This window comes from Nesterenkonia alkaliphila (assembly GCF_009758175.1).
Taxonomy (GTDB): Bacteria; Actinomycetota; Actinomycetes; order Actinomycetales; family Micrococcaceae; genus Nesterenkonia; species Nesterenkonia alkaliphila.
Window position 1 is genome coordinate 1 of the sequence record NZ_WRPM01000077.1, and the last position, 46,871, is coordinate 46,871.

Here is a 46,871-nt window from a genome sequence, read left to right on the forward strand (position 1 = left end):
ATCCACAGGCCTATCACCAGAACCACCCTGAGCAGGGGCATTGGCAGGGCCAGCCGCCTGCCGGCACCCCGCAGGGCGGGACACGGCGGAGATCCCGACTGAAGCTGTGGATCGCTGCTGCGGTGGGCGTCGTCGTTCTGGGGGCCGCTGCTGCCCTGCTGCTGCCCCGCCTGCTGGAGGATTCCGCCGGGGCCCCGGAGAACGGCTATGCCATCGCTGACCTGCCTGAGCGCCCGGTGACCGGCTGGCGGATCAGCTACGACTTCGGGGCCACTGGTGCCGACTACTACTCGCAGATGACTTACCTCGGCGGCGGTGAGGCCCTGCTGTTCTCCTACGCCCCAGGCTCCGCCGAGGAGCCGGACTTCTACGTGGAGCAGCCCATGACCACCTCCCTGACCCGGATCGACCTGGCCACCGGGGACCAGCTGTGGCAGGTGGACCTCGTGGAAGCCGTCGGGTGGCTGGAGAGCGCCCAGGACAGCGTGGGGGTCTTCGCCGGTGAGGACTCCGAGGTCATCGGTGTGACCAGAACCGACTACGGCTGGGGCGAGGAGCGCAGTGCGACCTATATCGCCACCCTGAACCCCGGGACCGGTGAGGTCCTCTCCGAACGTGAATGGGACCGGGAGCAGGAGGGGGCGTATCTGCCTCTCTTCGACGGTGACTCGGTGCACCTGCTGCTGCAGACCTATGAGGACACCGGCTCCTATCCGCTGGCGGTCAGCCTGGATGCCCGCAGCCTCGAACATCAGAACTGGGCCTCCGAGGTCTCCGCAACCATGGGAAGCGACTATCCCCAGCTTCTGGAGCTGGGCCCCTACGGCACCGTGCTCCAGCACAGCGGGCAGGCCTCCGACTCCGGGCAGTACCAGACCTACTACCTGGACCCGGAGACGGGGGAGAGCATCGAGGCGCTGTCCGAGCAGGATTCGGTGTACTACTCAGCCGTGGGCTCCGTGGTCCTGGAGCAGCGCTACCGATCCAGTGGGGGAGCCACCGAGCTGCGCGCCTACGACGGCGAGCAGGAGTCCCAGTGGGACCGGCCGCGCAGCGCCGACCAGATCTGGACGCCCCAGGGCACGCTGCTGGTGGCCGATGTCTCGGAGCGCAGCATGAGCCTGATGCGGGTCGACCCGGCAGACGGGCAGGACATGTGGGACCAGCCGCTGCGCACCCCAGCGGCTGAGGTGGCCCCGGCCAGCGATGACCAGCACATCTACCTGATCGATGCCGACGGACGCTTCGCCGTGCACGACGCCGCCACCGGCGATGAGCTGCTCTACGGCCAGTTGGACCGGGACCAGCACTACCACTTCGAGCATGGCTCACCGGTGGGCTTCCACCCGGGAGAGGAGAACCTGTACATCCGCGGGATCGAGGAGGTGCTCGCCTTCGACTGGGAGGACGGCTCCGAGATCTGGCGCTGGAGCTACAGCAGCGACAGCGAGCATGTGTTCCGCATCGGCGAGAAGCTGCTGCTGGAGGACCGCCGTGCCCACACCTGGACCGCCTTAGAATGAGGGCAGTGACACGCACCAGGGGAATGCAGCACGGACCGGTCGCCGGCCTCGCCGTCACGGGGCTTCTGCTGGTGCCGGGGTGTGCACAGGATGAGCCGGTGCGGCCCGCACCGCCGCCGGAGAACCTCACACGATATCCGGACCATCAGCTCAGCGCCGGGGAGCTCTCCGCCCTCATCCCGGGGGAGAGCGACCTCTCGATGCCGTTGGTGGTCGAGGAGGAAGGGCGGCCGGAGAGCATCGAGCTGGAGTATGAGGATGTGGGGCTCGGCGATGCCAGCTTCGAGCACTTTGAGGAGGAGCTCGAACAGGCGCGGATTGCTGTGGGGACCGTGGAGGGTGCGCAGGAGTGCGCCGCGGCCTGGGAACAGTGGACCGAGGATCTCACCGCGATGGCGCAGGAGCGGGAATCGCTCTGGGAGGAGGGGATGCGCAGCAATGACGTCCTGGTCGCCTATTCGCTGCCCGGAGCTCAGGGCAACGACGTCATCATCGACTTCTGGGCAGAGTCTGGCGGCCCCTGGGCTGCCGGTTACCAGAGTGTGGACAACACGGAGGCCTGGAACTCCTGGGCGTTGGCCTGCTATCCGTTCCAAGCAGCACTGGAGGGCAACACCAGCACCATTGAGGTGACCCAGGACGGTCCGGTCTCAGGCCTGACTGAGGTTGTTGATGACGGAGCCGAGGGCACGGCGCTGGTGATGCTGTACATGCCCCTGCCCGGGGTTCCGACTCATGTGGAGATCTTCGCCACCTCGGACCACGCCGATGACCTGGACCTGCTGATGGAGGCGGCCACGGAGATGATCCAGCATGCCGAGGCCGCGCTGCGCGAGGCAGGCTGATCCCCAGCGCTGAGCAGCTCGTGCGCGGCGCCCCTAGCCGGCGGCCAGCTGCACGAAATGCTCATGCAGCCGGTGGTCGCCGGTGAGCTCGGGGTGGAAGCTGGCGGCCAATAGGCGGCCCTGACGGACCACCACCGGGTGGCCTGCCGCCTCGGCGAGCACCTCGACCTCGCTGCCGGTGATCTCCTCGATGATCGGGGCGCGGATGAACACCGCAGGCAGTCTGCGCTCAGACTCCGGAATGCTGCTGACCTCAAGCTCGGTCTCAAAAGAGGCCAGCTGATTGCCGTAGGCGTTGCGGCGTACCACCACGTCCAATCCGCCGATCCGCTCGAAGCCGGTCAGCGCCTCGGCATCGGCCACGGCATCGGCGGTGAGAATCAGTCCTGCGCAGGTGCCGAAGACGGCCATGCCTTCCTCGTGGCGCTGCCGGATGGCGGGCATCAGACGCACCGGGGCGGCGAGCCGGGCCATGGCTGTGGACTCTCCACCGGGGACCACCAGGCCGTCAAGACCCTCCAGCTCGGCCGGCCGGCGTACCTTGCGCACCTGTGCGCCGGCAGCGCTGAGGGCTTGCTCATGTTCAGCTACGGCACCCTGCAGGGCCAGGACACCGATCTGCGGGGTGCGGCTCACCAGCGCAGGCCCTACCAGCCCCGCTCGGCCAGGCGGTGCGGGGCAGCGATCTCGGAGACAGACTTGCCCACCATGGCCTCACCCAGACCGCGGGAGACCTCGGCGATCACGGCGGGATCGTCATAGTAGGTGGTGGCCTTGACGATGGCTTTGGCGCGGGCTTCAGGGTCACCGGACTTGAAGATGCCCGAGCCCACGAACACGCCCTCGGCGCCCATCTGCATCATCATCGCCGCATCGGCCGGGGTGGCGATTCCGCCGGCTACGAACAGCACCACCGGCAGCCGGCCCGCTGCCGCCACCTGCTTGACCAGTTCGTAGGGGGCGCGCAGTTCCTTGGCTGCGGCGTAGAGCTCCACCTCGTCGAGTGCGGCCAGCCGGGCGATCTCGCCTTTGATGGTCCGCAGGTGGCGCACGGCCTCGATCACATCACCGGTGCCGGCCTCGCCCTTGGAACGGATCATCGAGGCGCCCTCGGCGATTCGGCGCAGCGCCTCGCCCAGATTGGTGGCCCCACAGACGAAAGGCACCTTGAACTTGGTCTTATCGATGTGATGGGCCTCATCGGCAGGTGAGAGGACCTCGGACTCGTCGATGTAGTCCACCTTCAGGTGTTCCAGGACCTGAGCCTCCACAAAGTGGCCGATCCGGGCCTTGGCCATCACCGGAATGGACACAGCATCCACGATCGAGCTGATCAGATCCGGGTCGCTCATCCGGGCCAGGCCGCCCTGAGCGCGGATGTCGGCGGGCACCCGCTCCAGGGCCATGACGGCAACAGCTCCGGCCTCCTCGGCGATCCTGGCCTGCTCGGGGGTGACCACGTCCATGATCACTCCGCCCTTGAGCATCTGCGCCAGGCCAGTGTTCACAGTAGTGGCGCCGGTGCCGGGGGTTCCGTTGGACTGGGTGGTGGTGGTCATCGCGAGTCTCCTTGAGGCAGAGAAATGGGGAGCTGATTCTTCAGCTCCCCATTGTCTCAGATTAATGCGGGGTGAACAGCCGGGTTCACCCTCAGATGAGCGGAGTTCAGGCCCTGTCCTTCTCCGTCTCCAGTGCGGCAAAGTCAGCCTCTGTCACCCCGGTGCCGGACTGGCTGCCGGTGCCGATCTCGGCCGGCGTGGAGGAACCGGACTTCAGAGCTGCCAGGCGGGCCTCGATCTCAGCCTGCTCGCCGAGGTCCTCCAGGGACTCGAACTGGGCGTCCAGGCTGGAGGCGGCCAGTTCGTTCTGCCCGCGTACCCGGGCCTCCTCACGGCGGATCTTCTCCTCGAAGCGGCCCACCTCGGAGGTGGGGTCCATCACGTCGATGGCCTGCACTGCGTCATGGACCTGGGACTGGGCGTGGGCAGCCTTGGAACGGGCCACCAGCTCATCGCGCTTGGAGATCAGCTGCTGGCGCTTGGTCTTCATCTGCTCCAGACCGGTGCGCAGCCGCTCCACGATCTCCCGCTGGGACTGGATGGTCGGCTCCGCGCCCTTGGCCGAGCTCTCGGCGTCCAGCTGGCGCTGGATGGCCACCTTGGCCAGATTGTCGAACTTGGCAGCGTTGTCGTTATTGCCCTCGCTGCGGAACTCATCAGCTTTGCGGGAGGCGGCCAGTGCCTTCTGCCCCCACTCGCGGGCGGTGTCCAGGTCCTCCTTGTAGTCGTCCTCCATCATCCGCAGATTGCCGATGGTCTGGGCGACGGCCTCCTCGGCCTCGCGGATGTTATTGGTGAAGTCACGCACCATCTGATCCAGCATCTTCTCCGGATCCTCGGCGCGGTCCAGCATCGCGTTGACATTGGCGCGGATCAGCTGGGACATCCGGCCGAAAATGGACTGCTTAGTCACTGTGATCACCTTTCCTAGGGGGACATTCAAGCGTTGAGAACGATCACCTTCCCGATACTAACCCCTGTGCCGTGCCGGGCATCAGCCTCAGGGCGGATATTTCTTCAACGGGGAGTGAACGCTAGAAGAAACCACGACGACGCCGCCGGCCACCGTAGCCGAACCCGCCTCGGTAACCGAACCCACCGCCGTAGCCACGGCTATAACCACCGGTATAGCCGCCGCCGAATCCGCCGAATCCGCCGAATCCGCCACCGGTGCCGTAGCCAGTGCCGTAGCCGGTGCCCATCGTCTGCATCTGGGCGGTGGCGGCCTCACGTTCAGCGATCTGCGCGGCCTGAATGGCCAGTGTCTTGGCCTGCTGAGCCAGCTCCACCGCACGGGCGGGCTGGGAGTCTCCGATGGCCTGGGCCTCAGTGAGGCAGCGTTCGCTCTCGGCCATCCGGGTGCGGGCGGTTGAAGAGATGCCGTAGCGGCGCGAGCGCAGGAAGTCCAGGGAGGACTGCACCTGATTACGCGCTGTGAGCAGCTCATGCTGCAGCATTTCCCGGGCCCGCCGGTCCTTAGCCTGCCGGTCGCGCACGGAGTTCAGCGGAGCATCCAGCTCCCGGTGTGCCAGCTCAAGCTGCTGCAGCAGCTCCAGCGGATCGATCCGCTCGCCGGAGCTCAGCGACTGCTTGGCCCGGTTGACCGCGGTCTCAGCTGCCGCCACCGGGCCGGCAAGCTCCGGCGCCTGGCCAGCGTTCATAGTGGCTCGGGCCTGGGCTACATCCTGTTCGGTCTGGGCGATGCCCACATCCAGGTTCTTCCGGGCGCTCTTGAGCCGCTCCTCGGTCTCCTCCATCGACTCGATGAGCCGTTGGGCATCAGCAGCAGCCTGTTCCCCGGAGTGCAGGGCTACTACCGCCTGGGCGGTATCACCCGAGTGCACCGCCTGCTCCGCCTGGTTGCGGGAGGCCTCGGCGGCCTCCAGTGCTTGGGCAGACTGGGTGAGGTTGTCCCGGTACTGACGGAGGGCGTCGTCGTGGTATTTCTGCGACAGCTCCTGCACGGCGGACTCAGCCCGGGAGCGCCGGGCGGAAAGCGCGGAGAGCTGCTCGGCCAGTTTGTTCAGCGCCGGCCGGGGATCACGCTCCAGGCTGCGCAGCTCGGTGAACTGGTCCTGGTGGGACTGCAGGGTCTGATTCACCTGCTCGCAGCTGCGGATGATCCGTTTGTAGAGATCGCGGGCAGCACGTTCATCAGCGCCCTCGGAGGTGTCCACCTGCTGCTGCAGCCGAAATGACTCCCGGAGGTGCTCCTTGGCCTGCTCCAGGTCCTGCTGGAAGGGAGCCACTTTGGCATCCCCGTAGGAGGCGGAGGCGAAGAGCAGCTCCTGTTCGCTGGACTGCACGGCGTTATCCGCGGCCACCAGCAGCTCACCGGCCTGCAGCCGCAACTCCTCGCTGGACTTCTCATCCAGGGGATCACGCTGGCCCTGAGAGATCTGCTGCGGGCTGTGAACCCCTGCGATCCGGCGGCTCTGCTTCTTGCCGCCGGAGAGATAGACTGCTCCTACTCCGAGGAGCGCCAGGATCGCCGCCCCGATGATCAGCGGACCCACTAACACAGCGCCGGTTACCACGGGCAGGGCGAACAGATTCTCTGGCACCATGGTCTGGAGTCTATAAGAGATCAGGAGCATCACATATCGATGTCACAGCCCCCATACGGTGAGAGCCCCGCAGAGCAGCCGGAGGCACCGGAGCCTGCTCAGCCTTCTGCCCAGCGGCCTATCTCCCCAGGACCCACTGCTCATATCCCGGCGCCCGGCCAGCCGATCTCACATCGGCAGTCCGAAGCGGCCTCGACCGAACTGCCCTATGGGGTCTACAGCGGCGCGCCCGCCGGGGAGCTCTCCGGCCACCAGCCCCCGCTGCAGCCCGAACCCCGGCCGCAGAGGACCAAACGCGGTATTGGAGCCGGAGCCTTCATCGTCGCGGTGCTGCTTGCCGGGCTGCTCGGCGGCGGCGCGGCCCTGGGCGGTCAGTACCTCTGGAACCAGTGGCAGAGCGAGGACCAGCAGACCATCGGCGCAGATACCAGCGGCGGGATCCAGATCAACACCCCGGAGGACGCCACTGCAGTGGCCGCGGCCGCAGACCGGGCCGCACCATCGGTGGTCACCCTGGCAGTAGGTGGAGAGTCTGGAGCGGGCTCAGGCTCCGGGATCGTGTTGGACAACGAGGGCCATGTGCTCACCAATACCCATGTGGTCACCCTGGGCGGCGCGGAGCCGGACCCGGAGATTCACGTCCAGCTCAATGACGGCCGCTCCACCACGGCCGAACTGATCGGCACCGATCCGCTCAGCGACTTGGCGGTCATCCAGCTGGCGGACACCGAGAACTTGGTCCCCGCCGAACTGGGCAGCTCCTCCGGGCTCAATGTGGGGGACCAGACCATCGCCATCGGCTCGCCGCTGCAGCTGGACGGTACGGTGACCACCGGCATCGTCTCCACCCTGGACCGCACCATCTCTGTGGCAGCCTCCGGCGCCGAGGGTGACGGCCTGGGGATTCCCGAGGACGGCCGCTACCAGGAGTTCTTCGGCCAGACCGAGGAGCCGGAGGGTGAGGATGAGGAAGACGGCCCGGAGTTCCAGCTGCCTGGTCAGGAGGGGGGCGAGAGCATCTACCTCAACGTGATCCAGACCGACGCCGCCATCAACCAGGGCAACTCCGGCGGCGCCCTGGTGGACATCAACGGTGAGGTCATCGGCGTTAACGTGGCCATCGCCACCACCGGCGGCGGGCTCATGGGCTCCGAGGGAGCCGGCTCCATCGGTGTGGGCTTCGCGATCCCGATCGACTATGCCGCCCGGGTGGCCCAGGACATCATCGATCACGGTGAGGCCTCTCACGGGGTCCTCGGCGTACATGTCGCAGAGGCGGACGCCGACCCCGCAGTCAACGACTTCCGGGTGGAGATCTTCGGCCTTGAGGGTGAGGAGCTCGAGCAGCGTCTGGAAGGTCAGGACGTGCCCCAGCCCAGCAGCCCGTTCTCCCTGGGCGGGCTGGTGGTTCACGCCGTGCCGGGCTCCCCAGCCGAGCAGGGCGGGGTTCAGGAGGGCGACATCATCCAGGAGGTGGAAGGCCGCAGAATCGACGACAGCGTCAATCTCACCGCAATCGTGCGTGAGTACGCGGCCGGTGACACCATCACCCTGACCGTGCTGCGGGATGGGGAACAGCTGGAGATCGATGTCACTCTGGACCCGATGTGAGCCGTCTGCACACACCTGATGAGCTGGTCGAGGAGCTGGGACTGCACACTGTGCTGGCCGTGGCCGCCCACCCCGATGACATCGACTTCGGCGCCTCCGGCACCATCGCCGCCCTGACCAGCCGCGGGGTGCAGGTGCAGCTGTGCCTGCTCACCGCCGGGGACGCCGGGGGGTTTGATGCACAGCGGAGCCCTGAGGAGACCGCGCGTCTGCGGCGCACTGAGCAGGAGGCTGCCGCAGCAGTGGTCGGCATCTCCGAGGTCACCCTGCTCCAGGAGCGTGACGGGTTCGTGGCCCCCAGCTACGAGCTCATCGGCCACCTGGTGCGGCTGATGCGCCAGCTGCGGCCCGAGGCTGTGCTGAGCTTCCACCCGGAGCGCGCCTGGGACCGGCTGCAGAAGTCCCACCCGGACCACCTGGCCACCGGTGAGGCGGTGGTGCGTGCAGCCTACCCCTATGTCGAGAACCCCTTCGCCTATCCGGAGCTCGAGGCCGAGGGTCTGAAGGCGTTCAAGATCCAGCACCTGCTGCTGATGGGAGCCCCGCAGGAGCGGGTGAACCTACGGGTGGACATCACCGGGTTCCAGGACCGCAAGCTGACCGCCCTGGATCGGCACCTCAGCCAGCACCGGGATGCTCAGCGGATGCGCGAGTTCGTCATGGAGCAGCTGCGGGCAAGTCACGGCGCCGGCGGCTATGCCGAGGAGTTCCACCACGTGCTGGTCAACGACCCGCAGACAATCTCCGGTTTTTAGTCAAGGGGCAATTGGGCCACAGTCTCGCCCTGGGGGCGCTCCACACCGCGGACACTCTCCACTGTGACCAGCAGCGTCTGGTGGCTGGCCAGATTGCTGATGGTGACCACCTCGCCCTCCAGCTCTGCGGGGGTGAAGTTGCCCAGGGATGAAGGCTCTCCAGCGCCTGCGGGCAACAGCCACAGCTGGTAGGTCTGCTCACCCTCCAGGGCGGGCAGATCGCTGAACTGGGCGTAGCCGACGTCCTCATTGGGGGAGAGCACGGCATCCACTGTTCCGCCCTGCTCCATCTGGTAGCCCTCGACCTGCTCGGCCTCCGGATCGGCATCAGCCAAAGCCTGGATGTCCCGGGGGATGCTGACCTGCCAGATGATCACCGCACCGATGAGTACGATGAGCAGGAAGCCGGCCACAAACATCCACCTCTTAATCACCGGTGTGCGGCGATCAGCCTCACCGGTGTGGTTGGAGATGTTCTCCACCAGGCCCACTCCGACCTCCTGCCCGCCCAGGCCGGCCAGCAGCTCGTCGAGCAGGGTGGAGGGCGGTGCCACCGGATCGGCGGCGAAGATCTCTGCCAGGGTGCGCCGGGCGGCGAGGACCCGGGTCTCCCACTGCTGCACCTCAGGCTCTGAGGCGGTGAGCGCCTTCTCATCCAGCAGAGCGCGTTCGGCGTCATCCACTGCGTCCAGCGCATACAGCTCAGCGAGCTCCACCAGCAGGCCCTTATCCAGGTCGGCGGCGATCTGGTTGGAGAAGTTCCGGTTGACCCCGCCGGAGCGCTCCACATCCTTCTTGGTCACTGCTGCGCGCAGGATCGGGTCGGGGTCGGTGTCCCGGGCCTGACGCTGGGAGTGCAGGCGAGTCATCGCATCGCGCAGCCGCGATTTCACTGAGGGGACCGCTGCCTCCACCTTCTGCGCCACCTGCTGATGGGTGGCCCCGGCCAGGTAGGTCAGGGCCAACGCCTGTGCCTGGGAGTCGGAGAGCGCCAGCAGATCCTCCAGCACCTCCTCGGGCAGACCGGCCACGCCGCCGCCCTCACTCTGGGGCACTGGGGTCAGCGGGATCGGCGTGGTGATGCCCTCACGGAACCGTTCTACAAAGATCCGGTGGGCCAGCGGGATCAGCCATTCGAGCACCAGTTCGTACTCATTGGGCCGGTAGCTGCTGGTCCCGTCCTCCGGCTCACTGCCGGTGAACTCCTCGGTCAGCAACTGGGAGGCCTGGGTCTGCAGCCGCAGGTCCCGGGCGCGGGCATCTGCCTGGTCCCAGAGGTGGCGGTACACCGCAACAGTGGATGCGTGGGCGTCGTCGTACTCTGCGTGCATGATCAGCGAGAGCCCGTAGACAACATCCGAGGTGGCCTCGAAGAAGGCAGAGAAGGCCGCCTGGTCACCCTGGGCGGTCTGGGTGAGCAGGTCGGTGAGGGTGGGGGCGGTGCCGATCACCCTGACCTCACCGGTGGCCGGGTCCACAGCGGAGATCTCCCCGGTCTCCGGGTTGACCACCGCATCCTCCGGATACTCCTCGTAGGAGTCCTGATGCTCAGTCTCGGCATCCTCCCGGTAGTGGATCTCCTGGTACTCCTGCCCGGCTTCCGCTCCAGTGGCAGCCGCAGGAGCAGGCTCCTGCTCTGGGTTCTGCTCATCGCGGCGGGGAGTCTGGCTCATGCCCCCGAGTCTAGTCAGCTCAGTCCAGCCGGGCGGCGACCAACACCCTCATACCGCCCCGGAGAAGCCGCGCTGGCGCCAGGCCTCGTAGACCGCGATCGAGACAGAGTTGGCCAGGTTAAGGCTGCGCCGGCCGGGCAGCATCGGGATGCGAACCAGGGCGGTAATGCGCGGATCCTGCTTGACATGAGCATCCAGTCCGGTGGATTCACGGCCGAAGAGCAGGGTGTCCCCGGGCCGGTAGTCGATCTTGGTGTGGTGGGTGGTGCCCTCTCCGGTGAAGGCGAAGATCCGTTCCGGCTGCACTGCCGCATAGGCGGCCTGGAGGTTCTCATGCTGGGTCATCACGGCCAGATCGTGATAGTCCAGTCCGGCGCGCTTGAGCCGGGCGTCGGAGAAGTCAAAGCGGGTGGGCCCGGCGATATGCAGCTCGAATCCGGTCACGGCGGCCAGCCGGATGATATTGCCGGTGTTGCCCGGGATCTCGGGCTGGTCCAGCACGATGCGCAGCCCGGTGCCGCTCATGAATCCTCCGGAGCGGCCAGCCGGCTGCGCAGCGCTGCCATCAGGCGCCGCTCCACCAGATTGGCCCGCTCCGAGGCGGCCAGCACATTGACCAGATGCCCAATCGCCCGCCCAGCGGCCAGCGGCACCGGGCCGCTGCGGCCCGCCCCCTGGGGCTCCACTACCGGGTGGAAGAGATCACCATCGGCGGCCAGCAGCACATGCTGCCAGTCGGTCTCCACAGCCGGTGCTGCCCCGTGCTCCTGCTGCAGCTGTTGGGTCAGGCTGGTCCGCAGCTGCCGGGCGGAGGCTGCCAGATCCGGCAGCGGCAGGCTCTTTCCGGAAGTGCGCAGGGACGCCCCGTCCCAGGAGGCGGTGCCGCCGGGGACTTCTAGTGCGCTGACCAGCAGCAGGATGGGCCCGCAGACCAGCACATGGTCCACCGCTGCGGCTTTCCCGGAACGACGACGCCCCTTCCCCGGGTTGGCTGCCGGGGCCAGGGAGACACTGTTGAACAGCCTGGCAGCGGGCAGGGCAGAGAGCACGTGCTTCTCCAGCAGCTCTGCAGTGCGCTGCTGGCGGCGCTGGGAGCGGCCGCCGAACAGGCCCTTGGCGGGGAATCCGCCGTGGACCTTCTGGCTGGTCAGGGTCAGATTCAGCGGCTCAGGGCTGGACAGCGGCGGCTCGTAGGCCACCGGTTTATCCGCACTGGGACTGCGCCGGGCCTGCCTCTGGCTGGTCCGGGTCCGGGTGCCTCTGGGCTGAGCGGAACGGGAGTAGGTGAACCCGGCGCCCTCCCCGGCCGGCACAGGGGTCTCTGCTGAGGCAGCCGAGCCTGGGTGGCGGCGTCCTCGGTCATACTCGGCCCGGGACTCCGGGGAACCCAGCACCTCCCAGGCGGATTGGACCTGGTGGAACTTCTCCGCACTGCCCCCGCGGTCAGGGTGGTGCTGCCGGGCAGCGCGGCGGTAGGCGGCACGGATCGCCTGAGGCTCAGCATCGGGGCTGACCCCCAGCACGGCATAGAAATCCGGATCGCTCACCCGCTTAACTCTATCCGCAGCTGATGCCCGGCTGTGCGGACGTAGAATCGGCGGTGATGTCCCGATACTTCGACCATGCTGCCACCACTCCGGTCAAGCCGGCGGCAGTACGTGTGCTCACCGAGCTGCTGCCCGCCTTGGCCAATCCATCCTCCCTGCACGGCTCAGGCCGCCGGGCGCGGCTGGCAGTGGATTCCGCGCGCGCCCAGCTGGCTGCAGCAGTGGGCGCAGACCCCTCCGAGGTGATCTTCACCTCCGGCGGCACCGAGGCGGACAACCTGGGGCTCAAGGGCCTCTACTGGCAGCGGAGCGCTGAGGATGCGCGCCGCCGCCGGGTGCTGCTGCCCGGCATCGAACACCATGCTGTGCTGGAGACCGCCGAATGGTTGGAGTCCCATGAGCAGGCCGAGCTGGTGATGATCCCGGTGGATGGCGAGGGGGTGGTGGATCTTCCTAGCCTGAGCGCCCTGTTGGCTGATGAGCCCGAGACCATTGCCCTGGCCACGGTGATGTGGGCCAATAACGAGGTCGGTGCGGTGCAGCCGGTGGCTGAGATCGGCCGGCTCTGCGCGCAGGCCGGGGTCCCGCTGCACACAGATGCGGTGCAGGCCTTCGGCTCGGTGCCGGTCAGCTTCCGGGACTCGGGGGCCGCCACGATGGCGATCAGCGGGCATAAACTCGGAGCGCCCGTGGGGGTGGGCGCTCTGCTGGTGCGCCGGGAGGTGAAGCTGACCCCGGTGCTGCACGGTGGCGGCCAGGAGCGCGATATCCGGTCCGGCACCCTGGACGCCCCGGGGGTCTGCGCCTTCGCCGCGGTGGCGGAGGAAGTCGCTGCGGGGCGGCAGACGGAGGCGGTTCGGCTGGCTGGGCTGCGCGATCAGCTGCTGGAGGCGGTGACTGGCCTTGACGGCGTTACCCTGCGCGGTCCGGATCCCCGCGAGCACCCAGAGCTGCGGCTGCCGAACAACCTGCACATCACCGTGGAGGGCGCGGAGGGGGACTCGCTGCTGTTCATGCTGGATATGGCTGGGTTCGACACTGCTACCGGATCTGCCTGCACCGCCGGGGTGCCCCGGCCCTCCCATGTGCTGATGGCAATGGGACTGAGCGAGGCAGCGGCCCGGGGCGCCCAGCGCTTCACCCTGGGTTGGACCACTACGGAGGAGGATGTGGCTGCGCTGGCGGATGCCCTGCCGGGGATCATCGCTCAGTCGCGGCAGGCCGGTTTGGCCGCCCAGCGGCGGGCTGATGCGGGCTGAAGCTACCGGTCTGCCTCCACGACTGCCACATCCTCAGTGTCTGCGGTCTCCGACTCGGGGCGGGCGTCGTCGTGCTCTCCGCCATCTCCAGAGCACGCTGCCAGCGCCAGCACAGCCGCTGCGGCCCCCACGCTGCCGATTACCCGTTCCATAGGCCTATCGTAGGCGGTCCACAAACGCGCGCGGTGGAACACGAATAAGCTGGATGGATGGTCTTTCACCGCACCTCTGAGATCCGTGCTGTCCTGTTCGATTTCGACGGAGTGATCCGTCACTTTGACGCACAGTTCACTCCTGAGCTGGAGCGCCGCTACGGATTGGCAGAAGGCAGCATCCACACAGCGGCATTCGCCGAGCCGCTGATCACCCAGCTGACTACAGGAAAGATCCCGCGCCGGGAATGGGTACGCCGAATCGGTGAGCAGATAGGGTCAGCTGAGGCCGCTGCCGAATGGTCACAGCCGCCTGCCTACGCCGATCAGCAGCTCCTCACTCTGGTTGATGAGCTGCGGACTGAGGCCTTTGTGACGGCCGTGCTGACCAACGGGACCGATGAGGTACGCGCCGAGGCCGAGCAGCTGGGGGCGCTGCAGCACTTTGACGCCTTCTTCAATTCTGCAGAGATCGGCTGGATCAAACCAGACCCTCGGGTCTTTCACCATGTGATGAACGAGCTGGGACTCCGGGGACCTGAGATTTTCTTCACGGATGATTCGCCGAACAAGCTCATTGGGGCGCAGCAGGTGGGCATGCATACGCACCATTTCACTGCCGTGCGCGCACTGATCACTGCCCTTGAAACGGCTCTGTGACAGCTCAGGCCGCTCAGGCAGCTCTGATGAGGTCCCCGGTGGAGATGACTGTGGCGAACTCCCCGTGCAGGTTGGTGGCGGTGACCTGGGCCAGAGTCTCGGCGGATATGGATTCGCCCTCTGGGGACCTGCGGTCAAAGGTGTGGGTTGCGTCGATGGCGAAGTACACCTGGTAGCCGAGGTTGCCGCCGACCCGGGCCGTAGTCTCACAGCAGTGGTTCGTGGTGACCCCGCAGACCACCAGGCTCTGAATGTCATTGGTCTGCAGCCAGGCGTGCAGGTCCGGGGTTCCATGGAAGCTGGAGTTCACGCTCTTGACCACCAGCAGATCCGGAGCGCCGGTGAGGATGCCTTGGAGCGCGTTCCCTGGGTTGTCCGGGTGAAGCGGGGAGTCCTGGTCAGTGGAGTCGTGGCGGACAAAGACCACCGTGCGCCCAGTGGCGCGCCAGTGATCAAGCAGGGCTGCGATATTGGTTTCGCACTCCGGGTTGTTCCGCTCACCCCAGTACTCGGCGCGTTCAAAGCCCTGCTGTACATCCACCAGCAGCAGGGCGGTCCGGTCATCTAATCGGCTCATGGAACAAGAGTAAGTCCGGGGATGCAGTGCCGGTGCCGGCCCCGGGAGGACGTAGCTGCAGTGCGTCTTTTGGGAGCATGCTTGGTTTTTGCGGAATCGGCAAATCTGATTGCCGCCGCCAGGTAGAGCCCCCATCCTGAAGGTTGAGATCGCGATCGGTAGAAGGGCAGAGCATGCACCAGTTCGACAAGACCTACTGGGAGAACCACTGGGCACCTGCGGGGGAGCGGGAGGCGCTGCCGGTGAACCCCTACCTGCCGGCGGAGCTCACCCAGCTGCCGCCGGGCACTGCGCTTGATGCCGGATGCGGCACCGGCACTGAGGCCATCTGGCTGGCCGAGCAGGGCTGGCAGGTCACCGGGGCCGATATCTCAGCCACTGCCCTGGCAGCGGCCGCGGCCCGGGCGGCGGCTCCCGGAACGGCTGAGCAGCTCCAATGGGTCGAGACCGATCTCACCACCTGGGAGCCGGACCGCCGCTGGGATCTGGTGGTCACCAGCTACGCCCACCCGGAGACCGGACAGCTTGCCTTCTACCGGCGGATCAGCTCCTGGGTTGCCCCCGGAGGGACCCTGCTGATCGTGGGACACCTGCACCAGCCCGCCCACGGCCACCCCCGCAGCCATCCCCACCCGGAGACCGCGACTGCCACCCTAGAGGACATCACCGAGCTGTTCGCCGGGCCCGCATGGCATATTGAGGCCGGCTACGAGAACACCCGCACCGTCCAGGTTGCTGGACGATCAGTGCCGCTGCGCGATGCCATCCTCCGCGCCCGCAGGCTCAGGCCGCAGCCTGCTCCGTGAGTGCCTCGGCAGTATCGCGCAGTCGGCTGAGGGCGCGCATTGCCTCGGCCTCACCGAGTCCCGCCATCAGCTGCCGGTGCCGCACTCCATAGGGCGTAAGGACAAAGGCAGCCAACGACGACGCCGGCATCCCCAGTTCCTGCCAGGGTCCGGTAAGGCGGTCGGCCAGCTGGGAAACCTCCGGCAAGGAGCGCGCGCCCGGCTCATCAGGGCGCAGCAGAGAGGCCAGGACCTGGGCACCGGACTCGACCAACTCCGCGGTGCGTTCCCAGTCCGCAGCCTGTGCCCGGTGCACCGGCAGGGCGAAGCCGTTGACGGTATTCCCACTGCCGGCGTGGAAGTCCTCGATATGCTCCGGCTCTGCAGGCTGCCCCAGGTCCAGGATCACCGCATCGGCGCCGGAGGCTCGGAGAGCTGAGATGAGGGTGCCCAGCAGCTGCCAGGTCTCCTCCCGGGGCAGCGACCGGATGGTCTGGTATCCGCTGACCGTGGGCACGCTGCCGGTGCGCACCCGCTGGTACTGCGGCTCCAGGATCGTCACCGTTAGAGCCCGGGGCCGTACTGAGCGCAGCACATGCTGCAGATGACTGGTGGCCCCGAGCGCTAGTGACTCCGCCAGATCCCGGCGCGCCCCGTGGTCGATGAGGACCTTCTCCCCGCCGGGCAGGTGCAGCTGGGCCGCCAGGCTCACCGGGCCGAGCAGCTCCAGGCTCAGCGGACCGGCAGCGGCACCCTGCTCGGCCCGCTCCCCACGCACCTCGGCCAGGGTGTCCACATCGGAACCCAGCAGCGCAGATGACCGCTGATGGTCCGCCCCGGGCCGGGGGACCAACCGCCAGCCGTAGGAGGTCAGCTCCGCATACAGCTCACTCAGCTGCGCCACCGCGCGGCCCAACAGGGAGCCATGGTGTCCGCGGGCCGGAAGTTCGGGCAGGCAGCCCAGATGCGGCGTCGTAATTTCTGATTCCATCAGTGCGCTCGCATGCCGGAAATCGGCACCGGGCAGCACTGCCGGTGCAGCGGACCGGACCGTCACTTCGCTGAGGCCCAGTCAAAGGGCGCCTGGGCGTCAGGGGAGTCGCCGTCTGCATCACCGGAGAGCGCCTGATGGTGGCGGATGACCTCTTCGATGATGAAGTTCAGGAACTTCTCCGCGAACTCGGGGTCCAGATGGGCATCGGCGGCCAACCGCTTGAGCCGGGCGATCTGAGCCTTCTCCCGCCCCGGGTCTGCCGGGGGCAGCTTGTGCTTGGCCTTGAGCACGCCCACCCGCTGGGTGGCTTTGAACCGTTCGGCCAGCAGGTGCACCAGTGCGGCGTCGATATTGTCGATCGAGCCGCGCATGGACAGCAGCTCGTTCATGATCTCCGGATCGACGTACTTGGCGGCGTCCCCCGCCCGCGGGTCTGATGAAGCGTGCTCGGTGCTCATGGGCACTACTCTACGTACCTCCACACGTTCGGTGGGCACAGATGCCCACAGTTGACCCAGTTTCGCCCCGGATTTATGGGCATTGGTGCCCACCGCCGAGAGGAGCAGGTTCTTGAGGTGGGGTGGACGGCCCTATCATGCCGGCTGGTAGTGGCGGGACCTGGCGGTATCGATAGTGGCCTGGCCCAGCACTCGGGTGTCCTGGTACATCACCGCGGTCTGCCCCGGGGCCACTCCTTTGAGCGGCTGATGAAGCTCCACCAGCAGGGGGGTCTCTTGATCCTGCTGTACTTTGGCCCGGGCGGGAACCGGGTCGGCATGGGCGCGGATCTGCAGCTGAATCTCGAACCACTCGCCGGTAGCCGCCTCAGCCACCGGGGCCCCGGCCCAGGAGTGCCTGATCCCGGTGATGATATCGACCTCCAGCAGTTCGGCGGGCCCGGCCACCACGGTGTTCTCCTTGGGCCGGATCTCCAGCACGAACCGGGGCTTGCCGTCAGGGGCCGGGCGCCCCAGCTTCATCCCGCGGCGCTGTCCCACGGTGAAGGCCTGGGCGCCCTCATGCTCACCCAACTGTTCACCCTCGGGGTTCACGATGGGCCCGGGCTGCAGGTCTATCTGCTCCGCCAGCCAGCCGCGGGTGTCCCCATCGGGGATGAAGCAGATGTCATGGGAGTCCGGCTTGCTGGCCACCGAGAGACCGCGTTCGGCGGCCTCGGCGCGCACCAAGTCCTTGGAGGGCGTATCGCCCAGGGGGAAGTAGCAGTGCGCCAGCTGCTGCTCATTGAGCACCCCGAGCACATAGGACTGATCCTTGGTCCAGGTGGCCGCCCGGTGCAGTTCACGGCCCGCCGGGCCCTCCACAATCTTGGCGTAGTGACCGGTGGCCACAGCGTCGAAGCCCAGTGCCACCGCCTTGTCCAGCAGAGCCTCGAACTTGATCTTCTCATTGCAGCGCATGCACGGGTTGGGGGTGCGGCCGGCGGCGTACTCGGCGATGAAGTCATCCACCACATCGGCCTTGAACCGCTCGGAGAAGTCCCACACGTAGAAGGGGATGCCGAGCACCTCGCAGGCCCGCCAAGCGTCCGAGGAGTCCTCAATGGTGCAGCAGCCCCGGGAGCCGGTGCGCAGGGTGCCAGGCATGCGGCTCAGCGCCAGATGCACTCCCACCACCTCATGGCCGGCGTCTACTGCGCGGGCTGCGGCCACGGCGGAGTCCACCCCGCCGGACATTGCTGCAAGGACCTTCATACCTTCCACGGTAGCGGATACCGGCACTAGGTGCGGCAACGATGCGCGGGGACTAGAGCTTTCCCGTTGCTTTCAACCGAATGTAGGTATCGGCCAGGGCCGCAGGCAGTGCCTCGGGCGGGGCCTGGACCACCTCCACCCCCATAGCTCCCAGCTCAGCGGCCACCGCCTCAGCCTCAATCATGGCCCGTTCGGCAGCTGCGGCAGCATAGACATCGCTGACCGTCTCACGGGCTGCGGCCCGTTCCACCAGCTCCGGATTCTGCACTGAGGCCACCACCACACGGTGCTTCTTGGTCAGGGCCGGCAGCACCGGCAGCAGGCCCTCATGCAGAGCCGGGGAGTCCACCGCGGTGAGGATCACCACCAGTGATTTGTGCCGGCTGACCGCCGCAATCTCGCCCGGCAGCTGAGAGAAATCAGCCTCCACCAGCCCCGGCTGCACCTGGGAGGCCGCCGAGCTGAGCAGACTGAGAAAATCCCCCCGCTGTGAGGACGAGGCCGTGGCCAGCACCTCCCGGGCAAAGGCCAGGAAATCGACCCGGTCACCAGCACGGGCGGCCAGAGTGCCCACCAGCAGGGCGGCTTCCAGCCCGCCATCGAGCCGGGGCTCATCTTTGATCCGGGCCGCGGAGGTGCGTGAGGCGTCCAGGCAGAGGATCACCCGGCGGTCGCGCTCCGGCCGCCAGGTGCGCACCACCAGGTGCTGACCGGCCGCATCCTGACGGCGGGCTGTGGCCCGCCAGTCGATGGATCGCACATCGTCGCCGCGGACATAGTCGCGCAGCGAGTCGAACTCCGTGCCCGCCCCGCGGATCTGGACCGCTGTGGCCCCGTCCAGTTCACGCAGCCGGCGCAGTTTGGAGGGCAGATGTTTGCGGGAGGCGAACTCGGGCAGCACCTGCACCGTCTGCGGCACCCGGTGCACCACCTGCCGCCCGGCAAGCCCCAGCGGACCCAGCGAGCGGATGGTGAGATGCTGGCTGCTCAGCCTGCCGCGCCGGGCCGGAGTCAGCTGCACCTGCACCCGGGTGCTGCCCCCGGCGGCAACCCGGATCTTTTGCAGCGGGTTGGCTGCCCCCGCCGAGGGCTGCCAACCGTCCTTGGCCCAGCCGCGCAGGGATCGAGCCCCGTGATTCTCCAGCCGGGTGGTCACTGTGGTGTGCTCACCGGCGCGCACCGGCCGGGGCTCTTCCCGGACCACCCGGATCCTGCGCGGGGAGGCGCAGGTGAGCAGGTCTGCTGCGGCCAGTCCCAGCAGCAGCACCAGCCACAGCCAAATCCACTGGGGCATCAGCAGCACCAGAGCAGAGGCGCCCAGCGCTGCCCAGAGGAACCGGAAGGTGATCACAACAGGTACCGCTTCCGGCTACCGGGGGACTGCCGTGGTGGTGAGGATGCCCTGGAGCACATCGTCGGCCGCCGCTCCGTCCATGGCGGCCTCGGGGGTCAGTGCCACTCGGTGTCGCAGCGCAGGCAGCGCCAGGGCCTTGACATCGTCCGGGGTTACAAAATCACGGCCGGAGAGCCAGGCCCAGGCTTTGGCTGAGTTCATCAGCGCGGTGGCCCCACGCGGGGAGACCCCCAGCTGGAAGCTGGGCGCGGATCGGGTTGCCCGGGCCAGGTCCACGATATAGCCCACCACCTCCGGGGCGATCTGCACCTGCGCCACAGAACTGCGCGCGGCCAGCACATCGGCGGCTGAGGCTACCGGCCGGACTCCGGCCCCGGCGAGGTCAGAGGGGTCGAACCCTGCGGCATGCCGACGGATGACCTCCACCTCCTGTTCCCGCTCCGGCAGCGCCAGCTCCACTTTCAGCAGGAACCGGTCCAGCTGCGCCTCGGGCAGCGGATAGGTGCCCTCGTACTCCACGGGGTTCTGAGTGGCGGCCACCAGGAACGGATCCGGCAGGCCCCGGCCCACCCCGTCCACCGATACCTGCCGCTCCTCCATGGACTCCAGCAGTGAGGCCTGGGTCTTGGGCGGGGTGCGGTTGATCTCATCGGCCAGCAGCAGATTGGTGAACACCGGGCCCTCGCGGAAGCTGAAGTCCCCGGTCTTGGAGTCATAGACCAGTGAGCCGGTGACATCACCGGGCATCAGGTCCGGGGTGAACTGCACGCGGGTGCTGCGCAGGCCCAAGGAGGCAGACATGGACCGCACCAATAGGGTCTTGGCCACCCCGGGCACCCCCTCCAGCAGCACATGGCCGCGGACCAGCAGCGCAATGATCACACTGGTGACCGCGGCATCCTGACCCACCACGGCCTTGGCCACCTCCTCGCGCACCCGGCTCAGCCGGGAACGCAGCTCATCAGGGGAGTGGGGCTGCTCGGTCATTCGTGACTCCTTCTCATCCGTACTGCTGCGGTGACCTGTGCCTGAAGCCCGGTCAGGGCCTGAGCATAGGACACTAGGTCTTCATTGCTGCGCACTGCGGGCCGTTCCAACAGTGCGCCTACCTCACCGGCGTCACGGCCGGCCGCCCGGGCCGCCGCCTCGGCAATGGTCTGCGGCACGGCATGCCGGCCCAGCCGCAGCAGCCGGGCCAGCCGCAGCAGATGGGCGCTGCGCAGCACCTGCGCGGTCTCAGCCACAGCATTGGCCCGCTGGTACATCCGGCCGCGCCCCTCAGCGGACTCCCCGGCGGGCACGCTGACCGGCATCGGTTCGCTCACCACCGGCCCGTACCGGCGGCCGGCGGCGAACAGGGCGATCCCAGCGCAGAGCAGCAGCCACCAGACCAGCGGCCAGAACCAGCCGGGCAGATAGGTCAGCGGGGAGCCCCATTCATCGGCACCCACCGTATCGGCACCCGAGGGGGTGTACCAGATCAGGGTGGCGGGGGCGTCGTCCTGCCCGCCGAGGAGCCCCAGCGCCAGGGCGGCGTTGCCGGCATCTGTGATCCGCTGGTTGGTGAATGCCTCAGGCGCGGTGAACGCCAGTCCCGAGGGGGTCTCTGCCAGCAGGAACGACTCGCCGTTGCCCAGTGGGAAGCAGCCGGTCTGGGCAGTCAGGGAGCCACCCGGGGTCTGCACGGACTCCGCAGCACCGGCCGCCGGATGCGTGCACTGCCCGCCGGCGGCCAGCTCCTGCGGTGTTCCGGCCGCCCCGGTGGGTACCGCCGGACCGGGCTGGACCTCGGGGCCCAGCAGCTGGCTCAGCAGCACGGTGTCAGCACTGAGCCAGAGCACCTCCCGGCCGCTCTCCCACTCAGCCTGCAGTTCCTGGAGGAACTGCTGCTCCGGCTCGAAGCCCCGGACCAGTACGACGACGCCCGCATCTGGCTCCTCAGCCAGTGCCTCCCGGGTGATCTCGGCTGAGTAGGTCCGGCGGATCTCCACTCCGGCATGATCGGCCAGCACATTGGCCAGGGCCGCATAGCCGTCCAGATCAGTGTTCTCAGTGCCGTAGGTCTCAGTGTCGGAGGTCTCCAGCAGCTGGCTGAGCAGCCCTAGCAGCAGCACCCCCACCAGGAGAAATATCCAGAATTTCCAACGGGCGGCGGCTGAGCGGGCTGCGGAGCCGGCTGAGGCGGCGGTGGCGGTCACTGCGGAGCCACCAGCCTCGGCCCGGAGATGCTGGTCTGGGACTGGGGCTGCTCGCCCTGCAGCTGGATCTCCAACTCACGCAGGAAGCCGTAGTCCTGACTGCCCAGCCGAGCAGAGCTGTAGGCGGAGCGGTTGAAGAGTTCGGCGGCGCTCTGCACACCTGCCGAGTGGGCCGGATAGGAGGCTGCGATGCGCTGGGCGATCTCTGTGGCGGTGCGCCCCTTTTGTTCCGGCACTGCACCACGCTCCTCGGCGGCCCGGACCAGGGCGCGGAAGATCTCTTGGACCGCGGCACTGTAGTCCCCGCTGCGGGCATGGCCCTCAGCTCGGGCACGGAGCTCAGCGGCGGGGACGGCCGGATCGATCCGCAGCGCCTGTTCGGCAACACTGGAGCGCTGCAGGCGGGGCCGGACCAGCGCCAAGATCAGCACTGCCGCGGCGAGTACAGCAGCCAGCACCAGCAGCGGGCCGTAGGGAACGCTGACCCCGCCGAAGTTCACTGTGCTCTCGTTGAGCCAAGCGATGAAGTCATCCACCGCCTGGCGCAGCGGGCCGGTGAACTCGCGCTGATAGGAGCCCGAGGCCAGCTCCTCCTCAAGCAGCCGGCGGGCCTGATCCCGGTCGTGGAGTTCGGTGCTCACCGCCGGGCACCGCCCAGGGGTGCCATGTGGGCAGCGGTATGCTCCGGTGAGCCGGGCAGCTCGACCGCAGTGCTGGCGGCGTCGATGAGCAGCACATCCAGGGCTTCCCGGCGGAACCGGGAGTTCAGGTACATCAGGGCCAGAACTGTGCCCACCAGGGCTGCCAGCAGGGTGGTGAGCACCACGTCATAGGCGTGGCTCAGTCCCAGGATCAGCAGCACCAGCAGATCATCCTGCCCCTGGGCGGAGACCCAGGCCAGTTCTGCGCCTACGCCGGCCACCAGGCCCGCCGGCAGCGAGGTGATCACCAGCACCACACCCAGCATCAGGTAGAGCAGCGCCACTGTTCCGATATGCCGCCACCACAGCCCGCGGTTGAGCTGGAAGGAGCGGGTGATCGCGCTGAAGGCGTTGCGCCGTTCCACTACGATCGCCGCCGGGCCGAACATGAAGGCTGCGGTGAGCCAGCACAGCAGCAGGAAGAGCCCCGGCAGGACCAGCAGCAGACCCAGCCCGAATGTCACCAGGACCAGCAGGAACGACAGGACCACTATGATCGCCGCGGCGACCCCGAGCAGCACCATCAGCACCAGGATGTGCAGCACCAGCCAACCCAGCCGACCCGCCCGCAGGGTGAGGGTCTGACCCAGGGTGGTGGGCAGGCCATATGCCGCCCGCAGGGCCGGAATGGCCAGCAGCCCGATGGACAGGGCCAGGATGAGGTTGCCCACCAGGGTGATCACAGTGGTCAGCAGCACCAGCCCGCCCTCGCTCAATGCGGCCAGGGCGACCTCCTGGTTCTCGAAGGCCAGCGGGTCGGTGAGCCACCGGATATAGGCCTCGGATGGCATCAGCACCATCATCAGCACTGAGACCACAAAGTTCAGCAGTCCCGCCAGGAAGGGTAGGCCCAGAACAGCCCGGGGATTGCGGCGAATCACGGAGAAGGCGCCCAGGAAGACCTCGTCCTGGGCCAGTGGGCGCAGCGGATAGACCGCACCGGGGTGCGGCGCCGCTGGGTCAGCGGCGGCACCTGCCGGAGAGGGCGTCCTCGTGCTGCTCATTCCACCCCGTCCACGCTGAAGCAGTCTGCCAGTTCCGGGTTCAACTCTATCCCCTCATATATCCTGGGGTGTCAGCGGGTGCGCGTGCTGGGTCGGTGCACCGTAATGGGCAATATGTGAGGAAGGACAGCAGCCATGAAGGCCAAGATTCTGGTGGTCGATGACGACGAGGCGCTCTCCGAGATGATCGGGATCGTGCTGCGCAACGACGGCTTCGAACCCACCTTCTGCGCCACCGGGGACGGAGCACTGGAAGCCTTCCGTGCCGCAGATCCTGACCTGGTGCTGCTGGACCTGATGCTGCCCGGCAAGGACGGGATTGAGGTGTGCCGGGAGATTCGTGAGGAGGCCGATACTCCCGTGGTGATGCTCACCGCCAAATCCGATACTGCTGATGTGGTGCGCGGGCTGGAGGCCGGAGCCGATGACTATGTGCCCAAACCGTTCAAACCCGCTGAGCTGGTGGCTCGGGTGCGCGCACGGCTGCGCACCCCGGAACCGGCGGCCCGTCCGGACGGCGAGACGCTCACCATCGGCGACCTGACCATCGACGTGGCCGGCCATGAGGTCCGCCGCGGCGACACCAAGATCTCGCTGACCCCCCTGGAGTTCGACCTGCTGACCACCCTGGCGAAGAAGCCCTGGCAGGTGTGGAACCGGGAGATGCTCCTGGAGGAGGTCTGGGGCTACCGCCACCAGGCGGACACTCGTCTGGTCAACGTGCATGTCCAGCGGCTGCGCTCCAAGGTGGAGAAGGACCCGGAGAACCCAGAGATCGTCCAGACGGTGCGCGGCATCGGGTACAAGGCCGGCGGTGGCTGAGACACCTAAGGTTTCACTCGGCCGCAGAGTGGGGAGGGTCTCCAAGTTCTGGGCCCGCTCGCTCATGGTGCGGGCCGTCTTCTTCACTGGTGTGCTCACTCTGGTGGGTTCCGGGCTGATCGCCTACTTCCTGGTGGAGCAGGTCACCGGTGGTCTCTACCAGGAGCGGATGGATCAGGTCCAGGCCGAGGCGATGGCCGGGCTGGCCAATGAGCGCAGCTCCTATGACGCGATCCAAATCTCAGCTCCGGAGAGCGTCCAGGTCCAGGCCAATGACATCTTCGAAGCCCAGGGCGGCTCCTCGGCACTGCACCGGCACGCACTGCTGATGCCCCTGGAGGAGGCCGATGTGCTGCCGGTCCCGGTGCTGAGGACCTCTTCTGATATCGAGCCGGACATCACCAGCCAGGAGCTCAATGAGGCCATCCAGGTCAGTCAGGGCGACCAGGTGCACTGGCAGCCGCTGGCCATGGAGGACCAGGACGGCCAGACCGTGCCCGCAGTGGCTTTCGGCATCAATATCCAGTTCCCCACCGGCCCGCCCTACGGGCTGTTCTTCATCTATGACTTCTCCTCAGTCCAGGAGAACGTGAACTTCGTGTTCCAGGTCTTCCTCATCGCGGTGGCTGTGATCCTGGTGATGAACGTGCTGATCGCCGCCTGGGTGTCCCACTCGGTGGTCAAACCGGTCTCCCAGGCTGCCGAGGTCTCCGAACGGATCGCCGAGGGGCAGCTGGACCAGCGGCTGGCCGTGGTGGGCGAAGACGAGATCGCCCGGCTCGGGGTGTCCTTCAACCGCATGGCCTCCACCCTGCAGGAGCAGATCACCCAGCTGGCCAACCTCTCCCAGATGCAGCAGCGCTTCGTCTCCGATGTCTCCCATGAGTTGCGCACCCCGCTGACCACCGTCAGTATGGCCGCCAGTATGCTCTACGAGTCACGCGATGAGTTCGACCCGATCAGTCAGCGCTCCACGGAGCTGCTGCACCACCAGGTGGAGCGGTTCCAGGCCCTGCTTGCCGATCTGCTGGAGATGAGCCGGTTTGACGCTGGGGCCGCCGAGCTCGCCCTCTCCGAGGTGGACCTCTGGGCGCTCTCCGAGGATGTGCTCACCGCCGCCGCCCCGCTGGCCGAGCAGGCCGGCACCGATCTGCACATGGTGGTGCTGGAGGGCAGCGGCAGCTTCATCGCCGAGGTGGACAGGCGCCGGATCGACCGGATCCTGCGCAACCTGGTCAACAACGCCATCGAACACTCTGAGGGCCAGCCGGTTGACCTGGTGCTGCAGTCCAGTGACACCGCAGTGGCTGTGGCGGTGCGCGACTACGGGGTCGGTATGACCCCGGAGCAGGTAGCCCATGTCTTTGACCGGTTCTGGCGGGCTGACCCGGCCCGAGCACGCACCACCGGCGGTTCCGGGCTGGGACTGTCCATCGCCACGGAGGACACCCGGCTGCACCAGGGAAGCCTGGACGCCTGGGGACAGTCAGGCCAGGGCTCCTGCTTCCGTCTGGTGCTGCCACGGCGGCAGGACACACCCTACGGGGCCTCCCCGATGACGCTTCCGCCGAGCTACGCAGTTCACCAGCGCAACCGGATCAGCGCCGAGGCTGAGCTGATCACCGGTGAGGTGGCCTATGACCGGGTCAGCGAGCAGGCACTGTACAAGAAGGACGGTGCCTGATGGCGAACGGGCACAGCACCGGAGGACGTCTGGCTGCAGTTCTGGCGGCAGCTGCCTTGCTGCTCACCGGCTGCGCGCCCACCCTGCCCACCAGCGGTGAGGTGCGCTCAGCTCAGGTGCCGGTAGGTGAAGAGTACGACTATGGCCGGGTCGCACAGCCTCCGCAGCCCGGTGCCAGCCCGGAGGAGATCATCGAGGGTTTCCTGGATGCCGGGGCCAATGCCGAGAACGACCATGAGGTGGCCCGGGAGTATCTCACCCCGGACATGGCGGAGCGGTGGAACCCCTGGACCCAGACCTTGGTCTACTTTGAGGACAACATCAGCATCGACGCCGCAGATGAGGACGTCTACCGAGTGCAGCTGACGGTGGACTCGAGGGTGGACAGCACTGGAGCGCGCACCTATCCCGGGGACCCCAACCAGGAGACCTTCGAAGTTGAGCAGGTCGACGGCGAGTGGCGGATCAGTGAAGCACCGGACGGCAAGATCCTGGAGGACGGAGACTTCAACACCTCCTATGACGACTACACCCTGTATTTCTTTGACGTGCAGCAGCGCTACGCGGTTCCTGATGTCCGCTGGCTGATCCGTCAGCCGGGACAGGCCACTGAGCTGGCCAACCGGGTCTTGGAGGGTCCGGTGCCCTGGCTGGCCCCCGGGGTGGTCTCGGCCTTTGGGGAAGGGGACTCCATGGGGTCCCCCACAGTGCCGGTCAACAACGGTGTCGCTACTGTGGATCTGGACCCTTCGGTGATTGTCGGTGCCTCTGACCGGGACATCGCTCTGATGCACTACCAGCTTTCCATGACGCTGCATACTCTGCGGCCAGTGACCAGAGTGGAGCTGACCGTGGGCGGCAGTCCTTTGGAAGTGCCGGATCCTAACGAACTGCCGGAGGGCGAGCGGCTCAACATCGAGCGGAACCCCAGCGCCCTGGAGCGGCAGATCGGCGTCCAAGGCGACCAGCTCATCTGGCAGCTGGGGGAACAGACCTCGCCTGTGGCGAGTATGCCCGATCTCAGCGAGATCGAGCCCCGGTTCCCCGCCGTCTCCACAGTCGCAGAGGGGGACGTTGTCGCAGTGATGGACGGAGAGCTCAACGCGCTCTACCATGCCCGCGCAGATTCCCAGGAGCCGGAACTGCTGGTGGAGGCGGAGTCGCTCACCAGACCCTCCATGGACAACTACGGATGGACCTGGACAGCCACCACTGAGGACGGCGAATCCACTATTCGGGCCTTCAACTATGAAGACCCTGACGCATCCTCAGTAGCTGTGGCCGCTGACTTCATCGAGGGCAGGGAGGTCACCTCACTGCGGATATCCCAGGACGGGACCCGGGCCGCTCTGGTGGTCGACGACGCCGGGGTGCGCAGCCTCTACATCGCAGCAGTGGTGCGGGAGGCCGGCAGCGGAGCGCCGTGGAACCTGGGTCAGTCCAACCGTCTGCACCCCGAGGAGCACGTGGAGATCGAGGAGGTTCGCTGGTCGGGGAACGACGAGGTGGTGGTCTGGCAGCCCTATGACCCGACGGACCCAGAGGCGGATCCTGCGGATCTGACCTATGTCCAGAGCATCCAAATATCCGGGGATGCTGATGCGCCTTCCCCTGCCCTGGCGGCGGTGCTCAACGTCTCAGTGGGGGAGGGACGCGACACCGTGCTCTTCGAACAGCAGGGTGAAGGGGTGTATCAGATTGTGGGCAGTGATATACATCCGCAGGAGATCGACGAGGCCGTCAAAGACCTGAGCTTCAGCGGTTAGGGGAGTTTTCCACAGGCTGGGTCCCAGCCGCTGGCAGCAGTGTCGGTTCCTGGGCATTCTGGGGTTATGGCTCAGCACAGGCAACGGCTGCTCCAGGCCGCGGACCGGCTGTGGTTCTCTGCCTCCGGGACAGCACTGCGCGGGCTGGCCAGGCAGAGCGCGGACCTGCTGGCCCCGGTGTGGTGCCTAGGCTGCCGAGCCCCGGAGACCGGGCTGTGTCAGGAGTGCGCCGAGGATCTCCGGCTGCTCACCGCCGAGCCCTTCCGCGCGGAGGCCGCTGCGCAGGCGCTGCCGGTGGTGGAGGTCTCGGACCGGGGCCTCACCGTTCTGCCGGTGATCAGCGCCGGCCATTACCAGGGCCTGGCGGCCCAAGCCGTGGTTGCCTTCAAAGACCATGAGCGCACAGCCCTGGCCCAAGTGCTGGCTCCAGCCCTGGGCCGAGCCCTGCGCGCCGCCTCAGAAGCCTTGTTGGATGGCCGGACTGCGCTGCTGGTCTGGCCTCCGGCCTCACCGCGTTCTCACCTGAAGCGGGGCCGGGTGCCTCTGACGGAGCTCATCAATGCCGCCGTGCTGCCGGATTCTCTCCGCAGGGCCGGCGGGTTGGTCCAGCACACCGGCAGGGTATGGCGGAGTCTCGGCGGCAAAGGTCAGAAGGGGCGTTCTGGGCGGGACCGCAGGCAGGCCTCAGGGACCTTCCGACTGGCTCCGCAGGCCGCCGCCGGGATCCGTGGGGCAGACATTCTGCTGGTGGATGATGTGCTCACCACGGGGGCGACTCTCCAGGAGCTCTACCGGCTGCTCAGTAGCGCCGGAGCGCGGGTGCAGGGGGCAGCCGTGCTGGTGGCCACGCCCCGAGCCAGCAGGGCTGGTGAATAGCTCCAGCTCAGCAGTGAATTTTGTGTGAACACTTCTCAAATGGGCGGTCAGCGCCTACGGTGAAGTATGGGTGATTAACCGATAGAGACCCATCGCAGTGGCGGTGGGCTCGAGCAGAGTCCTCCCGCCGCTGCGCCACGCAGGACGAGCGCCAAGGAGGACCATCACAATGGCTCTGCAGACCACCTACACCGGCCGCAACATCACCATCCCAGCCGCGTTCAAGGAACACGTCGAGTCCAAGCTCGGCAAGGTTGACCAGCTCGCCGACAAGGGCCAACGCCTGGAGGTCAAAGTAGCCTCGGAGAACTCCCACCGCCGCGCTGACACCACGATCACCGTGGAGCTGACTGTTGTGGGACGCGGCAAGGTCATCCGCTCAGAAGCTCAGTCCGAGGAGAAGTTCGCAGCCTTCGAGATTGCCTGGGACAAGCTCTGTGAGCGGCTGCGCAGGGTCCGGGACAAGAAGAAGGCCAAGGCGCGCAGCAATGGCACTCTGGGTCACCCCGCCCAGTCAGTGGGCGAGGCTCTGGCCGGTCTGACCCCGGTGGATCCGGACCGCCCCCTCTACGAACAGGTGCTCGATGCCGAGCAGGCAGACGATCTGCCCCCGGAGCAGGACGACTGGGACGAGCCGATCCGAATCCGGCGCAAAGTCTTCGCCGCCGAGCCGATGAGCGTTGACGCCGCGGTGGACGCTATGGAACTGCTGGGCCACGACTTCTACCTGTACCTGGACGCTGAGACCGGCCAGCCCTCCGCGGTCTACCGGCGCCGCGGTTGGACCTACGGAGTCATCTCGCTGGACCAGAACAAGCGCGCTGATGAGCCTGAGACCGAGGAGCTGGCCTACCGCCCCGCCAACGGCACCACCCGTTCCCACGTCAAAGCAGCTTAGAAAGGGCCTTCCCGCTCAGCCGGTGGCGCGAGCCACCGGCTGGACGCGGGCAGTTAGCCGTGCGGCGTCGTCGGGCATACACTGACTTGTTGACGCTGATTAACCTCTGACGGAGACGTACGCCCCTATGCCCACTCTGCTCGAAAAAGTCCTCAAGACCGGGGATAAGAAGATCCTCAAGCGGTTGCGCGGCTATGCCGATGCAGTGAACCTGCTGGAGGATGAGTTCAAGGAGCTCTCTGACGCTGAGCTGCGCGCTGAGACCGACCGCTTCAAGGAGCGGCTGGCCGAGGGCGAGTCTCTGGACTCGCTGCTGCCGGAGACCTTCGCGGCAGTGCGAGAGGCGGCTGACCGGACCCTCGGGCAGCGGCACTATGACGTGCAGATCATGGGCGGGGCCGCCCTGCACCTGGGCAACATCGCGGAGATGGGCACCGGTGAGGGCAAGACCCTGGTGGCCACCGCCCCGGCCTACCTCAATGCGCTCACCGGCGAAGGCGTGCATGTGGTGACCGTCAACGACTATCTGGCCAAGTACCAGGCAGAGCTGATGGGCCGCGTCTACCGGTTCCTGGGCCTGACCACCGGGGTGATCGTCAACAACCTGAAGGCGGCTCAGCGCCGGGAGGCCTATGCCGCAGACATCACCTACGGCACCAACAACGAGTTCGGCTTCGACTGGCTGCGCGACAATATGGCCGCCTCGCTCGATGATCTGGTCCAGCGCGGGCATCACTACGCCATCATTGATGAGATCGACTCCATTCTCATCGACGAGGCTCGCACCCCGCTGATCATCTCCGGGCAGGCCAGCGGAGACATCTCTCGCTGGTACACAGACTTCGCCAAACTGGTCCAGACCCTGAAGAAGGACGAGGACTATGAGGTGGACGAGAAGAAACGCACTGTAGGGGTCCTGGAGTCCGGCATCGACAAGGTGGAGGACTACCTGGGCATTGAGAACCTCTACGAGACCCAGAACACCACGCTGATCCAGTACCTCAACAATGCCATCCGCGCCAAGGAGCTCTATAAGCGCGACACTGACTATGTGGTCACCGACAATGAGGTGCACATTGTTGACGAGCACACCGGCCGCATCCTCAAGGGCCGCCGCTACAACGAGGGACTCCACCAGGCGATTGAGGCCAAGGAGAGTGTGCGGATCAAGCCGGAGAACCAGACCCGGGCTTCGGTGACCCTGCAGAACTACTTCCGTCAGTACACCAAGATCTCCGGTATGACCGGCACCGCCGAGACTGAGGCCGCCGAGTTCATGTCCACCTATAAGCTCGGTGTGGTGGCGATCCCGCCGAATAAGCCGCGCCAGCGCATCGACCATAATGACGTGGTCTACCGCAACGAGATTGTGAAGTTCGACGCCGTGGTCAAGGACATCATTGTCCGGCACAAGAAGGGCCAGCCGATGCTGGTGGGCACCGAGTCAGTGGAGAAGTCGGAGTACCTCTCCAAGCTGCTGGCCAAGCAGGGCATCCGTCACGAGGTCCTCAACGCGAAGAACCATGAGCGTGAGGCTGCCATCGTGGCCCAGGCTGGGCGCAAGGGGGCGGTGACAGTGGCCACCAATATGGCCGGCCGCGGCACCGACATCATGCTCGGCGGCAACGCGGAGTTCAAGGCCGTGCGCGAGATGGAGAAGTTCGGCCTGGACCCCGAGGAGGATGCCGAGGAGTACGAGGCCAAATGGGATGAGGTTTTCGCCCAGGCCAAGGCAGAGACGGAGAAGGAGGCTGCCGAGGTCCGGGAACTGGGCGGTCTCTACGTGCTGGGCACTGAGCGCCATCAGTCGCGCCGGATCGATAACCAGCTGCGCGGACGCTCAGGCCGTCAGGGCGACCCCGGTGAGTCCCGGTTCTACATCTCCCTGACCGATAACCTGATGCGGCTGTTCAATCAGCCTGCTGCCGCGCGGTTGATGCAGTCCTCGGTACTTGATGACGATGTGCCGGTGGAGCACAAGATGGTCTCCGGTGCCATTGCCTCCGCCCAGCAGCAGCGGGAGTCCCAGAACACCGAGCAGCGCAAGAATGTGCTGAAGTACGACGACGTGATGAACCGCCAGCGGGAGGCGATCTACTCCGACCGCCGCCGAATTCTGGAAGGTGACGACGTCCACGAGAAGGTCCAGCACTTCATCGAAGATACGGTGAGCCTGGTCATCGAGGAGAAGACCATCGCCTCATCCTCCGAGGACTGGGATCTGGAGGGCCTCTGGGAAGAGCTGCGTGACCTCTACCCGATCTCCCTGGAGATTGCAGATCTCATCGAGGAGGCCGGCGGCATCGACCAGCTCTCCACCAAGCTGCTCAAGCGCGAGATCATCTCTGATGCCAAAATCGCCTATGAGCAGAAGGAGCAGGAGATCGGCGAGGCACCGCTGCGGCAGCTCGAGCGCCGGGTGCTGCTCTCGGTGATCGATCAGAAGTGGCAGGACCACCTCTACGAGATGGACTACCTGAAATCGGGCATCGGGCTGCGCTCCATGGCTCAGCGCGATCCGCTGGTGGAGTACCAGCGTGAGGGCTACCTGCTGTTCCAGGCCATGGCGGAGGAGATCCGCGAGGAGTGCATGCGGAAGCTGTTCCAGGCAGAGGTGAAGGCTGTGACCCCGAAGACCGAGGCCCCAAACCTTCCTGGAGTCAAGGACGGCCGGGTGGCTGCTGCCGGCAAGTCCATCCAGGTGCCCGGAGTCAAGGACAGCCCGGCCTCTTAGGACCGGCTCAGCCCAGCTCCATAGCGGTCACTCGCCAGCGGCCGCGGTGAGCCTGGATGCGCAGTGCACAGGCACGGGTTCGCAGTTCCTCACTGAACACCACGGCGATCTCCCACACTCCGGTGCGCAGATGTACTGCCCGTTCAGCGCGGAAACGCAGAGCCTGCGGGCGCACCGCACTATGGCTGGGACGCTGCCGCGCAGTGATAGCTGCCCGCTGACGCACTTTGCTGTGCACCTCAGGCTCCAACCACCGGTCCAGCTGGGCTGCCGAACGCACCCCGGCCAGGACCTCCGCGGTGGCTTGGCACACCACCCGGGCAATAGCGAGTATCTGCCGGCGCTCCTGCCGCTGCCCCGCCAGCGGATCGGGCCGCTGGCCGTCACTGCTGGCGCTGGACTCCGCGGAGACGCTCTCTGCGGCACCCATCGCCGCCAGTAGCCGGGGCAGCTCGGATTCGCGCTGAAGTCTGAACCGGGGGCGCTGTGCGCACCGCTGCTGAAACTGCTGCCACCCCTCCTGGGCGAACCAGCGCTGTTCTGCTCGCAGCGGTGCGGGCTGGGCAGGGATATCAGCAGGTAGCTGTTGAACTGGCGGTGAAGATTCGGCCAGGGTGGTCATTGGGTGCTCCTTTACACGGTTCTGTGGTTGAAAAACGACTGGGGCTCATCGTGGGGTCGGCGGCGGTATGTGCAGAACTGTGCCTGGGCGCAGCTGGCCCGGCTCTGCTCCGATCCGGCTGAGATTGTGCTGGTGCCAGCGCGGCCACTCCCGGGCGATCTCCCAGTCGGTGGCGGCACTGCCCAGGTGGGCTGCCACGAGGTGCCACAGCGTCTCACCAGGTCCCGCTGTGACGGTGCCCCGGTCGGGACGGGTCGGCGTGCCCATATGGCGCGGCGACAACATCGAGGGCTGATTGGGAACAAAAGATGACATTACTACCTCGCAAGTGCTGCACAGTTCGTTTGTTGCCGTTTGATGACATCAGATAATACACGAGGAGGAGAGCTGCGCAACAGAGTGGGATAACCTTGCCGCTATGCGCTGGGAATCGTTGTTCGAGGATCTGGAGGCCCAGGCGGCGGCGGAGCGGCAGTCGGAGTTTGAGGCTGAGGTGGCCGCCACTCTGACCCTGGAGTGGTCCAGAGTGGCGCTGATGGATCGGCTGCGAGCCCACCTGGGTGCAGAAGCGGCGCTGCGGCTGCGTGGGGGCATCGACGTGACGCTAAGGCTCAGCACCGTGGGAGCCAACTGGCTGGCCGGTACTGCCGGGGTGCAGGACTGGCTGGTTCAGGGCGGGGCCGTGCTGACCGTGCGGGGCCTGCAGCGTAAAGCGCAGGCTGAACCGAGTCAGGCCCGGCGGAACCTGGGTATCGCCTCACCGCTGCGCGCTCTGGCGGCCAGCCGGGAGGCGGTGTCTGTGCTCGGCGAACAGGGCCGGCTTGCCGAGGGCCTGCTCACCGGAGTGGGGCTGGACTTCATTGATCTGCGGACCCCTGGGGGCCTGTGCACAGTTCCGCTGGCAGCAGTGCTGGCAGTGCGCAGTTCAGCGCTCTAAAGGGGCAGTGATGCCGTTCAGGCGTTCTGCTGAGCCTTCTGTTCCCGGGACTGGCGCTGCTCAGCGTAGAGCCGGTCGATGTACTCATCGAGCTTGGCCTGCTCCACCCGCCACTGGCCCCTTCCGCCGATCTGGATGCCTTCCAAATCGCCCCGGTTGATCAGGGCGCGGGTCTGAGACATGGAGATGTTCAGGGCCTCTGCGACATCAGGAAGAGTGAGGAACTGGCGCATGACTGCTCCTTAGGTGGCACCTTCGGTGACGTTTGTTGATATTTGTTTCTATTGTGGCATGGTCTCCCGCAGTATCAAACAGTTGAGCCCCCGCGGGTCTGGTTTCGGCTCTGCCCATCAGCTAGCATCTGAACACCCATGTGATCTGGATCTCAGGAGTCGACAGTGCCCGTGCCGCATCCAGCAGAGCAGAGCTCGTCCAGCGGGGCCGTGCCTGGCGCCACGACCATTCAGGCACCGGTGGCCGCCCGGCTGCGCCGCCCCTCCTGGCGGGATCCCCGGCTGATTGCCGGGGCGCTGCTGGTACTGGCCTCCGTGGTGGGCACTGTGCTGCTGGTCAACGCACAGGACCGCACCGTCCCGGTCTATGCTGCGGACCGGGTGCTGAGCACCGGCACGGCACTGGCCCAGGAGGACCTGCGCATCGTCCATGTTCAGCTGGAGGATTCGGCCGCTGCCTACCTCTCCGCGGAGGCCGAGCTGCCGGAGAACGCACAGCTGATCCGGGCCGTCGGCGAGGGAGAGCTGATCCCTGCCGCCGCCCTGGCCCAGAGCGACCCGGACCAGCGGCAGCCGGTCACCGTGGAGGTCCACCATGAGCTAGCCCGGGCAGTTGAGCCGGGGCGGCAGGTGGATGTCTGGGCTGCAGGCGGCTTCTCCGGCCCGGAGAGCCAGGCCGAGGTCACCCTGCTGGCCGCCGGCTCGGAGGTGGCCGAGATCCGTGAGTCCAGCTCCGGGTTTGGGGCCTCGGGCACGCTCACCATAGAGCTGCTGGTGGACCCGGCAGAGCTGACCGGACTGCTCACCGCTCTGGGCAGCGGGGACACCATCACCGTGCTCCCGGCGGGACTGTGGGATCAGTGATGCAGCAATGTGCCGTGATCACCACCGGTAGGCTGAGCACTGACCATATCGCCGCATTGGAGGCACTGCACAGCCCGGTCACCATCCAGCGCCGATGCGCGGACCTGGCAGAACTCATCGCAGCCGCTCGCACCGGACGGGCAGATGCTGCACTGATCATCGGCAGCACCGAGCAGCTGACCAGCTCCACCATCACCCAGCTGCACGAAGTGCTGCCCGCAGTAGTGGCGGTCTCGGACTCTCCGGCAGAACGGAGTCGGCTGACTGCCCTGGGGCTGAGCACATTCGACGACGACGCCCCGGCAGCCCAGATTGCCCAGGCCCTGAGCAGTCCGGCGGCGCCGGGCTCGGCGCCTGAGGGCACCGGGGCCCCTGAGGCTGCGGCTGAGTTCGCGGCACTGAGCGATTCGGCCGGTCCGGATGGCGCTTCAGCCGCCGGGTCCAGCACTGTTGTCTGGGGTTCCTCCGGGGCGCCGGGGCGCACCACGGTGGCAGTCAACCTGGCAGCGGAGTTGGCCCTCAGCGGGCGCTCGGTCCTGCTGATCGATGCGGATACCTATGCCGCCTCAGCCGCCATTCATCTGGGGCTGCTGGAGGAATCTGCCGGAATCGCCCAGGCGGTGCGTGCCGCAGAGTACGGAAGCCTCGACTCCGATGTGCTGCTGCGCTCAGCCGTCTCCGTGGAGATCGGCCCGGTGCGGCTCGAGGTGCTCACGGGGCTGCCCCGGGCGGACCGGTGGGCAGAGCTGCGCCCAGGGGCCCTGGATCGGGTGCTCAGCTTGGCGATCTGCCGGTATGACGAGGTGGTGGTGGATGCTGCAGCTGAGATCGCCCCGGACCAGGACTTAGGGTTTGACGCCCCGGCGGTTCAGCGCAATAGTGCCGCTCGTACGGTGCTCAGCGCCGCAGATCGGGTGATCGCCGTGGGCGCCCCCGATTCGGTGGGGTTTGCTCGGCTGGTCAAAGCCGTGCAGGGCTATGCAGAGCTGCTCCCCGAAGCCGCTGTCCCGGAGGTGGTCATCAATAAGCTGCGCAAGCAGGCGGTGGGCCGCTCTCCCAGGCGCCAGCTCACCGAGACCTGGCGGCAGCTGGGGCCAAGCACCGCCCCGCTGCAGTTCCTGCCCTGGGACCCGGAGGCCTGCGATGCGGCACTGCGCGCCGGCCAGGTGCTGGCCGAGGCAGCTGCCGAATCACCGCTGCGCAGGCAGATTGCCGCCCTGGCCGGAATCCAGGTGGGCAGGCGTCGTCGTCCATTCTCCAGGACCCGCGGCGGCACCCGTTCCGGCGGGCGCGGAACCCCGGCCGAGCGGCGTTAATCTGCTGTTTGCCCCCATGGGCTTCCAGGCCCGGCTCTGGGAGGATATGGTGACAAGTGCTTCTAAGGCTACATTCAAGGGAGAAAACAGGCTTAGCGATGGCAGAGCAGCCCAGCACACTCTGGAGACGTGAGGACGAGCAGTACCAGGCGCTGACCGAGGCCTACTTCGCGCATATCGCTGAGGAGGATCTCGCCAAGCTCAGTGCCGCAGCTCGCCAACAGCGGGTCAGCGCCCATGTGGAGACGGCCGATTCACGCACCAGCACCGAGCCGGCCGTGCGGGTGGTGGAGGTGGAGCACCGCAGTATTGTGCAGGTAGTTACCGATGACATGCCCTATCTGGTGGACTCGGTCACCAGCGAGGTCACCCGTTGCGGGCACGCCATCACCTTGGTGGTCCACCCGATCCTGCTGGCCAAACGCAGCAGCTCCGGGGCCCGGCTCAAGGCCGTGCAGTCGGTGCCCACCTCCGGGCGCTCGCTGTCCTCAGGAGATACCCAGGCGCTGCCCACAGTGGCCGCCTTCATCGAGGAGCAGGACCGGACCCAGGTGGAGTCCTGGATCGCGGTGGAGTTGGACCGGGTCATCGACCATGAGGCAGCACAGAGCCTGGTCACCGGGCTGAACCGGGTGCTCGAGGACGTCCGCAGCAGCCACCGGGACCAGGCCCGGATGATCCAGGAGGTCTCCCGTGCCGCCACCGAGTTCCGCCAGCTCTCCGGCGTGGAGGACCGGGATGAGTCGGCTGAGCTGCTGGAGTGGATGGGCACCGGGAACTTCCTGTTCCTGGGCTACCGGCAGTACCGGGCCGTGGGTGAGGGGCTGGAGCCGATCCCCGGCACCGGGCTCGGCGTGCTCTCCGATGTGGACGGAAAGCCCCGCACCGGCTACACCAGTGAGCTCACCGCAGAGGCTGCCGGCCAGGCCGCGGACAAGCCGCTGGTCATCACCAAGGCCGATGCTCGCTCCACCGTACGCCGGCGCACCTATGTGGACTATGTGGCGGTGAAGACCTATGAGTACGACGGCACCGTGCTCAACCTCACCGGCGAGCGGCGCTTCCTGGGTCTGTTCAGCCAGCGGGCCTACACCCAGTCGATTGTGACCATCCCGCTGCTGCGTTCTCGGGCCAAGCAGCTGCTGGCCCGCTCCGGATTCAGCCCCGACTCTCACTCCGGGACCGATCTGATGCAGATCCTGGAGACCTATCCGCGCAATGAGCTCATGCAGATGGACATTGCCGAGATCGAGGATGTGGCCTGGCAGATCCTGCAGCTGCAGGAGCGGCGCCGGATCAAGCTCTTTCTGCGCCGGGACCACTACGGCCGGTTCATGACCGCACTGCTCTACATGCCCCGGGACCGGTACAACACCGACACCCGGCGGCGGGCTGAGGAGCAGCTGCTGGCGCATATCGATGCCGAGTCCATCGACTTCAATGTGCGGCTCTCGGATTCCGTGCTGGCCCGGGTCTTCTTCCGGATCCGGCTGAAGCCAGATGCTGAGCCGATGCAGATCTCGGTCGCCGAGCTGGAGGCCAGACTTGGCCGCGCGGTGCGCTCCTGGGGCGAGGGAATCACACAGGAGGCCGCCGAACGCTATTCCACAGCCCATGCGGAACGGATCTCCGCCCGCTGGGCCGAGGCCTTCCCGCCGGAGTACCGGGTGGTCTACGAGGTGGCCGATGCCCTCCACGACGCCGCCGAGTTCGAAACCTTGGAGGCTGAGACTGAGGCCGGTCCGCGGCTTTCGTTCTACCCCCCGGGAGCAGACGATCCGGCGCATATGCGGCTGAAGCTCTACCTGACCGACTCCAAGACGCTCACCGATACCCTGCCGATCATCGATGACTTCGGCCTGGCCCTGCTGGATGAGCGCGCCTACACCATCAGCACCCCAGACGGAGCGGTCTTCTACCTCTATGACCTGGGCATCTGTTATCCGGCGGAGGTGGACCCCTACGCCACCACGGAGGTCTTCAAAGAGGCCTACCACCAGGTGCTCACCCAGCGGGTGGAGTCCGATGAGTTCTCCAGGCTGGTGCTGCATCTGCAGATGGACGTCCGCCGGATCACCGTGCTGCGCGCCTATGCCAAGTACATGCGCCAGTTGGGCATGCCGCACTCCTACGACTTCCTCTCCGAGGCGCTGCTGGCCAACCCGGATGTGACCCGGGCACTGGTCGCCTACTTCACCGCCAAATTCGATCCCGCTTTGGACTCCGGGCGCAATGAGGCTGTCCAGGCCTGCCGGGCCCGGGTGGTGGAGGCCCTGGAGACGGTCAAGACCCTGGACGCCGATCGGGTGCTCTCCACGTTCCTGAACCTCATCGACGCCACCGACCGCACCAACCTCTACCAGGGCCACGAGTGGCTCTCACTGAAGCTGCGCCCGCAGGACATCGATGCAGCCCCTGCCCCCCGGCCGGCCCATGAGATCTGGGTCTACTCCCCGGTGGTGGAGGGCTCCCACCTGCGTTACGAGCGGATTGCCCGCGGCGGGCTGCGCTGGTCCGACCGCTCTGAGGACTTCCGCACCGAGGTGCTGGGCCTGGTCAAAGCGCAGATGGCCAAGAACGCGGTCATCGTCCCCTCCGGGGCCAAGGGCGCCTTCTTCCCCAAACGGCTGCCCGACCCCCGAGCTGACCGCGGCGCCTGGTTCGAAGCGGGCCGTGCGGCTTACCAGACCTTCATCCGTGGCCTGCTCGACGTCACAGACAACCAGCAGACTCAGGAGGACGGGACCATCAGCATCGTGGCCCCGGAATGCGTGGTCCGTCACGACGGCGACGACGCCTACCTGGTGGTGGCAGCGGATAAGGGCACTGCCACCTTCTCTGACACAGCCAATGAGATCAGCGCAGAGTACGGGCACTGGCTCGGCGACGCCTTCGCTTCGGGCGGCTCGGTGGGCTATGACCACAAGGCCATGGGAATCACTGCCCGCGGTGCCTGGGAGTCGGTGAAGTCGCATTTCAAGACGCTGGGCCATGACACCCAGTCCCAGGACTTCACCGTGGTGGGAATCGGGGACATGGGCGGCGATGTCTTTGGCAACGGCATGCTGCTCTCCGAGCACATCCAGCTGGTGGCCGCGTTCAACCACCTGCATATCTTCATCGACCCCAACCCGGACGCGGCGGTCTCCTACCAGGAGCGGCAGCGTCTCTTCACCGCCGAGAAGTCCGGCTGGGATGCCTATGACACGGACCTGATCTCGGAGGGGGGCGGGGTGTTCTCCCGGGAGTCCCGCAGCATAGAGATCAGTCCGCAGATGCGTGAGCGATTCGGCATCGACGCCGAAGAGATGACCCCGCCGGAGCTGATCACCGCACTGCTGAAGGCCCCCGCCGACCTGCTCTACAACGGCGGGATCGGCACCTACGTCAAGGCCAGCCACGAATCCCATGAGGAGGTCGGCGACCGGGCCAATACCGGCATCCGGATCAACGGAGCTGAGCTTCAGGTCAAAGTGGTGGCTGAGGGAGGCAACCTGGGCCTTACCCAGGCCGGCCGCATCGAGGCGGCCCAGCACGGCGTGCTGCTGAACACCGACGCCATCGACAACTCTGCCGGTGTGGATTGCTCCGACCACGAGGTCAACATCAAGATCCTGCTGGACTCCCTGGTCAGTTCCGGGCATCTGGAGGCCCAGGACCGCAGTCAGCTGCTGGAGGAGATGACCGAGGAGGTCGCCCAGCTGGTGCTGCGCACCAATGAGGACCAGAATGTGCTGCTGCTGGCAGAACGGCACCGGCTCACTGAATGGTCGCCCAGCTTCGGTCGGCTGATCACCTGGCTGGAGAACAACGCCGGGCTGGACCGTGAACTGGAGGTGCTGCCCACCGACCAGGACATGCTGGAGCGGCTGGAGAACCAGGTGCCCCCGCTGACCGTCCCGGAGCTCTCGGTGCTGGCGGCCTATGCCAAGATCCACCTCAAAGGGGCCATCGCGGACTCCGACCTGCCCGGCGACCCTTGGCTGGGCAGCACCCTGGAGGACTACTTCCCGGAGCAGCTGAGCAGCCGGTTCGCCGAGCAGCTGCCCCGGCATCCCCTGGCTGAACGCATAATCGCCAACGAGCTGGCCAATGACGTGATCAATATGGCCGGAGCCACCTTCGTCTTCCGCACCGTTGAGGAGACTTTCGCCTCCCCGGCCCAGGTGACCCGTGCCTTCATCATTGCCCGCGAGCTCTTCCAGCTGCAGGAGTTCGATTCCGCGCTGCGGTCACTGCCGGTGGACTTCCCCACCAGCGACTGGGCGGAGACATATGTGAATATGCGCCGTCTGCTGGACCGTGCGGTGCGCTGGTTGGTCAATAATGGCGTGGAGGGCGACTCCCTGGAGGCAGATATCGCTGCTTACCAGGAACATATCGCCCCGCTCTACCGCAATCTGCGTCCGCTGCTGGCCGGGCAGGATGCTGATCGGGCGGCCGCCCGCCACCAGGAGGTCCGTGAGCTCGGCATGGATGAGGAGCTCGCCGGCTGGTATGCGGAGCTGTTCGAGTCCTTCTCGCTGTTGGACATTGCGGCACTGGCGCGCAGCCACGGCCTGGACTCCCAGACCGTGGCGGAGGTCTACTTTGCGGTCTACGCAGAGTTCAACGCTGATGAGCTCCTCAACCACATCACCAGGCTGCCCCGGAAGGACAAATGGCAGGCGCTGGCCCGTGGCGCGCAGCGCGATGAGCTGTACTTCGCGCTGCGTGAGATCACCGAATCGGTGCTGACCAGCACCTCAGCGGAGACTACCGCAGGGCGGTTGGAGGAGTGGAAGCAGGCCAACAGTTCTGCTCTGGAACGCTCAGCACGGCTGGCCGAGGAGATCCGGAACCGTGAGCACTCGATGGCCTCTATTACCGTGCTGCTGCGCCACCTGCGCGGCCTGATCGGCGCCTAGCTCTGGGGGCTGTGGCGGTGCTGAGCGAGAGGCTGCGGGACTCAGAGCACCTCAGCTCTCAGGATGCTGAATGGCTGCATGCCCTGGTCAGTGATTGGCAGCTGCTCTCAGACCTTGCCTTTTCCGATCTGGTGCTCTGGTTCCCTGACACTGACCGGGGGCTGGTGGACCCCCACCGGGGGTCTTTCATCGCCCTGGCCCAGGCCAGGCCCTCCACCACTCAGACGCTCATTCACCGCGATGTGGTCGGTGACCGGATCCGGGCAGACCTGCGCCGTATGGTCGAGCGGGCCTGGATCAACCAGGTGGAGACCAACTCCTCAGACCAGGGTCAGCCCTCCCCGGCGCGGATGCGGGTCACCGCCATTCCGCTGGTTCGGGAGGGAAGGACGGTGGCTGTCATCACCCTGCACTTCTCCGTCGCGGCCCTGCGCACTCCCTCCCGGATGGAACTGACCTACCGGCGCTGCGCGGCTGATCTGCTGGCCATGGCGGGGGAGGGGGTCTGGCCGGACACCAGCCAGGAGTTCACGGGGTATTCGGGCGCGCCCAGGGTGGGGGACGGGCTGCTGCGGCTTGATACTGAGGGCAAGATCAGCTTTGCAAGCCCCAATGCTGTCTCGGCCCTGCTGCGCCTGGGGGTCCAGGAGACCCTGGAGGGCCGGTCCCTGGCCGGGATCGGAGCTGAGCTGCAGCGAGCCACCGGCGTGGCAGTGGATGAGTCCCAGCCGCTGATGCTCACCGGCCGCAGAGCCATGCGCGCTGAGCTGGAGGCCCATGGGGCGGCGGTGACTCTGCGCTCGATCCCGCTGCGCCGTGGGGGTGAGCGCTTCGCCGCACTGGTGCTCTGCCGGGATGTCACCGAGCTGCGCCGCCGGGAGAAGCAGCTGATGAGCAAGGACGCCACTATCAAGGAGATCCACCACCGGGTGAAGAACAACCTGCAGACGGTCTCCGCGCTGCTGCGCATGCAGTCTCGCCGGATGGACTCGGAGGAGGGGCGCTCCGGACTGCGCCGGGCCATGCGCCGGGTGGAGACCATCGCAATGGTCCATGACTCGCTCTCCCAGGGCTTGGAGGAGAGTGTGGACGTCGATGAACTGATGCGCCGGCAGCTGCGGCTGGCCGCTGAGATGGCCCAGTCCGAGCGCAGCGCCCATACCGAGCTGCAGGGCAGTTTCGGCCAGCTGCCCCCGGATATGGTCACCCCGCTGGTGCTGGTGATCACCGAGATCGTGGCCAATGCGGTGGAGCATGGGCTGACCGGGATGCCGGCACAGGAGAGTCTGAATGTGATACTGGCAGTGCACCGGCACACAGATGCCGCAGGCCGCCAGCGGCTTGAAATAGAGCTGCAGGATGACGGGGTGGGCATCCCGGAGCAGGACTGGGAACCCGGGCTGGGCCTGCAGATCGTGAAGACACTGGTCCGCGGGGAGCTCTCCGGCTCCATCCAGTGGCTCCCTGGCGAGGGTCAGAGCCCGGGGCGTCCCGGCACCAAGGTGGTGCTGCGAGCTCCCATCCTCGGGTGATGCACGCGCAGCCCCCGTAGAGGGGACCGGCGGGACCAGCTTCAGGTGTGAAGGCCGGCAAGGCTTTGCCGGCCGAGAGCCGAGCGGGGTTTCCCCGCCGGCGGGACCAGCTTCAGGGACCAACTCAGACGTCCAAGCGGTAGCCGACGCCGCGGACGGTCTTTATGGACTCCGAGCCGATCTTGGCCCGCAGGTAGCGCACGTAGACGTCCACCAGATTGGAACCGGGGTCAAAGCTGTAGCCCCAGACCATCTCCAGCAGCTGCTCACGGGAGAGCACCTGCCCGGGATGGCGCATGAAGGTCTCTGCCAGGGTGAACTCCCGGGAGGAGAGCTCATGCTCGGCATCACCGACCCGCACCTTGCGTGAGTGCAGGTCCAGGGTCAGCGCCCCGGCGCTGAGGGTGGTGGGCTCATCGGCGGAGCCGCCGCGCAGGCGCAGCCGGATCCGGGCCAGCAGCTCATCGATGCTGAACGGCTTGGCCATATAGTCGTCCGCCCCGGACTCCAGCCCCTTGACGGTATCGGCGGGAGTGTCGCGGGCGGTGAGGATGATCACCGGGGCTGCGAACTTCTTGGCCCGCAGCCGGGAGAGCAGCCGCAGCCCGTCCTCATCGGGCAGGCCCAGGTCCAGCACGGCGAGGTCCACGGAGGTGTTCAGCGCGAACTCGAAGCCCTCCCCGGCGGTGGCGGCGCGGACTGTGGCATAGCCTGCCGAGCGCAGGCCCTTCTCCACGAATGAGGCGATGCGGTCCTCATCCTCGATGATCAGAATATTCGTCACGGGCGTCTCTCCTCTGCGGGAATCTCGAGGGTGTGGGCATCGGCGCTCAGGGTCGGAACCGGGCTGGGGTCCTGCTCAAGGCTGGCGCCGGGCAGAATGAGGCTAATCGTGGTTCCTGCACCCACCTGGGACTCCACCTTCACGGAACCCGAGTGGGCAGCGGCAATGGCTTTGACAATCGGCAGGCCCAGCCCGGAGCCGGGCTTGGAGGTGTCGCTGCGCTGGAACCGGTCGAAGATGCGTTCCTGATCCTGCTCCGGTATCCCCGCCCCCTGGTCGCGCAGGGAGAGAACGACGTCGTCCCCAGCCACCCGGGTGCCCAGGGAGATCACAGAGCCTGGCGGGGAGAACTTGACCGCATTGGCGGCCAGCTGCAGCAGGGCTTGGGTGATCCGCTCCCGGTCCAGTACGGCGGGACCCTCGGCGCGTTCGGCGATCAGCCAGCGCCGCTCACCCAGGGCGATGATCTTGTCGTAGACCTCATCAGTGAGAGTGCCCAGCTCCACCACTGTCGGCTGAACGAAGTCGGGCCGGTCGGCCTGGGCCAGAGTGGTCAGATCGTCCACCACCCGGTTCATCCGCTTCAGCTCGTCCAGGGTGAGTTCCCGAGTGGCCACCACATCTTCCCGGTCTCCGGCATCCAGCACTTCCAGATGGCCGCGCAGAATGGTCAGCGGGGTGCGCAGCTCGTGGGAGACATCATGGATCAGCTGCTCCTGTGCGGTGAAGGCGCCCTCCAGGCGGTCCAGCATTTCGTTGACTGAGCGTGTCATCGCTGCCACATCATCATGTCCGGTGACCTCGATCCGTTCGGTGAGATCCTCCCGGGTGATCCGACGGGAGGCCTCAGCCAGCAGCCGGATCGGGTGTAACAGCCTTCCGGCCACCAGATAGCCCACCAGGGCCACCACGAGTAGGGAGAACACTGCCACGCCTGCATAGGTCAGGAAGATGCCCGAGAACACCGCCTTCTCCGCGGTCAGGTCATAGGCCATCACAAAGGCAGCGACCTCGTGGGTGGTCCCCCGGGCATCCTCAACCTGGGAGCCGGCATGCACCGGCACCACCACTGCACGGTAGGTGGTCTGCGCTGTGGTGATGGTGGTGAACTGCGCGCGCTCGGCCACGGCATAGTCCCTCAGCGCCCGCAGCAGCTCAGGGTCCTCCTCCAGGTCGATATCGGTGACCGGGGAGGTCCAGGCGATCTCGCCGTCCACCATGCCGATAGCACCCTCATTGCGGGTTGGGATAATCCGGGCCATGGCGGTGCGCACCAGATCCGCGGGGGTTGCGAAGCTCTCACCGGTCTCCGGATCGATGCCCGCAATGCTGAGTTCCACGAATTCCTGGGCATCGGCCTCCAGCTCAGCGTTGATCCGGTCCTCCACCTGCAGCTGCTGCAGGTAGTAGACCGTGTATCCGGACACCGTCAATGCCAGCGCAGTCAGACCCACCACTGCGGCGAGGATGCGTGAGCGGGCCGAGAGGGCGGAGAAGGCGCGTCGGGGCCCGCTCCGCCTCGGCTTTGCCGAAGCATCTCTAGTGGTCACGCAGCTCAGTTTCTCATTAGTTCAGGGCTCATAGGGGCGAAAAGCCATGAGACTTTTCTCATCCCAGGAATCTGCTGATTCATTGTCACAATAGGGACTATGAACTGGGAGGTTGAGCGGCTGCTGCGCAGTCCGCAGATCGAGGTGCTGCTGCAGACTGCCCTGCGCTCCTCGGGACTTGAGTTGGAGCATTGGGCATTGGACCGGGTCTACTCCCGGCCGCACGCTGAATCCTCCGCCCGATTTCAGGTCCAGGCCTCCGGCCACCAGCTAACCCTGGTGGCCAGCACCCGGCAGCTTACCGAGGGGCAGCGTGACCAGCTCGGTGCAGTGCGCTGTGAGTCTGAGGCAGGCAGTCTGCATATATGGGCCCATCCCACTGATCCGGAGCTTCCGGGCCTGCGGGTGGTGGAGGACCATGCCCAGCTGGCTGAGCGGTTGACCCCGCTGCTGCAGCGGCAGCTGCGGATTGAACAGGTCGAGCTGGTGGTGCTGCGCCCACTGCGGCGGGCGGTCTACCGAGTAGTGGCGGCCTCGGACCTGGGGTACCGCACACTGTTTCTGAAAGTGGTGCGTCCGCATAAGCTTCCGGAGCTGCTTGCCCGTCATCTGGCCTGCTCACTCATACCCTCCACTGCTGACTTGGGTGACGGGATTCTGGCGGTGGATCAAGCCCCGGGTCTCGCACTGACTGATCTGCTCTATCTGCCCAGTTCACCGATGCCCGGTGTCAGGATCGATCCCCAGGTGATTCTGCGCGCCCTGGACTCTCTGCTGCCCCAAGCGCTGCAGCTGCCCGCCCGGACCGCACCCCCACAGCGGTTCGCGAGCTTTGAGCCGGCGCTGATCGCTGGTGGCGCCCATCCGCAGCGGGTCCAGGTGCTGGTGCAGCGGATTCAGGCTCAGCTGCACCGGCACAGCCGGCCCTTGGTGCCCACTCACGGGGACTTCCACCCGGCCAATCTGTTCCTCACTGAGGATGCCGCGCATCCGGCGGCACTCATCGACGGGGACACTGTGGGCCCCGGCCACCGGGTCGACGATCTCTCCATGATGTTCGCCCATCTGCTGGCGCTGCCCAGCTACGACGCCGCGGGCTATCAGACAGTGCCCCAGCTGGTCCAGGATCTCTGGTACGCAGTGGGTGGTATGGCCTACGAGCCGGCTGATCTGGTGGCACGGACCGCGGCCTCGATGATCGCCCTGGCGCCGGGCGCCCGCGGGCCGGAGCAGCTGGACTATTACCTCGGGGCCACTGAGTACATCCTGGATTCAGGGAGCATAGCTGTAGCCCAGCACACGCATTTCGGAGAAATGTGATCAATCGCACAGCTTTTTGTCAAAATTAATTCATTGAGAGGTCTTGTTTGCCTGGCCGTAACATGTCAGCCTTGATTACTGAACATCCCAGACGTATTGCCTGATTGCCCCTGAGATCAGGTCAAGGAGTAGTGATCGCCATGGATTGGCGCAGCCGAGCAGCTTGTTTAGACAAGGATCCTGAGCTCTTCTTCCCCGTCGGCAATACCGGCCCCGCTCTGCTTCAGATTGAAGAGGCCAAGAGCGTCTGCCGGCGCTGCCCCGTGATGGACACCTGCCTGCAGTGGGCGCTGGACACCGGGCAGGACTCCGGTGTGTGGGGCGGTATGAGCGAGGACGAGCGCCGCGCACTCAAGCGCCGTGCCGCCCGCGCCCGTCGCGCAGGTTAGGAAGCCTCAGAACTGCAAGAAGCACTGATGCCCCGAGTTCCAGCTGGAGCTCGGGGCATCAGTCTGTGCGAGCCACGTCGTGGCGCTGGCGGGGTTTCCCGGCCATTCGCGGTTAAGCGTGGAGGTGTCGTGGGTCAAGGGGCTCGCGCCCTTGTTGGATG

General features: G+C 66.6%; 42 protein-coding genes. 20 read left to right on the top strand and 22 right to left on the bottom strand.

Translation table 11 applies throughout. From position 1 onward, the window contains the following. Both GNZ21_RS10955 and GNZ21_RS10960 read left to right on the top strand, forming a co-directional pair. On the top strand, positions 1 to 1,523 hold a 1,523-nt coding region (locus GNZ21_RS10955; protein WP_157324260.1), incomplete at its 5' end, for an outer membrane protein assembly factor BamB family protein. A gap of 5 nt (positions 1,524 to 1,528) precedes the next feature. Continuing rightward, positions 1,529 to 2,368, top strand: a complete 840-nt coding sequence (locus GNZ21_RS10960; RefSeq protein WP_157324262.1) for a hypothetical protein — start codon at positions 1,529 to 1,531, stop codon at positions 2,366 to 2,368. 33 nt (positions 2,369 to 2,401) lie between these two features. Here GNZ21_RS10960 and pdxT read toward each other — a convergent pair whose 3' ends face one another. From pdxT to GNZ21_RS10980, 4 genes are all read right to left on the bottom strand, one after another. Beyond that, on the bottom strand, positions 2,402 to 3,004 hold the full coding sequence (pdxT, locus tag GNZ21_RS10965; RefSeq protein ID WP_188503494.1) for a pyridoxal 5'-phosphate synthase glutaminase subunit PdxT: 603 nt from the start codon (positions 3,002 to 3,004) through the stop codon (positions 2,402 to 2,404). An 11-nt stretch (positions 3,005 to 3,015) separates the two neighbouring features. Further along, positions 3,016 to 3,927: a pyridoxal 5'-phosphate synthase lyase subunit PdxS gene (pdxS, locus tag GNZ21_RS10970; RefSeq protein ID WP_157324264.1), complete on the bottom strand. Its 912-nt coding sequence runs from the start codon at positions 3,925 to 3,927 to the stop codon at positions 3,016 to 3,018. Positions 3,928 to 4,033: 106 nt separating this feature from the next. Next, positions 4,034 to 4,840 carry a PspA/IM30 family protein gene (locus GNZ21_RS10975; protein ID WP_188503493.1) on the bottom strand — a complete coding sequence of 269 codons (807 nt, stop codon included), beginning with the start codon at positions 4,838 to 4,840 and terminating at the stop codon, positions 4,034 to 4,036. Between the two features lie 121 nt (positions 4,841 to 4,961). Continuing rightward, positions 4,962 to 6,494 (bottom strand): coiled-coil domain-containing protein, encoded by a 1,533-nt coding sequence (locus GNZ21_RS10980; protein WP_157324265.1) that lies wholly within the window; start codon positions 6,492 to 6,494, stop codon positions 4,962 to 4,964. A 39-nt stretch (positions 6,495 to 6,533) separates the two neighbouring features. Here GNZ21_RS10980 and GNZ21_RS10985 point away from each other — a divergent pair, with 39 nt between their 5' ends. Both GNZ21_RS10985 and GNZ21_RS10990 read left to right on the top strand, forming a co-directional pair. Beyond that, positions 6,534 to 8,105, top strand: coding sequence for a S1C family serine protease (locus tag GNZ21_RS10985; RefSeq protein WP_157324267.1), 1,572 nt, complete (start codon positions 6,534 to 6,536; stop codon positions 8,103 to 8,105). After that, the gene (locus GNZ21_RS10990; RefSeq protein ID WP_188503492.1) at positions 8,102 to 8,860 is read left to right on the top strand and encodes a PIG-L deacetylase family protein; all 759 of its coding nucleotides are present in this window, start codon (positions 8,102 to 8,104) and stop codon (positions 8,858 to 8,860) included. Before GNZ21_RS10985 ends, GNZ21_RS10990 begins: the two co-directional genes overlap by 4 nt. Here GNZ21_RS10990 and GNZ21_RS10995 read toward each other — a convergent pair. From GNZ21_RS10995 to GNZ21_RS11005, 3 genes are read right to left on the bottom strand one after another with little or no spacing between them, the layout of a single operon-like run. Beyond that, positions 8,857 to 10,533: an anti-sigma factor domain-containing protein gene (locus GNZ21_RS10995; RefSeq protein WP_157324269.1), complete on the bottom strand. Its 1,677-nt coding sequence runs from the start codon at positions 10,531 to 10,533 to the stop codon at positions 8,857 to 8,859. The two genes, GNZ21_RS10990 and GNZ21_RS10995, sit on opposite strands and share 4 nt — an antisense overlap. Before the next feature lie 48 nt (positions 10,534 to 10,581). Then, entirely contained in the window at positions 10,582 to 11,058 is a 477-nt protein-coding gene (locus tag GNZ21_RS11000; RefSeq protein WP_157324271.1) for a tRNA (cytidine(34)-2'-O)-methyltransferase, read from the bottom strand. Then, positions 11,055 to 12,080, bottom strand: coding sequence for a J domain-containing protein (locus GNZ21_RS11005; RefSeq protein ID WP_157324273.1), 1,026 nt, complete (start codon positions 12,078 to 12,080; stop codon positions 11,055 to 11,057). The genes GNZ21_RS11000 and GNZ21_RS11005 overlap by 4 nt, the downstream gene beginning before the upstream one ends. Positions 12,081 to 12,136: 56 nt before the next feature. Between GNZ21_RS11005 and GNZ21_RS11010 the strand changes: the two genes are divergently transcribed. Then, the gene (locus GNZ21_RS11010) at positions 12,137 to 13,339 is read left to right on the top strand and encodes a cysteine desulfurase family protein (protein WP_157324275.1); all 1,203 of its coding nucleotides are present in this window, start codon (positions 12,137 to 12,139) and stop codon (positions 13,337 to 13,339) included. Positions 13,340 to 13,341: 2 nt separating this feature from the next. On the opposite strand, the gene GNZ21_RS11015 is transcribed toward GNZ21_RS11010, so the two are convergent. Then, complete coding sequence (locus tag GNZ21_RS11015; protein ID WP_157324277.1) at positions 13,342 to 13,491, bottom strand: hypothetical protein; 150 nt, start codon at positions 13,489 to 13,491, stop codon at positions 13,342 to 13,344. A 57-nt stretch (positions 13,492 to 13,548) separates the two neighbouring features. On the opposite strand from GNZ21_RS11015, the gene GNZ21_RS11020 reads away from it, so the two are divergent. Next, on the top strand, positions 13,549 to 14,151 hold the full coding sequence (locus GNZ21_RS11020; RefSeq protein WP_157324280.1) for an HAD family hydrolase: 603 nt from the start codon (positions 13,549 to 13,551) through the stop codon (positions 14,149 to 14,151). Positions 14,152 to 14,164: 13 nt separating this feature from the next. Here GNZ21_RS11020 and GNZ21_RS11025 read toward each other — a convergent pair whose 3' ends face one another. Next, the gene (locus GNZ21_RS11025; RefSeq protein WP_157324283.1) at positions 14,165 to 14,728 is read right to left on the bottom strand and encodes a cysteine hydrolase family protein; all 564 of its coding nucleotides are present in this window, start codon (positions 14,726 to 14,728) and stop codon (positions 14,165 to 14,167) included. Positions 14,729 to 14,901: 173 nt separating this feature from the next. Between GNZ21_RS11025 and GNZ21_RS11030 the strand changes: the two genes are divergently transcribed. Continuing rightward, the gene (locus GNZ21_RS11030) at positions 14,902 to 15,534 is read left to right on the top strand and encodes a class I SAM-dependent methyltransferase (protein WP_157324285.1); all 633 of its coding nucleotides are present in this window, start codon (positions 14,902 to 14,904) and stop codon (positions 15,532 to 15,534) included. On the opposite strand, the gene GNZ21_RS11035 is transcribed toward GNZ21_RS11030, so the two are convergent. From GNZ21_RS11035 to GNZ21_RS11070, 8 genes are all read right to left on the bottom strand, one after another. Further along, positions 15,512 to 16,570, bottom strand: a complete 1,059-nt coding sequence (locus GNZ21_RS11035) for a uroporphyrinogen decarboxylase/cobalamine-independent methonine synthase family protein (RefSeq protein ID WP_157324287.1) — start codon at positions 16,568 to 16,570, stop codon at positions 15,512 to 15,514. The genes GNZ21_RS11030 and GNZ21_RS11035 overlap by 23 nt on opposite strands. Next, entirely contained in the window at positions 16,567 to 16,965 is a 399-nt protein-coding gene (locus tag GNZ21_RS11040) for a chorismate mutase (RefSeq protein ID WP_157324289.1), read from the bottom strand. Before GNZ21_RS11040 ends, GNZ21_RS11035 begins: the two co-directional genes overlap by 4 nt. A gap of 135 nt (positions 16,966 to 17,100) precedes the next feature. After that, on the bottom strand, positions 17,101 to 18,219 hold the full coding sequence (mnmA, locus tag GNZ21_RS11045; RefSeq protein WP_157324291.1) for a tRNA 2-thiouridine(34) synthase MnmA: 1,119 nt from the start codon (positions 18,217 to 18,219) through the stop codon (positions 17,101 to 17,103). 52 nt (positions 18,220 to 18,271) lie between these two features. Next, positions 18,272 to 19,513: a DUF58 domain-containing protein gene (locus GNZ21_RS11050; RefSeq protein WP_157324336.1), complete on the bottom strand. Its 1,242-nt coding sequence runs from the start codon at positions 19,511 to 19,513 to the stop codon at positions 18,272 to 18,274. A 75-nt stretch (positions 19,514 to 19,588) separates the two neighbouring features. Then, on the bottom strand, positions 19,589 to 20,560 hold the full coding sequence (locus tag GNZ21_RS11055) for an AAA family ATPase (protein WP_157324293.1): 972 nt from the start codon (positions 20,558 to 20,560) through the stop codon (positions 19,589 to 19,591). Next, positions 20,557 to 21,771 (bottom strand): DUF4350 domain-containing protein, encoded by a 1,215-nt coding sequence (locus tag GNZ21_RS11060; protein ID WP_157324295.1) that lies wholly within the window; start codon positions 21,769 to 21,771, stop codon positions 20,557 to 20,559. Before GNZ21_RS11060 ends, GNZ21_RS11055 begins: the two co-directional genes overlap by 4 nt. Further along, positions 21,768 to 22,412, bottom strand: a complete 645-nt coding sequence (locus GNZ21_RS11065; protein ID WP_157324296.1) for a DUF4129 domain-containing protein — start codon at positions 22,410 to 22,412, stop codon at positions 21,768 to 21,770. Before GNZ21_RS11065 ends, GNZ21_RS11060 begins: the two co-directional genes overlap by 4 nt. Next, positions 22,409 to 23,476 carry a hypothetical protein gene (locus GNZ21_RS11070; protein ID WP_157324298.1) on the bottom strand — a complete coding sequence of 356 codons (1,068 nt, stop codon included), beginning with the start codon at positions 23,474 to 23,476 and terminating at the stop codon, positions 22,409 to 22,411. The genes GNZ21_RS11065 and GNZ21_RS11070 overlap by 4 nt, the downstream gene beginning before the upstream one ends. A 135-nt stretch (positions 23,477 to 23,611) precedes the next feature. Between GNZ21_RS11070 and mtrA the strand changes: the two genes are divergently transcribed. From mtrA to secA, 6 genes are all read left to right on the top strand, one after another. Further along, the gene (gene mtrA / locus GNZ21_RS11075; RefSeq protein ID WP_157324300.1) at positions 23,612 to 24,298 is read left to right on the top strand and encodes an MtrAB system response regulator MtrA; all 687 of its coding nucleotides are present in this window, start codon (positions 23,612 to 23,614) and stop codon (positions 24,296 to 24,298) included. Further along, positions 24,291 to 25,982 (top strand): MtrAB system histidine kinase MtrB, encoded by a 1,692-nt coding sequence (gene mtrB, locus GNZ21_RS16090; protein ID WP_229659396.1) that lies wholly within the window; start codon positions 24,291 to 24,293, stop codon positions 25,980 to 25,982. Before mtrA ends, mtrB begins: the two co-directional genes overlap by 8 nt. Then, complete coding sequence (locus GNZ21_RS11085; RefSeq protein ID WP_157324305.1) at positions 25,982 to 27,748, top strand: LpqB family beta-propeller domain-containing protein; 1,767 nt, start codon at positions 25,982 to 25,984, stop codon at positions 27,746 to 27,748. Before mtrB ends, GNZ21_RS11085 begins: the two co-directional genes overlap by 1 nt. A gap of 66 nt (positions 27,749 to 27,814) precedes the next feature. Next, complete coding sequence (locus GNZ21_RS11090) at positions 27,815 to 28,624, top strand: ComF family protein (protein ID WP_157324307.1); 810 nt, start codon at positions 27,815 to 27,817, stop codon at positions 28,622 to 28,624. 169 nt (positions 28,625 to 28,793) lie between these two features. After that, positions 28,794 to 29,522 (top strand): ribosome hibernation-promoting factor, HPF/YfiA family, encoded by a 729-nt coding sequence (gene hpf, locus GNZ21_RS11095; RefSeq protein WP_157324309.1) that lies wholly within the window; start codon positions 28,794 to 28,796, stop codon positions 29,520 to 29,522. Between the two features lie 127 nt (positions 29,523 to 29,649). After that, positions 29,650 to 32,256, top strand: a complete 2,607-nt coding sequence (secA, locus tag GNZ21_RS11100) for a preprotein translocase subunit SecA (RefSeq protein ID WP_157324311.1) — start codon at positions 29,650 to 29,652, stop codon at positions 32,254 to 32,256. Positions 32,257 to 32,263: 7 nt separating this feature from the next. Here secA and GNZ21_RS11105 read toward each other — a convergent pair whose 3' ends face one another. Together GNZ21_RS11105 and GNZ21_RS11110 are read right to left on the bottom strand one after the other, a co-directional pair. After that, positions 32,264 to 32,878: an Rv3235 family protein gene (locus tag GNZ21_RS11105; protein ID WP_157324313.1), complete on the bottom strand. Its 615-nt coding sequence runs from the start codon at positions 32,876 to 32,878 to the stop codon at positions 32,264 to 32,266. 45 nt (positions 32,879 to 32,923) lie between these two features. Next, positions 32,924 to 33,193, bottom strand: coding sequence for a hypothetical protein (locus tag GNZ21_RS11110; protein WP_157324315.1), 270 nt, complete (start codon positions 33,191 to 33,193; stop codon positions 32,924 to 32,926). A 103-nt stretch (positions 33,194 to 33,296) separates the two neighbouring features. Here GNZ21_RS11110 and GNZ21_RS11115 point away from each other — a divergent pair, with 103 nt between their 5' ends. Beyond that, the gene (locus GNZ21_RS11115) at positions 33,297 to 33,815 is read left to right on the top strand and encodes a hypothetical protein (protein ID WP_157324317.1); all 519 of its coding nucleotides are present in this window, start codon (positions 33,297 to 33,299) and stop codon (positions 33,813 to 33,815) included. A gap of 17 nt (positions 33,816 to 33,832) precedes the next feature. On the opposite strand, the gene GNZ21_RS11120 is transcribed toward GNZ21_RS11115, so the two are convergent. Then, entirely contained in the window at positions 33,833 to 34,048 is a 216-nt protein-coding gene (locus GNZ21_RS11120; protein ID WP_157324319.1) for a helix-turn-helix domain-containing protein, read from the bottom strand. A gap of 171 nt (positions 34,049 to 34,219) precedes the next feature. Between GNZ21_RS11120 and GNZ21_RS11125 the strand changes: the two genes are divergently transcribed. From GNZ21_RS11125 to GNZ21_RS11140, 4 genes are all read left to right on the top strand, one after another. After that, positions 34,220 to 34,912: a CpaB family protein gene (locus GNZ21_RS11125; RefSeq protein WP_157324320.1), complete on the top strand. Its 693-nt coding sequence runs from the start codon at positions 34,220 to 34,222 to the stop codon at positions 34,910 to 34,912. A gap of 14 nt (positions 34,913 to 34,926) precedes the next feature. Further along, on the top strand, positions 34,927 to 36,228 hold the full coding sequence (locus tag GNZ21_RS11130) for an AAA family ATPase (RefSeq protein ID WP_157324322.1): 1,302 nt from the start codon (positions 34,927 to 34,929) through the stop codon (positions 36,226 to 36,228). Positions 36,229 to 36,326: 98 nt separating this feature from the next. Beyond that, positions 36,327 to 41,135: an NAD-glutamate dehydrogenase gene (locus GNZ21_RS11135; RefSeq protein WP_157324324.1), complete on the top strand. Its 4,809-nt coding sequence runs from the start codon at positions 36,327 to 36,329 to the stop codon at positions 41,133 to 41,135. Positions 41,136 to 41,146: 11 nt separating this feature from the next. After that, entirely contained in the window at positions 41,147 to 42,667 is a 1,521-nt protein-coding gene (locus GNZ21_RS11140; RefSeq protein WP_188503490.1) for a sensor histidine kinase, read from the top strand. A 124-nt stretch (positions 42,668 to 42,791) separates the two neighbouring features. Here GNZ21_RS11140 and GNZ21_RS11145 read toward each other — a convergent pair whose 3' ends face one another. Next, positions 42,792 to 43,451 carry a response regulator transcription factor gene (locus GNZ21_RS11145; protein WP_188503489.1) on the bottom strand — a complete coding sequence of 220 codons (660 nt, stop codon included), beginning with the start codon at positions 43,449 to 43,451 and terminating at the stop codon, positions 42,792 to 42,794. After that, complete coding sequence (locus tag GNZ21_RS11150) at positions 43,448 to 45,001, bottom strand: sensor histidine kinase (protein WP_188503488.1); 1,554 nt, start codon at positions 44,999 to 45,001, stop codon at positions 43,448 to 43,450. The genes GNZ21_RS11145 and GNZ21_RS11150 overlap by 4 nt, the downstream gene beginning before the upstream one ends. Before the next feature lie 99 nt (positions 45,002 to 45,100). On the opposite strand from GNZ21_RS11150, the gene GNZ21_RS11155 reads away from it, so the two are divergent. Both GNZ21_RS11155 and GNZ21_RS11160 read left to right on the top strand, forming a co-directional pair. Then, positions 45,101 to 46,321 (top strand): phosphotransferase, encoded by a 1,221-nt coding sequence (locus GNZ21_RS11155; protein ID WP_157324326.1) that lies wholly within the window; start codon positions 45,101 to 45,103, stop codon positions 46,319 to 46,321. Positions 46,322 to 46,461: 140 nt separating this feature from the next. Next, a complete protein-coding gene (locus tag GNZ21_RS11160) occupies positions 46,462 to 46,710 on the top strand; it encodes a WhiB family transcriptional regulator (protein WP_150460739.1) in 249 nt (82 codons plus the stop codon). Positions 46,711 to 46,871 lie beyond the last annotated feature (161 nt).

Coding starts and splice junctions, on each gene's coding strand:
- pdxS (WP_157324264.1), bottom strand. CDS start 3,927: ATGACCACCACCACCCAGTCCAACGGAACCCCCGGCACCGGCGCCACT.
- GNZ21_RS10980 (WP_157324265.1), bottom strand. CDS start 6,494: ATGGTGCCAGAGAATCTGTTCGCCCTGCCCGTGGTAACCGGCGCTGTG.
- GNZ21_RS10985 (WP_157324267.1), top strand. CDS start 6,534: ATGTCACAGCCCCCATACGGTGAGAGCCCCGCAGAGCAGCCGGAGGCA.
- GNZ21_RS10995 (WP_157324269.1), bottom strand. CDS start 10,533: ATGAGCCAGACTCCCCGCCGCGATGAGCAGAACCCAGAGCAGGAGCCT.
- GNZ21_RS11000 (WP_157324271.1), bottom strand. CDS start 11,058: ATGAGCGGCACCGGGCTGCGCATCGTGCTGGACCAGCCCGAGATCCCG.
- GNZ21_RS11010 (WP_157324275.1), top strand. CDS start 12,137: ATGTCCCGATACTTCGACCATGCTGCCACCACTCCGGTCAAGCCGGCG.
- GNZ21_RS11015 (WP_157324277.1), bottom strand. CDS start 13,491: ATGGAACGGGTAATCGGCAGCGTGGGGGCCGCAGCGGCTGTGCTGGCG.
- GNZ21_RS11020 (WP_157324280.1), top strand. CDS start 13,549: ATGGTCTTTCACCGCACCTCTGAGATCCGTGCTGTCCTGTTCGATTTC.
- GNZ21_RS11025 (WP_157324283.1), bottom strand. CDS start 14,728: ATGAGCCGATTAGATGACCGGACCGCCCTGCTGCTGGTGGATGTACAG.
- GNZ21_RS11030 (WP_157324285.1), top strand. CDS start 14,902: ATGCACCAGTTCGACAAGACCTACTGGGAGAACCACTGGGCACCTGCG.
- GNZ21_RS11040 (WP_157324289.1), bottom strand. CDS start 16,965: ATGAGCACCGAGCACGCTTCATCAGACCCGCGGGCGGGGGACGCCGCC.
- mnmA (WP_157324291.1), bottom strand. CDS start 18,219: ATGAAGGTCCTTGCAGCAATGTCCGGCGGGGTGGACTCCGCCGTGGCC.
- GNZ21_RS11050 (WP_157324336.1), bottom strand. CDS start 19,513: ATGCCCCAGTGGATTTGGCTGTGGCTGGTGCTGCTGCTGGGACTGGCC.
- GNZ21_RS11055 (WP_157324293.1), bottom strand. CDS start 20,560: ATGACCGAGCAGCCCCACTCCCCTGATGAGCTGCGTTCCCGGCTGAGC.
- GNZ21_RS11070 (WP_157324298.1), bottom strand. CDS start 23,476: ATGAGCAGCACGAGGACGCCCTCTCCGGCAGGTGCCGCCGCTGACCCA.
- mtrA (WP_157324300.1), top strand. CDS start 23,612: ATGAAGGCCAAGATTCTGGTGGTCGATGACGACGAGGCGCTCTCCGAG.
- GNZ21_RS11085 (WP_157324305.1), top strand. CDS start 25,982: ATGGCGAACGGGCACAGCACCGGAGGACGTCTGGCTGCAGTTCTGGCG.
- GNZ21_RS11090 (WP_157324307.1), top strand. CDS start 27,815: ATGGCTCAGCACAGGCAACGGCTGCTCCAGGCCGCGGACCGGCTGTGG.
- hpf (WP_157324309.1), top strand. CDS start 28,794: ATGGCTCTGCAGACCACCTACACCGGCCGCAACATCACCATCCCAGCC.
- secA (WP_157324311.1), top strand. CDS start 29,650: ATGCCCACTCTGCTCGAAAAAGTCCTCAAGACCGGGGATAAGAAGATC.
- GNZ21_RS11105 (WP_157324313.1), bottom strand. CDS start 32,878: ATGACCACCCTGGCCGAATCTTCACCGCCAGTTCAACAGCTACCTGCT.
- GNZ21_RS11110 (WP_157324315.1), bottom strand. CDS start 33,193: ATGTCATCTTTTGTTCCCAATCAGCCCTCGATGTTGTCGCCGCGCCAT.
- GNZ21_RS11115 (WP_157324317.1), top strand. CDS start 33,297: ATGCGCTGGGAATCGTTGTTCGAGGATCTGGAGGCCCAGGCGGCGGCG.
- GNZ21_RS11120 (WP_157324319.1), bottom strand. CDS start 34,048: ATGCGCCAGTTCCTCACTCTTCCTGATGTCGCAGAGGCCCTGAACATC.
- GNZ21_RS11135 (WP_157324324.1), top strand. CDS start 36,327: ATGGCAGAGCAGCCCAGCACACTCTGGAGACGTGAGGACGAGCAGTAC.
- GNZ21_RS11155 (WP_157324326.1), top strand. CDS start 45,101: ATGAACTGGGAGGTTGAGCGGCTGCTGCGCAGTCCGCAGATCGAGGTG.
- GNZ21_RS11160 (WP_150460739.1), top strand. CDS start 46,462: ATGGATTGGCGCAGCCGAGCAGCTTGTTTAGACAAGGATCCTGAGCTC.